The sequence below is a fragment of the Mucilaginibacter myungsuensis genome (genome assembly GCF_015222005.1).
Classification (GTDB): domain Bacteria; phylum Bacteroidota; class Bacteroidia; order Sphingobacteriales; family Sphingobacteriaceae; genus Mucilaginibacter; species Mucilaginibacter myungsuensis.
In genome coordinates, this window is sequence record NZ_JADFFL010000006.1 from 288,357 (window position 1) to 330,898 (window position 42,542).

35 protein-coding genes (1 of these 35 only partly in view) are annotated in these 42,542 nt (G+C 46.5%); 21 read left to right on the top strand and 14 right to left on the bottom strand.

Annotation, left to right across the window (positions count from 1 at the left end):
• From ileS to IRJ16_RS23225, 5 genes are all read left to right on the top strand, one after another.
• On the top strand, window positions 1-3,327 hold the 3' portion of the coding sequence (gene ileS / locus IRJ16_RS16675) for an isoleucine--tRNA ligase (RefSeq protein ID WP_194112751.1). 72 nt of this gene lie to the left of the window's left edge; the window shows 3,327 of its 3,399 coding nt (coding positions 73-3,399); the start codon falls outside the window, past its left edge; it ends in the stop codon at window positions 3,325-3,327.
• A complete protein-coding gene (locus IRJ16_RS16680) occupies window positions 3,328-3,714 on the top strand; it encodes a TraR/DksA family transcriptional regulator (protein WP_194112752.1) in 387 nt (128 codons plus the stop codon).
• Entirely contained in the window at window positions 3,715-4,320 is a 606-nt protein-coding gene (locus tag IRJ16_RS16685; protein ID WP_194112753.1) for a lipoprotein signal peptidase, read from the top strand. It begins immediately after the preceding gene.
• 226 nt (window positions 4,321-4,546) lie between these two features.
• Window positions 4,547-5,854, top strand: a complete 1,308-nt coding sequence (locus IRJ16_RS16690) for an alkaline phosphatase family protein (protein WP_194112754.1) — start codon at window positions 4,547-4,549, stop codon at window positions 5,852-5,854.
• Window positions 5,855-5,947: 93 nt separating this feature from the next.
• A complete protein-coding gene (locus IRJ16_RS23225; RefSeq protein ID WP_353959046.1) occupies window positions 5,948-6,079 on the top strand; it encodes a DUF2683 family protein in 132 nt (43 codons plus the stop codon).
• 554 nt (window positions 6,080-6,633) lie between these two features.
• On the opposite strand, the gene IRJ16_RS16695 is transcribed toward IRJ16_RS23225, so the two are convergent.
• Window positions 6,634-7,824 carry an anhydro-N-acetylmuramic acid kinase gene (locus IRJ16_RS16695; protein WP_317174014.1) on the bottom strand — a complete coding sequence of 397 codons (1,191 nt, stop codon included), beginning with the start codon at window positions 7,822-7,824 and terminating at the stop codon, window positions 6,634-6,636.
• Between the two features lie 214 nt (window positions 7,825-8,038).
• Here IRJ16_RS16695 and nagB point away from each other — a divergent pair, with 214 nt between their 5' ends.
• Complete coding sequence (gene nagB, locus IRJ16_RS16700) at window positions 8,039-9,958, top strand: glucosamine-6-phosphate deaminase (RefSeq protein WP_194112755.1); 1,920 nt, start codon at window positions 8,039-8,041, stop codon at window positions 9,956-9,958.
• Window positions 9,959-10,089: 131 nt separating this feature from the next.
• On the opposite strand, the gene IRJ16_RS16705 is transcribed toward nagB, so the two are convergent.
• Both IRJ16_RS16705 and IRJ16_RS16710 read right to left on the bottom strand, forming a co-directional pair.
• Window positions 10,090-10,779: a response regulator transcription factor gene (locus IRJ16_RS16705; protein WP_194112756.1), complete on the bottom strand. Its 690-nt coding sequence runs from the start codon at window positions 10,777-10,779 to the stop codon at window positions 10,090-10,092.
• Window positions 10,780-10,794: 15 nt separating this feature from the next.
• Window positions 10,795-12,564 (bottom strand): sensor histidine kinase, encoded by a 1,770-nt coding sequence (locus IRJ16_RS16710; RefSeq protein WP_194112757.1) that lies wholly within the window; start codon window positions 12,562-12,564, stop codon window positions 10,795-10,797.
• Between the two features lie 120 nt (window positions 12,565-12,684).
• Between IRJ16_RS16710 and IRJ16_RS16715 the strand changes: the two genes are divergently transcribed.
• Window positions 12,685-13,353, top strand: a complete 669-nt coding sequence (locus IRJ16_RS16715; protein WP_194112758.1) for a peptidylprolyl isomerase — start codon at window positions 12,685-12,687, stop codon at window positions 13,351-13,353.
• A gap of 243 nt (window positions 13,354-13,596) precedes the next feature.
• A complete protein-coding gene (locus IRJ16_RS16720; protein ID WP_228080254.1) occupies window positions 13,597-14,913 on the top strand; it encodes a BamA/TamA family outer membrane protein in 1,317 nt (438 codons plus the stop codon).
• 185 nt (window positions 14,914-15,098) lie between these two features.
• On the opposite strand, the gene IRJ16_RS16725 is transcribed toward IRJ16_RS16720, so the two are convergent.
• Window positions 15,099-17,462: a glycoside hydrolase family 31 protein gene (locus tag IRJ16_RS16725; protein WP_228080255.1), complete on the bottom strand. Its 2,364-nt coding sequence runs from the start codon at window positions 17,460-17,462 to the stop codon at window positions 15,099-15,101.
• Between the two features lie 216 nt (window positions 17,463-17,678).
• On the opposite strand from IRJ16_RS16725, the gene IRJ16_RS16730 reads away from it, so the two are divergent.
• The 3 genes from IRJ16_RS16730 (at window position 17,679) to IRJ16_RS16740 (ending at window position 19,744) form a co-directional block, all read left to right on the top strand.
• Window positions 17,679-18,032: a hypothetical protein gene (locus tag IRJ16_RS16730; RefSeq protein ID WP_194112759.1), complete on the top strand. Its 354-nt coding sequence runs from the start codon at window positions 17,679-17,681 to the stop codon at window positions 18,030-18,032.
• Between the two features lie 579 nt (window positions 18,033-18,611).
• Window positions 18,612-19,001 carry a T9SS type A sorting domain-containing protein gene (locus IRJ16_RS16735; RefSeq protein WP_194112760.1) on the top strand — a complete coding sequence of 130 codons (390 nt, stop codon included), beginning with the start codon at window positions 18,612-18,614 and terminating at the stop codon, window positions 18,999-19,001.
• A 338-nt stretch (window positions 19,002-19,339) separates the two neighbouring features.
• Window positions 19,340-19,744, top strand: a complete 405-nt coding sequence (locus IRJ16_RS16740; RefSeq protein WP_194112761.1) for a T9SS type A sorting domain-containing protein — start codon at window positions 19,340-19,342, stop codon at window positions 19,742-19,744.
• A gap of 87 nt (window positions 19,745-19,831) precedes the next feature.
• Here IRJ16_RS16740 and IRJ16_RS16745 read toward each other — a convergent pair whose 3' ends face one another.
• The 3 genes from IRJ16_RS16745 to IRJ16_RS16755 all read right to left on the bottom strand — a co-directional run bounded on the left by IRJ16_RS16745 (window position 19,832) and on the right by IRJ16_RS16755 (window position 22,634).
• On the bottom strand, window positions 19,832-20,731 hold the full coding sequence (locus IRJ16_RS16745; RefSeq protein WP_194112762.1) for a nucleotidyltransferase family protein: 900 nt from the start codon (window positions 20,729-20,731) through the stop codon (window positions 19,832-19,834).
• 97 nt (window positions 20,732-20,828) lie between these two features.
• Window positions 20,829-21,956 (bottom strand): M42 family metallopeptidase, encoded by a 1,128-nt coding sequence (locus IRJ16_RS16750; RefSeq protein WP_194112763.1) that lies wholly within the window; start codon window positions 21,954-21,956, stop codon window positions 20,829-20,831.
• A gap of 234 nt (window positions 21,957-22,190) precedes the next feature.
• Window positions 22,191-22,634 carry a GNAT family N-acetyltransferase gene (locus tag IRJ16_RS16755; protein WP_194112764.1) on the bottom strand — a complete coding sequence of 148 codons (444 nt, stop codon included), beginning with the start codon at window positions 22,632-22,634 and terminating at the stop codon, window positions 22,191-22,193.
• Window positions 22,635-22,713: 79 nt separating this feature from the next.
• Here IRJ16_RS16755 and IRJ16_RS16760 point away from each other — a divergent pair, with 79 nt between their 5' ends.
• Window positions 22,714-23,418 (top strand): hypothetical protein, encoded by a 705-nt coding sequence (locus tag IRJ16_RS16760; protein ID WP_194112765.1) that lies wholly within the window; start codon window positions 22,714-22,716, stop codon window positions 23,416-23,418.
• 247 nt (window positions 23,419-23,665) lie between these two features.
• Here the strand turns inward: IRJ16_RS16760 and eutC are convergent, their stop codons facing one another.
• The 5 genes from eutC to IRJ16_RS16785 all read right to left on the bottom strand — a co-directional run bounded on the left by eutC (window position 23,666) and on the right by IRJ16_RS16785 (window position 29,537).
• Window positions 23,666-24,433, bottom strand: coding sequence for an ethanolamine ammonia-lyase subunit EutC (eutC, locus tag IRJ16_RS16765; protein ID WP_194112766.1), 768 nt, complete (start codon window positions 24,431-24,433; stop codon window positions 23,666-23,668).
• Window positions 24,421-25,809 carry an ethanolamine ammonia-lyase subunit EutB gene (locus tag IRJ16_RS16770; protein WP_194112767.1) on the bottom strand — a complete coding sequence of 463 codons (1,389 nt, stop codon included), beginning with the start codon at window positions 25,807-25,809 and terminating at the stop codon, window positions 24,421-24,423. Before IRJ16_RS16770 ends, eutC begins: the two co-directional genes overlap by 13 nt.
• A 5-nt stretch (window positions 25,810-25,814) precedes the next feature.
• Complete coding sequence (gene eat / locus IRJ16_RS16775; RefSeq protein WP_194112768.1) at window positions 25,815-27,149, bottom strand: ethanolamine permease; 1,335 nt, start codon at window positions 27,147-27,149, stop codon at window positions 25,815-25,817.
• Between the two features lie 346 nt (window positions 27,150-27,495).
• Window positions 27,496-27,894 carry a T9SS type A sorting domain-containing protein gene (locus tag IRJ16_RS16780; protein ID WP_194112769.1) on the bottom strand — a complete coding sequence of 133 codons (399 nt, stop codon included), beginning with the start codon at window positions 27,892-27,894 and terminating at the stop codon, window positions 27,496-27,498.
• A 332-nt stretch (window positions 27,895-28,226) separates the two neighbouring features.
• Window positions 28,227-29,537 carry an ammonium transporter gene (locus IRJ16_RS16785; protein WP_194112770.1) on the bottom strand — a complete coding sequence of 437 codons (1,311 nt, stop codon included), beginning with the start codon at window positions 29,535-29,537 and terminating at the stop codon, window positions 28,227-28,229.
• A gap of 583 nt (window positions 29,538-30,120) precedes the next feature.
• Between IRJ16_RS16785 and IRJ16_RS16790 the strand changes: the two genes are divergently transcribed.
• The 8 genes from IRJ16_RS16790 (at window position 30,121) to IRJ16_RS16825 (ending at window position 39,389) form a co-directional block, all read left to right on the top strand.
• A complete protein-coding gene (locus IRJ16_RS16790) occupies window positions 30,121-32,595 on the top strand; it encodes an outer membrane beta-barrel family protein (RefSeq protein ID WP_194112771.1) in 2,475 nt (824 codons plus the stop codon).
• 275 nt (window positions 32,596-32,870) lie between these two features.
• Entirely contained in the window at window positions 32,871-33,350 is a 480-nt protein-coding gene (locus IRJ16_RS16795; RefSeq protein ID WP_194112772.1) for a hypothetical protein, read from the top strand.
• Window positions 33,351-33,448: 98 nt separating this feature from the next.
• Window positions 33,449-34,192 carry a 3-oxoacyl-[acyl-carrier-protein] reductase gene (fabG, locus tag IRJ16_RS16800; RefSeq protein WP_194112773.1) on the top strand — a complete coding sequence of 248 codons (744 nt, stop codon included), beginning with the start codon at window positions 33,449-33,451 and terminating at the stop codon, window positions 34,190-34,192.
• A gap of 117 nt (window positions 34,193-34,309) precedes the next feature.
• Window positions 34,310-34,804: a hypothetical protein gene (locus IRJ16_RS16805; protein WP_194112774.1), complete on the top strand. Its 495-nt coding sequence runs from the start codon at window positions 34,310-34,312 to the stop codon at window positions 34,802-34,804.
• A gap of 58 nt (window positions 34,805-34,862) precedes the next feature.
• Window positions 34,863-35,105 (top strand): DUF3253 domain-containing protein, encoded by a 243-nt coding sequence (locus tag IRJ16_RS16810; RefSeq protein WP_194112775.1) that lies wholly within the window; start codon window positions 34,863-34,865, stop codon window positions 35,103-35,105.
• Window positions 35,106-35,242: 137 nt separating this feature from the next.
• Window positions 35,243-35,710 carry a DMP19 family protein gene (locus tag IRJ16_RS16815; protein ID WP_194112776.1) on the top strand — a complete coding sequence of 156 codons (468 nt, stop codon included), beginning with the start codon at window positions 35,243-35,245 and terminating at the stop codon, window positions 35,708-35,710.
• A 536-nt stretch (window positions 35,711-36,246) separates the two neighbouring features.
• Entirely contained in the window at window positions 36,247-38,322 is a 2,076-nt protein-coding gene (locus tag IRJ16_RS16820) for a hypothetical protein (RefSeq protein WP_194112777.1), read from the top strand.
• A gap of 17 nt (window positions 38,323-38,339) precedes the next feature.
• A complete protein-coding gene (locus tag IRJ16_RS16825) occupies window positions 38,340-39,389 on the top strand; it encodes a VHL beta domain-containing protein (RefSeq protein WP_194112778.1) in 1,050 nt (349 codons plus the stop codon).
• 9 nt (window positions 39,390-39,398) lie between these two features.
• Here the strand turns inward: IRJ16_RS16825 and IRJ16_RS16830 are convergent, their stop codons facing one another.
• Complete coding sequence (locus IRJ16_RS16830; protein WP_194112779.1) at window positions 39,399-39,701, bottom strand: FtsB family cell division protein; 303 nt, start codon at window positions 39,699-39,701, stop codon at window positions 39,399-39,401.
• A gap of 482 nt (window positions 39,702-40,183) precedes the next feature.
• Window positions 40,184-41,578: a methyltransferase RsmF C-terminal domain-like protein gene (locus IRJ16_RS16835; RefSeq protein WP_194112780.1), complete on the bottom strand. Its 1,395-nt coding sequence runs from the start codon at window positions 41,576-41,578 to the stop codon at window positions 40,184-40,186.
• Window positions 41,579-41,800: 222 nt separating this feature from the next.
• On the opposite strand from IRJ16_RS16835, the gene IRJ16_RS16840 reads away from it, so the two are divergent.
• The gene (locus IRJ16_RS16840) at window positions 41,801-42,046 is read left to right on the top strand and encodes a hypothetical protein (RefSeq protein WP_194112781.1); all 246 of its coding nucleotides are present in this window, start codon (window positions 41,801-41,803) and stop codon (window positions 42,044-42,046) included.
• Window positions 42,047-42,542: the final 496 nt, after the last annotated feature.

Consider the following 42,542-nt stretch of genomic DNA (forward strand, 5'->3'; position numbering starts at 1 on the left):
AACATTTTCGAGAAAAGCATTAGCAGCCGCCCGGCCGATAACCCTTATACGTTTTACGAAGGCCCGCCGTCGGCTAATGGTATGCCGGGCATCCACCACGTAATGGCGCGCGCCATCAAGGATATTTTTTGCCGTTATAAAACGCTTAAAGGCTACCAGGTCAAGCGTAAAGGTGGCTGGGATACGCACGGTCTGCCGATAGAGCTGGCGGTAGAGAAATCATTAGGCATCACTAAAGATGATATCGGTAAAAAGATATCTATCGAAGATTATAACGACGCTTGCCGCAAAGAAGTAATGCGTTATACCGACGTATGGAATGACCTGACCGAAAAGATGGGTTACTGGGTCGACCTTAACGACCCGTACATCACTTACAAGAACGAATACATCGAATCGCTTTGGTGGATACTGAGCCAACTGTATAAAAAAGGCTGGTTGTACAAAGGTTACACCGTACAACCATATTCACCAAAATCGGGCACCGGTTTAAGCTCGCACGAGTTGAACCAGCCGGGTACCTACAAAATGGTAAAGGATACCACCATTGTAGCCCAGTTCTTTTTAAAGAACGATCAGCAGCACCCGCTGATGTCGACCTTGTGTAAGTCGGCTGATGAGGAGACCGCCATCCTGGCTTGGACGACCACTCCGTGGACCTTGCCGTCGAACTGTGCTTTGGCAGTTGGCGAAAAGATAGATTACGTTAAGATCAAAACTTTTAACCCTTACACTTTCCAACCCGTTAGCGTGGTATTGGCAAAGGTATTGGTTGGCAAATATTTTAAAGCCGAAGGTGAGAACGCATCGTTCGACGATTACAAAGGCGGCGATAAAGTTATTCCGTGGACAGTGGATGCCGAGTTTAAAGGCAGCGACCTTTTAGGCTTACGCTATCACCAATTGATGCCTTACGTAACCACTGCCGAATTGGAAGAGAAAGCGTTCCGCGTAATCCCTGCCGATTTTGTGACTACCGAGGATGGTACCGGTATTGTACACACCGCGTCTGTTTTTGGTGCGGATGACTTCAGGGCCTGTAAAGAGAATGACGTACCATCGGTAATGGTGCTTGACGAAACAGGCAAAGAGGTACCGCTGGTGAACAAGCAAGGCCGTTTTGTAGAAGAGGTGACCGATTTCGCCGGCCGTTACGTTAAAGAAGAATATTACAGCAAAGAAGAGCGCGACGAGGACGGTTTTAAACCGACCGACGTTTTGATATCGATCAAACTGAAGACCGATAACAAAGCCTTCGACGTAAAGAAATACGAGCACAGCTACCCGCACTCGTGGCGCACCGATGAGCCGATCTTATACTATCCGCTGGATAGCTGGTTCATCAAAACTACCGCGGTTAAGGATAAGCTGATCGAACTGAACAAGACCATCAACTGGAAACCTGAGGCAACCGGTACTGGCCGCTTTGGTAACTGGTTAGAGAATTTGGTAGACTGGAACCTGTCGCGTTCGCGCTATTGGGGTACCCCGCTACCGATCTGGCGCGAGGAGAATGGTACAGAAGAAAAATGTATCGGCTCGATAGAAGAACTGAATAAAGAAATAGATGCCGCTGCCGAGGCTGGTTTTATGCCAAAGGATTTCCGCCTGGCTGATATGCACCGTCCTTATGTGGATGATGTGGTGTTGGTATCGTCGAACGGTAACAAGATGTTCCGCGAGCCGGACCTGATCGACGTTTGGTTCGATAGCGGTGCGATGCCTTACGCGCAATGGCACTTCCCGTTTGAGAATAAAGATAAATTTATTGATGCCTACCCGGCAGATTTTATCGCCGAGGGTGTGGATCAAACCCGTGGCTGGTTCTTTACCCTGCACGCTATCGCCGTAATGTTAAGCGAGGCAAGTGACGAGGTGAAGGAAGTTAATAGCCTGGTAGGTAACCCGGGGGTGGCTTTCAAAAGCGTTGTTTCTAACGGTTTGGTGCTGGATAAAGACGGCGCCAAAATGTCTAAACGTTTAGGCAACGCGGTAGAACCATTCGAGACCATCGAGAAATATGGTGCTGATGCGGCCCGCTGGTATATGATCAGCAATGCGTCGCCATGGGACAACCTTAAATTTAACATCGAAGGTTTGGACGAGGTGCGCCGTAAGTTCTTCGGTACGCTGTATAATACTTACTCGTTCTTTTCGCTTTATGCTAATATCGACAAGTTCGATTACAGCGAAGCAGACATCGCGATAGCAGACCGCCCGGAGATCGATCAATGGATCATCTCCTTATTGAACACCTTATCTAAAGAGGTAGATGCTTTCTACGCCGATTTTGAGCCGACCAAAGCAGCCCGCGCTATCCAGGATTTTGTGGACGCGCACCTGAGCAACTGGTACGTACGTTTAAGTCGCCGCCGTTTCTGGCGTTCGGATAGTAACACGGATAAGCTATCGGCTTACCAAACGTTGTATACTTGCTTGGTAACCATTAGCAAGTTGATGTCGCCTATAGCGCCGTTCTTTGCGGAGCGTTTATATACCGATCTGAACTACGCTACCAAGAAAGAGAACTTCGAGTCAGTTCACTTAGCTGATTTCCCAACTTACCACGCCGATCTGGTGAACGAGGCTTTAGAGGAGCGTATGCAAATGGCTCAGGATATTTCGTCTTTGGTGTTGTCATTGCGTAAAAAAGTGGGTATCAACGTGCGTCAGCCATTAAGTAAGATCTTATTGCCGATCCTGGATAAGAACTTCGAGAAGCAAGTTGAGCAGGTAAAAGAACTGATCCTGTCCGAGACCAACATCAAGGATATCGAATATATCACCGATGCTGCCGGCTTTATCAAAAAGAAAGTAAAACCTAACTTTAAAGCATTAGGTGCCAAGGTGGGTAAGGATATGAAGGCGGTAGCTGCTGCAATCACTGCCATGGATCAGAGTGCTTTAGCACAATTTGAGCAGGATGGTCAGTACACTGTAGAAATTGAGAACGCCAAATACGATATACTTTTAAGCGACGTAGATATCATAGCAGAAGATGTTGAGGGCTGGCAGGTTGCAAATTTGGGCAAACTAACGGTTGCTTTAGATGTTACACTGACCAACGAATTAAAGCAGGAGGGTACATCAAGAGAGTTAATTAACCGCGTACAGAACCTACGCAAATCCAGCGGTTTTGAAGTGACCGACCGGATAAATGTAAAATTAGGCAACGCAGAGCACATCAGCGAGGCCGTGAACAATAATTTAACCTATATTTGCGCCGAAATTTTGGCCGATACTATCCTGTTTGACAGCGGTTTGACCGAGGGTGAAAAGACAGAGATAGACGGAATTGAAATTGTGATCGCTATAACGAAAATATAAATGAAACAAGAGCACGAAAAGAACAGGTATTCTGAAGCTGAGCTGCAAGAATTTAAAGACATTATCCTGGAGAAACTGCGTATAGCTAAAGAAGAATTGAACAACCTGGCATCATCATTAAGTAGCCCTAACGCTAACGGTACTGATGATACTGCCGGTACCTATAAAACTTTAGAGGACGGATCTGCAACGCTGGAGAAAGAATCTATCAACCAGTTGGCTGCCCGTCAAAAGAAATTTATTGAGCAATTAGAGGCCGCTTTGGTACGCATCCAGAACAAAACTTACGGTGTTTGCCGCGAGACCGGTAAACTGATCCAAAAAGAGCGCCTGCGTGCCGTGCCGCATACCACGCTAAGCATGGAAGCTAAAATGAAGCAGTACTAAATGAAGGCAGCGTATACCAAACCTTTCATAGTAGCCGCTATCATTATTATTATCGACCAGGTCATTAAGACCTGGGTGCGCACGCATATGAATATAAACGAAGATATCCCGATCTTTGGTGATCGTGGTATGCTGCATTATACCGAGAACAACGGTATGGCCTTTGGCTGGGAATTAGGCGGGGTTGGTGGTAAGTTAGCCTTGACTATTTTCAGGATCATCGCGGTGGCCGGCATAGGTTATGGTGTGGTTTACCTGATCAAGCATAAATATCACCGCGGGTTGGTGATGAATGTGGCTCTGATATTTGCCGGAGCCGTAGGTAACATTATCGACTCGACATTTTACGGCATCATTTACCAGAACGAACCCCTTTTCCAAGGCCGTGTGGTAGATATGTTCTATTTCCCTATCATTAAAGGCCACTACCCTGATTGGTTCCCGTTTTGGAAAGGCGAGTATTTTGAGTTCTTCCAGCCGGTATTCAATTTTGCCGATGCGGCTATTTCGGTAGGTGTTATCGCAATACTGATCTGGCAGAAACGTTACTTTAAACAAGAGACCGTTGAGGAGAGCAATCTGAATAGCGAGGTTGTGGAGGAATAAGTAGAAAGTCTTTAGTTCTCGGTCGAAAGAAAAAAAATATATTACATTGAAGAGCCGCTTAATTGCGGCTTTTCTGTTTTTATCACTTTGCAGGACGATTTGTTCGATGTCAATTCCTTGATCATAATATCATAAATAGTTAACAAAAATAGCGGCATTTTTGGCCGTTCCTGACCCGCTTTTTAGGGTCTGCCTAAACTCTCCCACAGATTTTGTTAACGCAACTATGAAAAAACAAATATCTATCGCTATACTGGCCTTATTGTTTGCAACAGGGCAGCTTATGGCTCAAACAGCCAAGCACGTAATTTTTGTGACCATCGACGGCTTTCGTCCCGACTTCTATTTGGAAGACGGCTGGAAAACCCCTAACCTGCGCGCTATGATGAAAGACGGTGCTTATGCTAAAGGCGTCAACAGTGTATTCCCGTCCATGACCTATCCCTCGCACACCACCATCGTTACCGGCGTGCAGCCTGTTAAGCACGGTGTGCATTACAATAACATGTTCACCCCGAATGGTGCACCACAGCAACCTTACTGGATGGATAGCTCCATCCATGTGCCCACCATTTGGAAAGCAGCCAAAGCAAAAGGCATGACCGTTGCTTCACTTTATTGGCCGGTATCTGCCAATTCTCCTTTAGATTATAATATTCCTGATATCGGCGGTTTAGGCGACGGTGTACGGGAGGAATATTCTTTGCCTAAAGGTTTTTACGCCGAGGTAAAGAAAGAAGTATTTGGCGGTGTAGATAAGATAGATCATGGCAAAAATCAGAACATCGCCAAGATCGCTGCCTACATCATCAAAAGGAGCAAACCTGAATTGATGACCATCCACGTATTCTCGGTAGATGGCGCGGCCCACTCGGTAGGCCGTAACGGTGAGCGGGTGCAGGAAGCCGTTGCCGATGCCGATGAAGCGGTTGGTATCGTCATCAACGCGCTAAAAGAAGCCGGTATTTACGACAGCACCGTACTCATGATCGGCGGCGACCACGGTTTTTACGACGTTAAAAAGTCGATATCACCTAACGTATGGTTGAAAGAGGTCGGCCTGATTACCGACCTGAAGACCGGTGATTGGAAAGCACAGTTCAACACCGTAGGCGGCTCTGCATACTTGTACTTAAAAGACCCCACCGATAAAGCTACTGTCGATAAAGTGAAAGCCCTATTGGCTGCGCAGTCCGATAGTGTAAAACAATACTTCCGACTGATCAGCAAAGAGCAAATGACCAAGGGAGGTTACAATCCCAACGTAGCCTTCGCGCTTACCGCCGAGCACGACGCATCTTTTGGTAATGCAAGCACCGGCGCGGCATTAAAACCGGGCAAAGGTGGTTCACACGGTCACTTCCCCGATACCAAAAACATCCGCACAGGATTGGTGTTAAGCGGTCCGGGCATCCGTAAAGGTGCCGTGATAGACGAGATGGACCTGCGCGATATGACACCGATCATCGTCAAACTGCTGGGCATCCCATTTGGTACAGTAGATGGCAAGATACCTGCGGGATTGTTGAGATAACAGATCGGAAATATTTACTTAGCGGACGGCGCATTTGGATTATTACTGGTGAGCCGTCTTGTTTTATTGTCGGCATTTCTTATATTTGATAGTATGGAAACGCTAACGATACATACTGAGGACGCCGAAAAAATGCAAACGGTGAAAGCTGTATTGAAAGCTTTGGATGTCCAGTTCGAGACTGAGGTAATACCAATTGCCTTCGCATGTGTTGGAAAGCGTTAAAGTTAGCATAGCGCAATTCGAAAGAGGCGAAACCATTTCTTAAGAAGAATTTAAAGCAAAGCATCTTTTCAAAAGATGATCTTTGATATACGCTTTACTCCTGAGGCGGAAGAAACCTATCAGGTTTGATCTGATCAACTTTATTCCAGATGGGGCAAGAAGTTAGTTAACCAAATGGATACCCGGATATCCAAATGTCTTTGATATCATTTCACACGACCCATACATGTATCCCATCGATCAAGACTCGCTTGATCTTAGAAAGTGTGTGCTCCACAAAAATTACTCGATGTATTACCGGGTATATCAAAGTTCGATACATATCGTAATGTTTTGGGACAATCGCCAAGATCCGCTATTCGATATCTAAATTTCTTCTCTGGGCCCTAAAAATAGGGTGAAAACACGGTATAATTCAAGGGTGGGATCGTTGTATTTTTACATCAGATCAGTTACTGAACCGGAAAGAAATTTTTCCTCAACCTCCTCACCTTTCCTTTTGCCGGTCCGTGGTGGCTACTACAGACCGGCAATTAGGACTGAATCTTTAAAAACTATCCGGGGAAACTGAATTTACCCATCAATACGGCTGGGTTCCCGCCGATCGTCATCGGTTCACCAACTAAGGCTTCGTTACCTAATAGGGCAAATAATATTGCTTCTTTAGCATCCGGGTCAACGCCTAAATAATTGCTGTCGCTAATGGTGGCTTGCGGTAGCAGTTTAGTAAGGCCGTCGACTACAAATTTATTCTTCGCACCACCACCGCTGATCAGGATGCGGGTCAAGGTCTCGGGTTGGCAATAGGTATTTATAAAGTCGACGATACTTTGCACGGTAAATTGACTTAGCGTGGCGACGATATCCTCTGCAGTTAGGTCAGTTGTGTTGGATGCTTGCCGGGCTTTTTCCAGATAAGCTAAACTGAACAACTCCGGTCCGGTGGTTTTGGGGGCGGGTTGGGCGAAGAATGATTCTTTAAGTAGGGCGTTCAGCAAGCTTTCATTTACTTGGCCCGATAGCGCGATTTTGGCGTCCTCGTCGTACGGTCTGTTAAAATATTGGCGGCAGGCAGCATCGATCATGGTATTACCCGGGCCGGTATCGCAACAAATGATCTCGGCGCCGTTAGCAGGCAGGTAAGTGAGGTTAGCGATCCCGCCGATGTTGAGCAGGATGCGGTTCTCGGTAGGGTGGCTGCCGAAGATCACATCGCCATACAAAGCCAAAGGCGCGCCTTCTCCGCCTGCGGCGATATGTTTTTGACGGAAATCGCTGATCGTGATGATGCCTGTTTTTACGGCGATGTGGTCGCCGTCTCCGATCTGTAAAGTTGCGTTAGGGTAGTTGGCTTGTCCGTGTAAACGTTGGGGAGCGTGGTAAATGGTCTGCCCGTGGCTGGCGATGAAGTCTACATCAGCAGGCGCAACATTCCATTGCTGCAAAGCATCTAAGATCAGCTGTGCATGATAGATACCGATGTAGGCATTTATCATGCACAGCTTTTCCAGGTCAACCTGCTTTTTCGCAAAGAGTTGTATCACTTCGCCTTTAAAGGTATCATCATACGCGATCGTGATGAAATGCAGTAAGTCGAATTTCGTTCCCAACCCATGCCTGCTGAAACGACAAAGCGCGATGTCCAGTCCGTCGAGCGATGTACCGGACATAAGGCCTATCGCCAAACGTTCTTCTTTTTGGGCGATGGTAAAAAGTTGCTGTAAATTTTTGTTCAATGCAGGCATGTTAAAGGCGAATATACGGGGGCTTGTGTTAACGTTTAAATTTTATCGGTCCTATTTGGTTGTTAACTGATATATTTGCCGCTCCGAACTTTTAGTAATATTAATACACCAAGGTATGCGCCGGGGCAGCCATGGAGCACACTGTTCAAAGCAAAACTTTGTGCCCTTTGTGCCAACTCTTTGTGTACTTTGTGGTTAAATTTAAAACCCACCTATGGCCAGATTAAATTTATTAGAGGAGACCCGGTACGAAAAATTAGCCGTAACCGTATATCCTGATCAGCAGACCGCATCTAAAAAAGTAGCAGCCCGTATTGCCGATGTCATCCGCGGCAAGCAAGCATCAGGCGAAAAAGCCGTGCTTGGTTTGGCTACCGGTGTAACCCCGATACGTGTTTACAACGAGTTGGTGCGCCTGCATAAAGAGGAAGGCCTGAGTTTTAAGAACGTCATCACCTTTAATCTGGACGAATACTATCCCATGAAGCCTGACGCGGCCCAAAGCTACGTCACCTTTATGTACGAGAATTTGTTCAGCCATATCGATATCGAAAAGGCTAATGTGCATATCCCGGATGGTACGCTTGCCGCCGATGATGTTGCCGAGTGGTGTTTAAATTACGAAAAACAGATCGAAGCCCTTGGCGGGTTAGACCTGCAGATATTAGGTATCGGCCGTACCGGTCACATTGGTTTTAACGAGCCGGGTTCGGCACCAAACTCGGGTACGCGTTTGGTTACCCTGGACGACCTGACCCGCGCCGATGCCGCCCGCGATTTTGGTGGTAAAGCTAATGTGCCAACCAAAGCCATTACTATGGGTGTAGGCACGATCTTTAAAGCCCGCGAGATCATCCTGATGGCCTGGAGCAAAAAGAAAGCCCCGATCATCAAGAAAGCCATCGAAGGCGAGATATCAGGCGAAGTTCCGGCTACTTATCTGCAACTGAGTGATAACGTAGAGTTTGTGCTGGATGAAGATGCCGCATCAGACCTGACCCGTTTTGATACGCCATGGTTGGTGAAAGACTGCATTTGGGACACGCAGCTGAAAAAGAAAGCAGTGATCTGGTTGGCTTGCGAATTAAAAAAACCGATCTTAAAACTGACCGAAGAGGATTACAACACCCATGGCATGGCCCAGTTGGCTGTAGAGCAAGGCCCGGTCTACAATATCAACATCGATATATTTAACCAGATACAACATACCATTACCGGTTGGCCGGGTGGTAAGCCTGGTGCCGACGATAGTCAGCGCCCTGAGCGGATGGAACCTGCTAAAAAGCGCTCGATCGTTTTTTCGCCACACCCTGATGATGATGTGATATCGATGGGCGGTACATTTATTCGCCTGGTAGATCAGGGGCATGATGTGCATGTGGCTTATCAAACATCGGGCAACACCGCGGTTTGGGATGATGACGTGTTGCGTTACATGGAGTTCGCTATTGACTTTGAAGGCAGTATCGGTAAAGATAATTCGCAATTGAAGTCGATCTATGATGACATGCGCCAGTTCATTGAGGCTAAGCAGCCAAATCAGATAGACACCAAAGAGATTCGTGATGTAAAGGGCTTCATCCGCAAGACCGAAGCCATCAGCGGTGCGCGTTATGCAGGTTTGCAGGATGACCATATCCACTTTATGGCCCTGCCATTTTACGAGACCGGCAAGACACAAAAGAACAGCGTAGGCGAGGAAGACATCCGCCTTACCATCGAATTACTACAAAAAGTAAAACCACAACAGATCTTTGCCGCCGGCGATTTTGCAGATCCGCATGGCACGCACGTGGTATGTTTCAATATCATCGTAGCCGCTTTAGAGCGCCTAAAGGCGACCGAAGATTGGGTAAATGACTGTTGGCTATGGATGTACCGCGGCGCATGGCACGAGTTTGAGACGCATGAGATAGAAATGGCCGTACCGCTTTCGCCGCAAGAGGTTGTGCGCAAACGTAACGCCATCTTTAAACATCAGTCGCAAAAAGATCGTCCGGTATTCCCCGGTGATGATGCTCGCGAGTTTTGGGTACGTGCCGAGGATCGCAATAGGGAGACAGCTAAACGTTATGACGACTTAGGACTTGCCGAGTATGAAGCGATGGAAGCTTTTGTAAGGTATAAGTTTTAACTCATCGCCGCGTCGCTCATAGAAGCTCCCCTGCGATGACGACGAGCATAATAAATAAGGCCGGAATGATGCTGTCATTCCGGCCTTATTTATTACTCCTTGCGCCGATCTCTCTGCGCCTTGCACTAACCCTAATTCACCAGCAATTTATACCCCTTGCCATGCACGTTAATGATCTCTACCTTAGGGTCATCCTTTAAATACTTACGGATCTTGCTCAGGAAAACGTCCATACTACGGCCGTTAAAATAGTTATCGTCGTGCCAGATATTCAGCAGGGCTTCCTCGCGGGTCAGGACCTCATTCTTGCGCATGCAGAGCAGGCGTAACAGTTCGGCCTCTTTGGTAGATAGCTTTTGGGTATTACTGCCATCGCTGATCAGCTGATTGGTCACATCAAAGTTGTATTTACCAATGATGAAGCTGGTTTGCTTTTCCTCTTCTTTTTTTTCAGTGATACTGCGTTTTAATAGAGCGTTTATCCGCAACAACAGTTCTTCTATCCGGAATGGCTTGGTGATGTAATCATCGCCGCCAAGGTTAAAAGCTTCGGTCTTGTCCTCTATCATCCCCTTAGCCGTAGCGAAGATGATCGGCACGGTCGGGTTCATCTTGCGAACCTCTTTACCCAGCGTAAAGCCGTCCTTTTTGGGCATCATCACATCCAGTATTAGGAGGTCGTAAGTTTGCTTGGTGAACTCGCGCAAACCTTCGTCGCCATCTTTACAAAGCACTACATCAAACTTACCTTTTAGTTGCAGGTAGTCCTGCAGTAAAAGGCCTAAATTGGGGTCGTCCTCAACAAGTAATATTTTCTTCATTGGTTTGGTGTAGGTTTATACAACAGGGAATCTTAACTCAAATTCCGAGCCTTTATCTTTCTCTGACTTTACGCTGATGGTGCCGTCCAGTCGTTTTACGATCGTGTTTACGTAACTTAAGCCCAGGCCAAAGCCTTTTACATCGTGCAGGTTACCGGTAGGGATGCGGTAGAACTGCTCAAAGATACGCGCCTGCTCTTCGCGGCTCATACCAATACCTTTATCGGTCACAGTGATCACCAACGTATTACGGGTGAGCGATGTAGCCACTTTGATCTGCGGCGACTCTTTGCTATACTTCAACGCGTTATCTATCAGGTTGTAGATCACGTTACTAAAGTGCAGATCGTCAGCATTAACGGTGCTGTATTGGGCATCCAGTTGCAGGGTAACGTCGGCGTTATATTTCTGCAATTTAAGCTGCATGCTGTCCACAATGGCAGCAATGGTATCGTTCACCTCCACCGGTTTAATGTCCAGCTTAAAGTCTTCTTTCTCTATCTTGGCAATGTTTAATACACGTTCAATATGACTGCCTAAACGGGCATTCTCCTCGTAGATCATGTTGGCTAAACGGGTAATGCGCTTAGGGTCGGCGGTAACCTCACTGTCTTTCAAAGCCTCGCTGGCGATCATGATGGTCGATACCGGGGTTTTGAACTCATGGGTCATGTTGTTGATGAAGTCGGTCTTCATTTCCGATATCTTTTTCTGCTTCAGGATAGAAAAAATGGTGTACCCGAAGCAAAAGATCAGGATCATTAACAGACCGGCCGATGTACCCAAACTGGCGCCCATATTACCTAAGATCAGCGAGCTTTTTGCAGGGAAAGCCAAACGTAACATACCCGGATCAGTTATCTCGTTGCGGACAAATATGCGGGTCTCGTAAGGCTTAGTATCGTTTTCGAACTCTGCTTTGGCCAAGCTGGTGTTATTAGCGTTAGAGAAGATCAGCGTATCATTAGTGTAAGTTGATACCTCGTAAGTAAAAGGTAGTTCGATACCTTGGTTGCGCAGTTCGAAACGTAATAGCGAATCTATTAGCAATGGGTTGATCCGCTTCTTTAACGGCGCTTTGCTGGCTTGGAACTCCTCGGTCAGGTCATTAAAAATAGCTCGGCTCTTGGCATCTTCTAATGAGTCCTGCTCCAGTAGCTTTTTGATAGTGACAAGTTTCTTTTCGCGGCTTTTACGCAGTTGATCGGCATCCCAAAAGGGGTTCTTTTGCTTCACGATTATGGATTGGCGGCCCAGGATGGGGTCCTCGTAATCATACTTGGCTGTGTCGTACTGCTGCATGTTCTTTTGCTGCATCAGCTCTAAAGGCGTATTTACAATAGCCACCATTTGCTGCTCGTGTACGTTGCCATATTCGTCAACTACTTTTTCTACAAATCGCCTAACGGTCAAAGTGCCTTTGCTATCATCAGCCCTAAGTTCTTTGATCAAACGGTCGCGCAGTTTTTTTAAGCTATCACGAATGATCACCTTACGGTTCACAAAACGCTTTTCGCCGTCGGGGCTATTTAAGTCGATATTTACGGCATGGGCAACAACTTTGCGTTGCGAATCGAGGTATTTGGCGCGGTTCTTAAAAAATTGCACCTCATCGTGCTTATCCACACGTTCCACAACCTTTTTCATGGCATCGCTCACGCGGTTATCGAACAGTTGCGATTGCAGTTGATAGGCTTGTGTTAAAAAATAAAGCTGCATGCCCATCACACCCAACAGCGCGAAGCCCATCAGCCCAATGATCAAACCTATGCTTTTCTTTTTCATACTATAACTCAAACAAAAATAGCTGTAATTAAACCAAGCCGGGATGCTTTAACATTTTTTAACAGTTATTTTAACATAACAGCCTTTTACGTAGCTTAGTTGAAAGCAACACTTACCGTTTTGAGACACTTTAAATTCCTATTGGCCTGCGCGCTGATCATCATATCTATCCATGTGTCGGCTCAGCAAATGCCGCGTTATGTGAAGATAGCGACGCCCCTGGCTTACTGCATTGTCAAACTATCCGACCTGACGCCTGTCCACCGTGATAATTTTATCAAGTTAGCTAAAGCGGGTTACTTTGACAAGACCACCTTTAACCGTATCCTGAAAGGCTTTGTGATACAAGGCGGCGATCCCGACTTGCTGTACGAAAAAGGTAAAAAGCTGAATGCCCAGCAATTTTGGATCAAACCCGAGTTTGATACTACGCTATTCCACAAACGCGGAGTATTAGCCATGGGCCGCGATGTAAATCCCGGCAAAGAATCATTTACCACGCAGATCTATTTTGTGGATGGTAAGCTCTATAACGATACCCAGTTAGATGCCCTTGCCAAACGCCGTGGACGGCTGATCCCGCCTGCTCAACGCGAGGTTTATAAGACGATAGGCGGTACACCGTCGCTGGATGGGGACTACACCATTTTTGGCGAGATCGTAAAGAACATCGACTTTATAGACAAAGTGACCGCCGTAAAAGTGAATAGAGAAGGCAACCCCGACGTGCCTGTCACCATGAAAGTGACCGTGCTAAATGATAAACAAGCAGCGGCGGAACTGAAGTAGATCAGCTATAAAGGATGTAAAAACGTGTTTGAAAATGCACAGTTCTTGCCCAAAAAACACGCGTTTTTGATCCATATTTTGCGTTTTGTAATAGTTTTGCAAAACGCGCAACCGGATGGTTGCGGGAGGTGTCTGTTACCGCCAATGACGGAGATCGGCCCCGCCTAAATAAGGCTTTTTAAAACAACCTGCGCGCCTTGATGTTGCTAATGGATATTTCAGGCTACACTTATCCGTTCCGTTTTGATCAGCAGCATCCAACTTTACATCAGACCGCATTTAATTAAGATCGTTCTTCTGGCGATGATGTTGCTGTGCATTAAAGTCAGCCACGCTCAGGTAGGCACTGAAGTAGATACGCTTAAAACGGATATCACTAAACGGAGCGAGGTAGAGAACTTTAACCAGCAATACGATATCGCCGATCTGTTCAAAGCCATTTTTAAACCGAATAAGCAAAAGGATACCACCCGCAAGCCATCCGGCATAACTATTATACCCAATATCGCATCCAATCCAAGCATTGGCTCGCAGATAGGTATCAAGGCGGTGGCGGGGCGTAAATTAGGCGACGACCCTAATACTTTACTTTCCGTAGCGGCAACGTCGGCATCTATCACTACTAAGGGGATCATCTATTTCTATCTTAACCACAATGTTTACACTCCCGGCAACAAATGGAACTTTCAAGGAAGCCTTGTTGCAGCCAAGACCGTCACACCTGATTTTGGATTGGGTATAGCTCAACCTACAAATGGCAGTACCGACGACCAGGTACTGATCAATGCCGGGCGCCAGGGGCGGACGCTGAACTCGATATTCTTCAACTTTCGCGAGAAGGTGTACAAGGAAGTACAAGAAGGCCTGTTCGTAGGGGCCGGGGTATCATTTGATGTTCGGAAAAATATCAGCGATAGCCGCTCGGTAGGGGCAACGCCTTATACTATTTACAATCAGCGTTACGGATTTTCGGGCCGGCAGTATAGTGCCAACGGTTTGCTCTTTAATGTGCAATATACTACCCGCGATAACCAGAACCGGGCTTATCATGGTATTTATATCGATGGTGGGTTCCGGGTAAATCAGGCCTGGATGGGGAGTACTAAGAATGCTGTACAATTTAATACCGATGTGCGTAAATATTTCAGCCTGTCCAAGTCGCGGCCCGAGCATGTGCTGGCGGTATGGAACTGGGCATCGTACCTGATCAGCGGCGCAGTACCTTATCTGGAACTGCCCGGTACAGCTAAAGACCCCAGTTCGCGCAGCGGGCGCGGCTATGTGGTGGGCTATTTTAAAGGGACGCAATTCAATTACTCCGAGGTGGAGTACCGTTTCCCGATCACTCGTAACAAATTCATCAGCGGGGCTACCTTCTTTAGCATGCAAACCGCTAATGACGGCCTTGGTACTAAGCTATTCCAAAAATGGCAACCCGCAGGCGGCGGTGGCTTACGCATACTCTTTAACAAAGCTACCCGCACCAACCTTTGTCTGGACTATGCCTGGGGAAAATACGGTTCGCGCGGGTTCTTTTTGGGGATAAATGAAGCGTTTTGAGACGTGAGATATGAGATGTGAGAAAGGAGTATCGAGTAGTTAGTATCGAGTATCAAGTAGTTAGTATCGAGTATCAAGTAGTTAGTATCGAGCATCAAGTAGTTAGTATCGAGTATCAAGCAGTACATCCTACACATCACATCTTACAGCTCACGTCTCAAATCTCAAATCTCACGTCTCAGATCTCATCTCACAGTAAACTCTGTCGGTTCGTTATAACATATCCAATCCTCTGTTTTGCCGAAGCCGTGTGAGACGATCATTATCCGGTCGAACCTTGATGTAAATGTTCCCTCTACGGCCGAGAAGGTGATATTTCCGGTCTCCGCGTTAAAGCTGATGGTGCGTTTGTAGTAGGCGCCTTGCTCGTAAGCGTAGGTGTCGCCATCGTCTTCGTAATAGACGAAATCGGTCGACCCCTCCCCATTCCAAACATGTATCTGTAAAATACCGTCGCCTTGTTCGGCGGTGCTTTGTACGATGCTTTGCATCGGGATGATCGCGCCTGCTCTTATAAATACCGGCAGGTCGGTCAGCGGTGCATCGGCGCTGATCACGTCGCCCCCGGTGATCTTTTCATCTGTACCGAACCTGTACCAATCGCCTGCAGGTAAGTACACGTCGATCTCACGTTGATGGCTATCGGCCGGTGCTACCAAAATATTGTCGCCAAAAAAGAACTGATTTTGATAGGCTTCGTCGTAAACCAATTCGTCAAAAGGCAGGTCGATAGCCAGCGTACGTGCCACCGGCAGACCGGTTTGGTGTGAGCGGTAGAACGATGAGTATATATAAGGCAGCAACTTATAGCGCTGCTCAATATCTTTTTTGATGATCTTCTCGTTCTGTTTACCCCATGCCCACGGCTCGCGCATAACCGTGGCTGCCATGGCATGGTTGCGGAACATGGGCGTATAAACACCCAACGAGTTCCAGCGTACCATCAGTTCGGGCGTTGGGTTGCCGCTAAAGCCGCCGATATCTACCCCAACATAAGACACACCTACTATACCCAGACTGTTCACTAAACGGCAACCTAATAATAAGTGTGCATCGGTGGCGGTATTATCGCCTGTCCACACGGCCGAGTAGCGCTGGATGCCGGTGTAGGCCGCACGGGTGAGTACAAAGGGGCGTTTGCCTTTCAGCAGGGCCTTGGTGCCCTCGTAAGTACCGCGCGACATTTCGTTACCGTAAGCATTGCGTACCTCGGGCATATATTTATCGCCGAACCTCATAATACCGGGGATGTTCTGTCCCCAGGCGGCAGGTTCGTTCATGTCATTCCAAAATCCGGCTACGCCTGGTTCTGTCAAGGCGTCGAAAGACTTACCCCACCAATCGCGCACTTCGGCCTTATAAAAATCGGGAAAGTGACAGCGGCCCGGCCAAACTTCGCCTATGTAAAGCTCACCATCGGGGTAGGTAGCAAAATACCCTTTCTTTACGCCCTCATCATATTGTTTATAGCCGTCCTCTATTTTAATACCGGGATCTACAATGGTGACCAGTTTAAAGCCCATCGCTGTCAGCTCATCTATCATGGCCTTAGGCTCGGGGAAGGTCTCATTGTTCCAGGTGAAGATCTTAAAGCCATCCATGTAATCAATGTCGCAATACATGGCATCGGCAGGGATCTTTAACTTACGGAAGTTTCGGGCTACCTCCAGCACTTCTTTGGCGCTCATATAACTCCAGCGGCATTGCTGGTAGCCCAAGCTCCAAAGCGGTGGCATTTCCATGCGGCCCGTCAGCCAGGTTTGGTCCTGTATGATATTGGCCACGCCTTGTGCGCCGAAGAAGTAATAATTCAGATCGCCGCCATCGGCACCAAGCCAGTGCATGCTGTGGTCGGTACTGGCCCCAAAGTCGAAGAAGGAGCGGTGGGTGTTATCTAAAAAGAGACCGTAGGTCAACCCGCTATGCAGGCCTATGTAAAACGGGAAAGTTTTATACAGCGGGTCCGATTTGGGCGTATAATCTACCGCGTCGGTATTCCAGTTCACATAATTACTACCGCGACGGTCCAGGTTGCCGGTCTTTTCGCCCAGGCCTATAAAGCGTTCGTCTTTAAAAAGCTTACGATAGTTGGTGAACTTTTCGCCCTGCCACATGGTGCCAAAGCGTTCGTCGTCGCCGCTAAGTAAAATGCCATCGGCGTTATAAAAGTTAAAACGCAGGGGCGACTTGCTGATGCGTAATTCCAACTCGCCGGTGTGTATGCTGAGTTCATCAGGCGAATCATCATACCTGATATTGCCTTGCGGCGGCTGTATCACGGCAAAGGAATGGTCCTGCGCATCAAAGTGACGGCTGACATTTACCCTGATGATCGTGGGCGAATATATCCACACCCGGGCTTCGGCATGTTGGGTGGTTATGGTTAAAGCGTTGTGTTGTTGGCTGATCTTGTGTACGTTACCGGGAACAGTTGTATCCATCATAGTACAAACAACACCCGCAAGTGCCATTGGTTTGTACAAATCGGCGGTCGGGTGTCTGTATAGGGTCGGGTGAATATTCATTAAACTGTCAGTAGGGAGTATCATATATGATACATAAGCCTACATAACAGTCCGTATGATACACAATATGTAACATTTCTATAGCTATATGTGCTGATAAACAAGGCTTTGATTTTTTGGCACGGTGATCGCATTACCTATCACGAATAAATGATAACGAATATTAAAAGCATTAGCAAATGATTAAAAAGCTACTTAACAATTAATAATAATTTTTAATACAACTAAAGCTTAAATACCATGAAAACGCTAATAGGAAAAACAGCAGCGATACTTGCCCTGGCCTTTATGACCACAGGCGCCTTCGCTAACGACGAAAAAAAGAACGATAACAAAAAGAAAGACACCGCACCTAACGAAGTAAAAGCTGTGTTTACACCCAACAGTAACGCCAGCGCTATCCAGGTAGACCTGAAGATAGACAACGCGACCGAAGGTGCATCTACAGTAGTGATCACTGACGTAAGGGGTAATGTGCTATTCTTTGATACATTTGACCACGAGGCTACCACCGTAAACAAAAAATACGAGGTACCACAGGTTGCCGAAGATGAGTACATTGTAAGGGTGACCACCGCCGAGCCTACTAAGTAATTTCGGCATCGATCATTCATCACCTAAAGGAATAACGCGCTTAACATTGCGCAAAAAAATATCAGTTCCTGTAAGGTCCCGGTCAGTTTGGCCGGGATCTTTTTTGTTTTTTGGGACTCTATACATTAGTACTAAATTGGTTAAAAGTCTCGCTTCCCCGCTTGAGCGGGGTCAGGGGTGTGTCCTTCATTTGCAAGGTCTGCGAAAGGACACACCCCTATGAAAGGTTTTGCTCGATGTCCGTTCAGTGCTTCCCCGCTCGAGCGGGGAGATTTGGGCTTGTCATCTTACCTACAAGTTCTAACGGATCTAATAACTCAGGATGTTTTTAGGTATAATTCCCTCTCCTCCGTCTACCAAACCCCGCATTGTGTCTACCAAAGCCAGATCCTATCACATCAAATACAAAAACCACCCTTCGATACCTCATTTTTTGCTAAGTATCAGCTTTTTGCCCCGCGGTCGCAATTAATGGCGGGCTTGTCTACTATCAAATTTTGGTGTGAAACTTATGTGTTCCTTTGAGCATTGAAACAAACGAATAACATTTAATAACAACACTTTAAAAAACTTAATAACATGAAAACCATCATCAGAACCGCAGCCACAGTTTTTGCTTTAGCATTATTATCAACAGGTGTTTTCGCCGCAGACACTACTACTAAAAGAGATACCGCTACTAACGAGGTTACCGCCTATGTAAGTTATGATAACGGCGTAGTTGGCGTTGACGTTAACATTGACAATGCCACCGAAGGCGCATCTACCGTGACCATTTATGACGCGGCCGGCAATGTATTGCTGACCGACTCTTTTAAAAATGATTCAGCAGCTATCAGAAAAAACTACCTGGTTGACGAGGTTGCCGCAGGCGACTACGTAATTAAAGTAGTTACCAACGCTGTAGCCGTACAAAAAGAGGTTAGCCTCCGCAGCGACGACAGCAAGTTATTGGCCATTGCATTTTAATGTAGCCCTCGATCTAATAAGTATAGTTTATAGTTAATACATGGATCCCGGGCTTTGAGTTCGGGATCTTTTGTTTTTAAAGGGTGATATGACTGTTAGAAATATCCCTCAACATCGACGAACGCCCCCGCCGATCAGACCAATCCCCGGTTTTTGCTTATCAAAGTCTTGTTTTATCGACAAAACGTCATTTTGTATTAATTATCAGCTTTTTAGGCGTTGGTCGAGTATAGTGCAAGGTTGGTCTAAATGAATTTTGAGGTCGAAAATTTGTCTGTTCCTTTGAGTCATAGAAACAACACAAATAAAATATACATCAACTCAGAAAACTCAATATCATGAAAACTATCATCAAAACCTCAGCATTATTTTTCGGTATAGCCTTATTCACCACAGCCGCTTTCGCTGCCGATAAAGCCGATAAAGACAAATCGAAAGAAGTAAAACAGAAACAACATATCGTAGCCTTTAACTCGCTTACCGACGAGCGCGGTGTACAGGTGATCGTGCAAAAAGCCAAAGCCGCCAGCACCGGCGTTAAGATCTACGACGAGGCCGGTCACCTGGTGTTAAGCCACGTAATGGCAAAAAAAGATCTGGTAGCGCAAAAAGGTTATGATCTTACCCAATTAGATGCCGGCGACTACACTTTCCAGGTAACCGTAGATGGCGAAGTGACCAAAAAACTGGTACACGTGTACGAATCTGGTAAAGATCAGCGCTCGTTCTTCTTTAAACAATAATACCTCATCCTAAAAACATCACCCTTAAAAGCAAAAGACCCGGCGGTTAGCCGGGCCTTTTTGTTGTTTATAGCAACGGGCAATTACTTATGCCCAAAGGTTAGCCGGATAAGTTCCGTTCTCAACCAATGCCGAGATGCTTTCCTGAACGATCGGTTTGTCCTCTTTGTAAGTAACACCGAACCATTTTGATGATGTTGGGATCACTTTAAAATCGGCCGTGCCGGTCTTGATCAGTTCGTCAGCTACCAGCGGGATAAAGAATTCGGCTTTAGGGTTGCCCTCGTTAACATCCACAAAACGTTTGAACATTGGCTCGCTTTGCGCGAAAACAGCCGGAGTGAAACCCCAAAAGTTCATTGATGCACGCGCGGTCACCGGCAATTCGGTCTCGCCGTTAGCGTCTTTGTAAAATATCTTGTCGTCTTTACCGTAAACTTCGGTACGCTCGTCAACACCAACCATGTTACCCGCTTCGTCGATCGCACAGATACCGCGGGATACCGCGCCGTAAGTTGACAGTGTGTTACCGATCTCGTAACCCACTAAAGAGTAGTGATCATCGCGTACTTCGGTGGTCAAAAACTCGTACATTTTTTCGAATGCGTCGTAACCGTAGTAGTCATCGGCGTTGATCACGCAAAAAGGCTCCTTAACATTGTTGCGGGCAGCTAAAACCGCGTGGGCAGTACCCCAAGGCTTAGCGCGCTCAACCTCTTTATCTATGCCGTATTGTTTCAGATCAAAGTTCTGGAAAACGTAATCGGTCTCTACCTTACCGGCCAGCTTAGGCTCGAAAATAGCCTTGAACGAATCTAAAAACTCCTCGCGGATGATAAAAGTAACCTTACCAAAGCCGGCTTTAATGGCATCGTAAATAGAGTAATCGATAATGGTTTCGCCGTTAGGGCCAAAGCCGTCAACTTGTTTCATGCTGCCATAGCGGCTGGCCATACCGGCGGCCAATATTAACAATGTAGGTTTCATGTTCTTTTTTGAAGTGATGTATTAATATTTACTAAGTGATGTCTGAATTATATCTGCTAAGATACGATCATCCAGACAAACTTTAAGTTGTTAACCCTTATTTAATATACCTGAAATCCTGCCCCGCCTCTATTGCCAATAATGATTCATAGATCAGGCTGATCACATTGTCCACGTCCTCTTTGTGGATCATCTCTACCGTGGTGTGCATGTAGCGCAACGGTAAAGATATCAATGCCGATGGCACGCCGCCGTTAGAGTAAGCGAAGGCGTCGGTATCGGTACCCGTAGACCTTGACGATGCCTGGCGCTGGAATGGTATTCCTGCTTTCTCGGCAGTTTGGATCAGTAATTTATTCAGGTTGTTCTGCACTGCCGGAGCGTACGACACCACCGGGCCGCGGCCGCAAGCAAGATCGCCCTGGGTGATCTTGTTGATCATCGGCGTACCGGTATCGTGCGTAACGTCGGTCACAATGGCCACGTTAGGTTTAATACGGTGGGCGATCATCTCGGCACCACGCAGGCCGATCTCTTCCTGTACCGCGTTAACAATATATAAGCCGAATGGCAAAGTTTTGTTATTCTCTTTTAGCAAACGGGCAACCTCGGCGATCATGAAACCGCCGGCGCGGTTATCCAATGCGCGACCAACGTAGTAGCGGTCGTTCAGGATCATGAACTCATCCTCGTAAGTGATCACACAACCTACGTGGATACCCATGGCCTCAACTTCGGCCTTAGTGATAGCACCACAATCTAAAAAAATATTCTTCAGCGATGGGGCTTCTTCTTTCTCGCCACCCAAACGGGTGTGAATGGCTGGCCAGCCGAATACAGCTTTTACAATGCCTTTATCGGTATGGATATTCACACGTTTTGACGGCGCTATCTGATGGTCGGATCCGCCATTACGGATCACATAGATCAAGCCATCGTTAGTGATATAGTTAACAAACCATGATATCTCATCGGCATGGGCTTCTATCACTACTTTGTATTCGGCTTGCGGGTTGATCACGCCTACCGCCGTACCGTAGTTATCTACATAATATTCATCTACATAAGGCTTGATCTGGTCGATCCACAATTGCTGGCCCATGTACTCAAAGCCGGTCGGCGATGGGTTATTAATATATCTTTCAAAGAAAGCAACGGATGCTTCGGTAACCACAGGTACGTGTGGCTTTTTGTCTTTTTTATCTTCAGGAGTTTGTTCTGCCATGTTTAGCTCGCTTTAATATGGGCGATGCGCAAATATAGTAGCTGACACGAATTATCCTTAACCTCGCCACAATTTATTCGAATTTCATTAATTGAGATATGCTTCAAAGATCCGTTCCAATTCGAGACAAATTCGTGTCGTATCATAATATCCCCTTAAACTTAGCTTGACATTCCCTCGCTAACCTTGTGGCGGAGTTTTACTTCTTCATTTTAGTTAGTTTGGGACCGATGTTTAGGCGATCTGAGCATCGGTTTTATTTTGCAAGGGTTTCTCCATGATCACATAATCGAAACCGCCACGGGTGAATCCCTCACCTGTCTGTGTAAAACCTGCCTTAGCGTAAAAGTTGGTGGCAGTTACCCGGGCATTGCACCATATGTGCGTGCCGCCATTATTGATAGCTTGATCGGTGATGTATTGCAACAATTCCCTCCCTATGCCTTTGCCCTGCATGTCCTCAGCCACGGCAAATTTGCGGAACTGAAAGTCCGTGCCGTTTTGAAATAGAGAGACCACCGCCACCAGCCAGCCATTAACAAAAGCGCCGAAATGGATACCGTCCAGATCCTCGGGCATGCCCTGGGTTTGGACGCTACCGACATTAGGGTAAAGTACCTTATGGCGGAGCTTCCAGGTGAGTTCGTGGCGTATCTGTTCGATGTGGATGTCGGGCATGGCGTTAAATATGGGGTAAAAGTGTTAAATGTAAAACCAATGTGCAATAATTAGGGTTAGGATAATATATCTTGCCCCCATGAAAACGACCTTTTTAACCATTATAGCCTGCTTTTTATTTGCCGCTACCGCAACTTACGCCCAACCGATACTTAAAGGCAATGTGTCTGAATTGGGCAGCAGCAAAAAACTGACCGACGTTTTTGTGAAGGACGCCAATAACGCACGCAACATAGCACTCACCGATAAGAAAGGGAATTTCGAGATAGCCACGCAAACAGGGCACATCCTGATATTTGCCGCGCCCGGTTATATATCTGATACCCTGTACGTGACCGATATGCTGAACAAACAGATCAAGCTGAAAGTGCAGGGCATATCTTTACGTGAGGTGAACGTGACCGGCAGCCGGGTGTCATTTGATCCCCATGTAGAGTACGCCAGCGTATACACCAAAAGTAAAGTTTACCCGCTGTCGCCATCAAGCTGGTTCAGTAAAGAAGCTACGAATGCCCGCCGTTTAAAAAAATTCTTCGACCGCGAAGAGAAAGAACGCGAGATAGACATGGCATTCTCCCGTAGCAGGGTAATGACCCTGACCCCGCTTAAAGACCGCGAACTAAGCGACTTTCTGATCATGTATCGCCCAACCTACGAGTGGGTGCAAAAAAATGCCAAGGTAGAGAACGCCCTAACACTCTACATCAACGACTCTTACAAGAAATTTATGGCCCTGCCACCAGAGAAACGGAAGCTGGATATGCGGTTAGATGAGGTGAAATAAATTATTTCTTTATCCTTTCGCCTGTTCACGACATGTTGCCTAAAATGCCTTAAGTCGCGCTTCCCCTCTTGAAAGGGGTCAGGGGTGTGTTCTTCGGTTGCAAGGTCGGCGAAACACACACACCTATGAAAGTTTGTGCTGTATGTTCAGTTCATTGCGTCCCCTCTCGAGAGGGGAAACTTGGGCTTGTCATCTCACTTAAAGTCCCATTGAATTTGCAAGCTTAGGATAGACCATAAACCATAGATCATCTCTCTATCAACCCCTCCTCATCCTTCAACCCAACGCCCGACAACTGCCTGCTAAAAGCCTGCTGAACCAGATACGATATCTTTTGTGCCCCCATTTTATAAGATAACCCACCCGGGCGGATATTGGATACGCAATTGCGGGCATCATCTGTCAAACCAGGGCGCGGAGCATAAGTAAGATACGACCCAACACTATCCGCAGCGCTTAATCCCGGGCGTTCGCCAATGAGGATGATGGTCAGTTTGGCTTGTAGGGCATGGCCAATATGGTCGGCTAAGGCTACGCGGGCTTGCTCGGCTAAGCAGATGGGACCGATCACTAAGCCTTGCGCTTGCAATAAAGGGATCAGTTTATTTAAAAGCGGGGCGGTATGGTGGTTGATACCGCTTGCCGATAGGCCATCTGCAATAATGATGGAAATATCGGCCGGGTGTTCGCCGTAGGGCGTTAATATTTCTGCGGATGTGGGATGTAATAGCCGCCCAAGGTCAGGCCGTTGCAGGTATTGGGCGCGGTTGGCGGACATGCTTTTTACTTGCAGTATTACAAGCTCAAATACTTTCAGATCATCTGTTAATTTATCTACAGCCAGTTCGGCATAAACAGCATCCCGCGCGTGGGCGTGGGCCATGTTAAAGTGGAGTAGTTGTTCGGTCGGTAAGCTGCTGCCGGTGCGGCCTAAAGCGATCCTCGCCTGTGTAAACTCCTGCAAAGGCAGCCATGGATCTGTCGACGGTGGCGTGTAACGTTTTATTTTATCCATAGCCTGTCAAAGTTTTGCCAGATCTCTTTTTGTTTCAGGGCCGATAATTGGCCATGCTCGTCGGTGATACCTTGCCGCATCAGCCAAGCTTCAAATTCAGGGGCGGGGCGCAAACCCAAGGTTTGTCGGAGATATAAAGCATCGTGGAACGATGCCGACTGATAGTTCAGCATAATATCATCAGCGCCGGGCACACAAATAATAAAATTGCAGCCGGCCACACCAAGGAGGGTTGTTAGGTTATCCATATCATCCTGGTCAGCTTCGGCGTGGTTGGTGTAGCAGGCATCCACACCCATGGGCAGGCCCATCAGTTTACCGCAAAAATGATCCTCTAACGCCGCGCGGATGATCTGTTTACCATCGTACAAATACTCAGGACCGATAAAGCCCACCACGGTATTTACCAGCATAGGCTTAAATTTGCGGGCGAGCGCATACGCCCTAACCTCGCAGGTTTGCTGATCTACGCCGTGGTGTGCATTGGCCGATAGCGAACTACCCTGACCCGTCTCAAAATACATCACGTTGTTGCCGATCGTGCCACGATCTAAAGCTAAGGTCGCTTCATAGGCCTCCGCTATCAACGATAAATTCACGCCGAAACTGGTATTGGTCTTTTCGGTCCCGCCGATAGATTGAAAACAGAGATCCACGGGGGCTTTACGGTTCACCAAATCCAACGTGGTGGTAATATGGCTCAGCACGCAGGATTGTGTTGGTATCTCAAAACGTTGCCGCACCTCATCTATCAAATTCAAAATATTGGCAATGGTGCCGGCATTATCGGTAGCCGGGTTAACGCCGATCACCGCGTCGCCACTGCCGTAAAGCAGGCCGTCTATCATAGATGCGGCGATGCCTTTCGGGTCGTCGGTAGGGTGATTGGGTTGTAAACGGGTAGCTAACCGGCCTTTCAGCCCGATCGTATTGCGGAACCTGGTGACCACCTCCCGTTTTTTTGCTACAGCTATCAAGTCCTGATTACGCATCAGCTTAGATACTGCCGCCAACATCTCAGGTGTGAAACCATTGGTCAGCTTCTCCAGCGTCGGTCCGTCGGTTTGCTCGCTCAAGAGCCAGTCGCGCAACTCACCAACGGTGAAATGACTGATGGGGTAAAGGGCGGCAGCCGAATGTCCGTCCATGATCAAACGAGTGATCTCGTCATCCTCGTACGGGATCACAGCCTCGTTCAAAAAGTTTTTCAGGGGCACGTTAGCCAGGGCCATTTGTGCCGACACACGTTCTTCAGCACTTTGGGCTGCTACGCCGGCAAGGGCATCGCCGCTGCGGTAGGGGGTAGCTTTGGCCAGCAGGATTTTCAAGTCTGCAAACTTGTAAGTGTGGTGCCTGACCGTGTGCTGATATCCCATACCGATCAGGCTAAAGTTTCTTTTAAAAGGTCATCGCTGATGGGGCGTTTATGCCTGCCGGTAGCAACGTAACCGAATAGCACCAATATCAGTCCGCCAAAAAAGTAAGCGCTTAGTAAAGGGTTGTAATAGATGATCGATATCATACACACTGCCGACAACAGCAACGCGATACCGGGGAACACCGGAAAGAAAGGCGATACAAAAGGCCGCGGCATATCGGGTTGCTTTTTACGGAGCACGAACAGGCTGATCATACTCATCAGGTACATGGTCAGCGCGCCTAAAACGGATAGGATGATGATCTGACTGGTGCTTTGCAAAATGAGCAACACCGCTATCCCGATCAGACTGCCGGTAATGGTTGCCGCATGCGGTGTTTTAAAACGTTTACCTACCGATCCTAAAAAGCCGGGCAGGTAGCCGCTGCGCGCTATGGCAAATATTTGCCTCGAATAGGCCAATACCGTCCCGTGGAACGAGGCGATCAACCCGAACAGTCCAATGCTGGTGAATAGCTTGGTCCAGGTATTGTCTTTACCCAAAACAATGCCGATCGCTTCGGGCAGGGGATAGTCTATATTAGATAGCTTGCGCCAGTCGGTAATGCCGCCTGTCAGGATGCTCACCGCGAGGGCCAAAACCACAAGGGTCGCCAGGCCGGCAATATATCCTTTGGGTACGTCGCGCTTGGGGTCGCGCACTTCTTCGGCAGTTGTCGCTACGCCTTCTATCGCAAGGTAAAACCAAACGGCGAACGGTAAACCTGCAAAAATACCTTTCCAGCCAAAGGGCATGCCGTTGCTAAAAAAGTTACTGGTCTTAAAACTTGGGGCGATGATGCCGAGATAAAGCAACAGTTCGGCAATGGCTAAAATGGTGATCACTACCGAAAATATGGCCGACTCTTTTACGCCGATGATGTTCAATACACTGAAGAGCAAGTAAAAAGCCAATGCCACATAAAGCACCGGTAGCTCGGGGTGTAAAAAATTGATGTAAGCGCCCAGGCTGCTGGCTATAGCAGGCGTTGCCAAAACGAAGTCTATCACGGTTGCGTAACCGGCTATTAGGCCGCCGATCGGTCCGACGGCTTTATAAGCGTAGGCGAAGGCCCCGCCCGCGTGCGGGATGGAGGTCGTCAGTTCGGTATAGCTAAATATAAAGGTGATATAAAGGATGGTGACGATGATGGTGGCGTACAGAAAACCTAATGTCCCTGATACTGCCCAGCCATAATTCCACCCAAAATATTCGCCTGAAATGACCAACGCTACAGCAATGGCCCAAAGATGGATCGGCTTTAATACTTTTTTGAGTTGGGTATCCGCGTCGGCCATAGATGATGTTGAATATGGCTTTAAGATAGGGAAAATGTTGAAAAGGCGAAGTACCATCCCGATAATTATCGGGAGCGAAATGAATGCTTCCTACCCTCTTTGCGCTTTAGCGCAGAGAGGGTCGCGCACGAAGTGCCGCGGGGTGAGTCGACAGGTGAGCAGAGCGGTAATGCAAAGCCGACGAAATTTACTCACCCGCTCATCGCTGCGCTGGGGCACCCTCTCTGCGCTAAAGCGCAAAGAGGGGATGGGAGACCTTTATTCTATCTTCGGATGTAAGGCCTAAAACAGCAAAGCCCGACGATGCGCCGGGCTTTGCTGTTTTGAGAATTTATTAACCTATTATTTATGATTTGAAGAAGAAGGCACGTTGGTTATTATCGGTGCTGTAAACCTGAACCAATTTGTTGGTCACCTCGCCGTTAACGGTCACCTGGAAGGTGTAGTCGCCGTCCTCTAATTGAGTAAGGTCATAACCTTTTTGTGATACCGCGTCTTTTTTTGAAAGCACATCGCTCAGCATTACTTTGCCGTTAGCATCGTAGATCTTCACGCCAGTGTTAGCAGCTTCGGCCTTGTGAACGATCACTTGCACACCACGGTCCTGAGTCAATGAGTTGAATACTACTACATTTTGTTTTTCTTTAACTTCTTTGGTCTTGTCAGCTTTATCTGCTGCGAAAGCACCGGTTGATAATAAAGCGATACCGAAAAATAATGCTGAGGTTTTGATGATGGTTTTCATAATATTTTGAGTTTTGATGGAGTAAATATTTTTTGTTTGTGTGTTTCTATGATCCAAAGGAACGCACTATTTACCGACCTCAAAATTGATTTAGACAAGCATGGCATTAAACTCGACCAACGGGCAAAAAGCTGATATTTTGTTAAAAAGAGGTGTTTATTGACAGATACGGGCTTTGATGTGCCAGAAATGGGCGTTGGTCTATTTGGAACGGGCGTTGGTAGAGAAAAGCGTATGCTTACAAGCCCGGCGTGAACGATATTTTCGCCCTAAAACAACAAAGGCCCCGTTTTCCGGGGCCTTTGAAACATATAAAATTAAGAAAAACTGAATTACAATTCCTCGTCGTGCTGGCTGGCGTCCAAACCTTTGATCTCGTCCTCGGCGGTTACACGCAGCGGGCTGAACAGGTCGGTCACTTTTAATAATAATAACGAACCAAAGAAAGCGAATGCTGAAACCACAACTAAAGCGATCAGGTGTTTAACAAATAATGCGGTCTCGCCAAAAAACAATCCTTGTTCTGCAATAGCAGGATTTACTGCTTTAGTAGCAAAAACACCGGTCAGCAACATACCCATCATACCACCTACACCATGGCAAGGGAATACGTCCAAAGTATCGTCGATATTGGTTTTTGATCTCCAGATAACTACCAGGTTACTAACCACGGCACTTACTATACCAACTATTAAGGCGCTTGATACGGTGATGTAACCTGCGGCAGGAGTAACAGCTACCAAACCAACGACCGCACCAATACAGGCGCCCATTGCTGATGGTTTTTTACCGCGGATGATATCAAAGAATACCCATGACATAGCAGCAGCGGCCGAAGCAGTGGTAGTAGTAGCTAAAGCGGTAGCAGCTAATTCGCCTGCGCCTAAAGCTGAACCGGCGTTGAAACCGAACCAACCGAACCAAAGCAGACCTGTACCTAAGATCACGTAGCTGATACGGGCCGGAGTGTGTACTTCTTCTATCTCGTTACGTTTCTTCAAGTATAAAGCTGATGCCAAAGCAGCCCAACCAGCCGACATGTGTACCACAGTACCACCGGCAAAGTCAAGCACGCCCATTTTAAAGAAGTAACCTTCAGGGTGCCAAGTAGCGTGCGCTAACGGGATGTAGATAATAACGATGAACAGGGTGATGAAGATCAGATAAGAGTTAAAGCGGATACGCTCGGCAAATGCACCGGTGATCAAAGCCGGGGTAATAACCGCAAACTTTAACTGGAACATAGCGAACAGGATAACCGGGATAGTACCGCCCAACCACGCTACGCCAAGGGTGTTCTGCATCATGAAGAATGATTTAGGGTTACCGATAATGCCTAAACCGCCAATGTCCTCGCCGAAGGCTAAGCTAAAACCAAATACTACCCAGATCACGGTGATCAAACCCATACAAACAAAGCTTTGCAGCATGGTAGAGATAACGTTCTTTTTACGCACCATACCGCCGTAGAAGAAGGCAAGGCCCGGGGTCATTAATAATACCAACGCGGTCGAGATCAGGATCCAGGCAATGTCGGCACCGTTGTAGGTGGTTGCAGGCGTGGCGGCCGCGTGGTTACCCGGGAAAATAAAGGCCAGGATGACCACGACGATGAGTAAACTAAAAGGTAAGATTCTTTTCATGCTTGTAAATAGTTTAATGGTGATAAGAAAAAGCCTTTTGACGGCTCGTGTTAATTAAAATGGGTTTGTTTTATAGTGAATTGATTTGTTGATTCTTGTTTTAAGCGTTAATTATTGTTTGAAAGTCCTGCTATTTGATCGTTTTTGTAGTATTAATTTCAATTAGCTGTCTTTTCTTTTAATTTATTTCGTTTTGTCTGAAATTTCTTTGGTTTGGTGTGAATTATCGTTCGTCGTTTATTCAAACAATTCTGTTTTGATAATTCATATCGATAAAAATAGAAATAATGTTTAAAATTCAATAATTTTTTATCAAAAAAATAACAATTGGATAAAATAATCTTAAAAATTATAAAATACAGCTGTGTTTTTAGATCATTTATAGTTTTTGGATCGGGTTTGTGTCTAAAATTTAAGTCTGTATTAAATAATGGTAATAATTGTAAAATTTTAGATGCGTATTTTGAATAGGCGCTGTACTCGGATAGATGATATTGTAGCGCAATAAAAATGTTACAGGGTGTTTTTTCTACACACTAATTATTAGTAGTAATTTTAGGGTGACCAAATTATCTATCTGTTATTGAAAAAGTTATACCTGATCGTTCTCTTCCTGGCTTTCACCGCGGTACACTATGCCTTTGCACAGGCTGTTGCTACCGGAGGGCGTGTGAACGGCAAATTAGTTGACGCCAGTACCGGCGAAGCTGTCGATTTTGCCACCATTGCCCTTTTTCCTATCGGTGGCGATAAAATGGCCAAGGGTACCTCGTCTGCAGATGGGGGTAACTTTGCTATTAATAATATTCCCTATGGCGCTTACACCGTTCAGATCACTTTTGTAGGGTACGAGAAATTTTTGCTCGACAGTTTGGTGCTTAACGATGAGCGGGCCATGGCCAACATGGGTGTCATTAAATTAAAACCTGCGGGCGGCGCGTTGGCTGAGGTAGTGATCGGCGACCGCAAAAAGACCGTAGAGTATAATGCCGATCAGATCACCTACAACGTTGCCGAAAGTATCAATGCCGAAGGATCTACCGCTACCGATATCTTAAAGAATGTACCCATGGTACAGGTTGATGTGGATGGTAACGCCACCATAGCCGGTAAACGCAGCACGCGTATATTTATAGATGGCAAACCGTCGGACTTTATGACCAGCAACATCAGCGATCTGCTGAGTGTATTGCCCAGCGACGCGATCGAAAAGATAGAGGTGATGACCAATCCGCCGGCCAAATATTCGGCCGATGGCGAGGGTATTATTAATGTGGTGTTGAAAAAGGGCTACAAAGTTGGTATGACCGGCACCTTAGCCGCCACCGCAGGCACCTTGGGCGACTATAACCTTAATAGCTACGGATCTTACAAAACGCAAAAGTATGCCATTAATTCCAGTTACGGCTTTAGCGGGCGTTATAACATTAACAACAGTTATAACCTGCGCCAGAATAATTTTGCCGATACGCTATTTTATCGGAATAACTATCGGGGGCAAGATCAGCTAAGCCTTGGGCATAATGCCCGCATCGGTGGTAATTGGGATATCGACAGTATTAACAGTGTGCGCTTTAACACCAACTTCAATATCAATAATTCTAATGCCAGTAATTATAATAACAGGTTTTACCTTGATGAGAACGCAGAGCAGAGCCGTTTAGATAAGCAGTTGACTACAAGGGGCGGTAGCTCGATGAACTACTCGGCCGACTTTAGTTATGTATGGAGAGGCGGCCGCAAGGGGCAAGTAGAGATAAGCGGTAATTTTAGCATGAACAGGTCGAGCAATTTCGATGCGCAAAATACCGCTTATTTGGATGCCAACGGTCTGCCCATGTCAAACAAAAGGGCATTGGAGCGTATGCTAAACAACTTTGGCAACAACCACAGTGTCACCCTCAAGGCCGATTATAGCCGTTCTTTGGGCACAAAGGCCGATCTTTCTTTAGGATTAGATGCCAGTTTGCGCAATATTGATAACGGGCAGGAGGCCAGTAACCTCAACTTTGCTACGCAGCAATATATCATCAGCCAAGATCTGACCAATAACTTTGGTTTTGGCGGGGATATATATTCGCTGTATTCGGGTTTGGGTTACCGCACTAAAACAAATTGGTCTTTCAGGGCGCAGGCGCGTGCCGAGCTCACCAATATGAGTTTTGACCTGAGCGCTATGGGCCAGCCTTTCTACATTAAGCCTTATATTAATGTGTTCCCTAATTTTTCTATCAGCAAAAATTTCAAGCAGAAATATATGATGGGGATCAGTTTTGGTGAGCGCATCCAGCGCCCGCGAGAGAACACACTGAACCCGACCATTGATACCCGCGACTCGATGAATATCAGTTTTGGTAACCCTAACCTGTCGCCATCATTTACCCGGCAGATCGATCTTAGCTTTGGCTGGTTCGAGAGTATGTGGTCCATCTACCCTAAATTCGGTTACTCCACCACGCGCGGTATCATCGAGCGGATCACCACGGTAAGTTCTAACGGCCAGGCGCAAAGTACCTACGACAACCTGTCGAACAGCGATAATTACACCTTTAATTTATTTGGCAATTATCGCTTCAGCAAAAAAGTGAACTTTCATGGCAGCGGCACAATAGGTAACGTTAGGTACCGGTCGGATGTGATCAGGATCGCGTCTCGCAATGGATTTACCTTTAACACTAATGCCGGCCTTAGTGTAGAGTTGCCTAAAAAACTGATGTTCGAGGGGAATATGAGTTATAGTAAATCAACCGTGGCGCAGGGGCGTGTTACCGGTACCATAGCCACCAACTTTGGCTTGCGGAAGACCATGTTGCGTAACAAAGTAAAAATGCGGGTATCGGTCAATAATCCATTTGCGCAGAACGGAAACCTGTCCTATATAGAAGGTGTCAACTTCAATAGCGAATCGCTTTACACCCGCAACACCCGCAATTTTAGCCTGACGCTGAGTTACAACTTTAGTCAGGTTGGTAAAAGTCGGGCCGAGAAGAAAATGGATGCAGCTAAACCTGCCATGCAGAAAGCGGCCGCAGGCGGCGGGGCGGCGAAGCCGTTTTAAGTTGGGGGGAGTATCAAGTAGTTAGTAGCAGGTATCAAGTTGTGGGCATGGTGTTTGTTTATGTGTAGCCGATCACGTAAATTTGATAGAGGTTAACACGTGGTCATGGAAGAGAAAAGAAGCAGTTTCGACGAAGCAGATATTGAGCGTTTAAGGCAACATCTGAAGCTGAATTATACCGAGCGATTTCTTATGGTTACGAGGCTATACAAAGTTCAGCAAATGATGAAGCGAGCGACCATTACACATAAGCCTTTTATCAGCAAGTAATTTTAGTGGACGCTTTTGATGATGCCATAGTATCATTTTGGAAGACGCTGCGGCTTCGCGGGGTTAAATATATTGTAATAGGTGGGTTTGCTGTAAACTTGCATGGTTACTTTAGGTTTACCGACGATCTTGATATCTGGATAGATGATACCTCAGATAATTGCAAAGCTTTACAAGATGCCTTTATTGATAGCGAAGTTGCAGGTTTATCCAATAGTCTGAGTACGCCAGTTAACTGTACCCAGGGACCTTTTCTTCTCCCTAATTCTTTACGTTTAGAGCTTCATGTAAGGATGCATGGATTGGAAGACCATACTTTCAACGAATGTTTAGCATTGGCATCAATAGCAGATATTGAAAGTGTTGAAGTTCCGTTTTTAAACCTGAACCAACTTGTTCAAAATAAGAAAACGTTCAACCGCCCCTTAGATCAGCTTGATGTTGATGCTTTAGAACAAATAATAAAGATCAGAGAGGAAGAATAATTTACCTATCTGGATATTCTTCCGGGCTTTCCGTCACCCTACCTTCAAACTATTTCCAAAAAATCCCTATCTTCGCCCGCTATATCATAGGGCATTAAATGAAACTTTTAGAAGGAAAGACCGCGCTGATCACCGGCGCATCAAAAGGCATCGGCCGCAAAATAGCCGAGAAATTTGCTGAGCACGGCGCTAACGTGGCATTTACTTACTTGTCATCAGTTGAAAAAGGTTTGGCTTTGGAGCAGGAGCTGCAAGCTTACGGCACCAAAATAAAAGGCTATCGTTCTGACGCGTCGAAATTTGACGAGGCAGAAAAACTGATCAGCGATATCCTAAACGATTTCGGTACCCTGCAGATCGTAGTGAACAATGCCGGTATCACCAAAGACGGCCTGCTGATGCGCATGACCGAGGAGAACTGGGACGAAGTGATGGACGTGAACCTGAAATCGATCTTCAACGTGACCAAGGCAGCATCTAAAAGTATGATGAAAGCGCGTGATGGCGTATTCATTAATATGAGTTCGGTAGTGGGTGTGCAGGGTAATGCCGGTCAGGCTAACTATGCGGCATCAAAGGCCGGTATCATTGGTTTCTCAAAATCTATCGCCAAAGAGTTAGGCTCACGTAATATCCGTACCAACGTGGTAGCCCCGGGTTTCATTAAAACCGAAATGACCGAAGTATTAGACCCTAAAGTGGTTGAAGGCTGGGCAGCCGGTATCCCGTTGAAACGTGGCGGCGAGCCGGAGGATGTAGCTAATTGCTGCGTTTTCCTGGCGTCGGACATGGCTACTTACATCACTGGTCAGGTTATTCCGGTCGATGGCGGGATGCTTTAGTAGAGGTGAAAGGTTAAAGGCGAAAGCTGAAAGGTTTTTGCGAATTATATAATATGGAGAGGTGCGAGGTTTCGCACCTCTTTTTGTTTTATATTGGGGTTGTTAAAATTCTTCGGTATGAAAGCAGTTTATCTGATAGTTGGGATCTTGATCGGTGGGGCATTTGGCTTTTGGGTGGCAAGAACCATTGGTAAAAACGATGATAAGGCCGTACCTGCAACCGAAAGTTCTGCCCACGGCTCGGATACCTTAGCCAAATGGAGTTGGCCCGACAGCTTAGACGCGGTAAAAGCCGCGCCACAAAGTCACAAGATCGTTTACGAGGACTCGACCGTAAGGATACTACAAGTAACCCTTAATCCCAATATGACCGAACCGGTACACGTCCACAAATGGAAAAGCGTAATGTGGTTCGCCGAAGCCACACCCATGACCTATTACAAAAACGGTTTAATAAGTGGCCGGTTAGCCGTCACAGACAGCATCCCTATCCCGCACATGCCGCCCGAAGTTTTAAACCACGGCGAGGCGTTAGCGCCTGAAGAACCCCACGCGATCAAAAACATGAGCAATAAAAAGGGGATTGCCTACAGGGTGGAGTTTAAAAAGTGATCACGAATTTTTCTGATCATATAGAGGCGCATATTTGCGGCTTTGTTGTTGTAGATGTATGTCAAACAAAAGCATTGCCAAAACAATATTAATGATGGCGGAACTCCGGGCGCCGGATAAGACCGTTTGCCCGTCTGAGATTGCCCGTGAACTATTCTCGACCGATTGGCGCAAACACATGCAGGATATCAGAGACGAAGCGATTGAACTGCAGCGTGCCGGAAAAGTGATCATTACTCAAAAAGGGATGTCCGTTGATCTGAATAATATCAAAGGACCGGTCAGGATAAGGAAGGTGTGATGGTGTTGCTAAGGAACTGACACGGTGTTGACCATTAAATCTGCGCGCCATGTTAGGTCCGGGATTTACAATCCCGGACTCAATACCGAGGATTCACGATCCTCGTAACCTTAGGTGTATTTGTTAAATAAGGAAAGATGGAAAGTTCAGAATTAGTAGAAAATATTTACTCAAGAGCTGTAGAAGGAATTCAGAAAAATTGGTTTCTAAATAGGAATACGGATTGGTACGATTACGTCGTCAGTCTTCCTATCGAATTAAAAATTACTTATTTGGTTATCGTTGTGCATAATCAGGTAGTTAACGGCGGGTTTCACCAATATTTTGTAAATGGCTATGGTCAATTCGCGAAAGAGACAATAATTGCCCTTTTAGATATTGGTGCATCGAAAAGGGCTAAGCTTTTAGAAAAGTCATTTGAAATGGTCAATAACGATAATATTTCAATCGAAGTTTTTAGAGAACGGCTATTAGATAAAGACATTGAATCATTTTTTATATCTGATGAACTTTACGAACCGCTTGATGAATTAGATACACAATATTATAACATTATTGATGAAGAAATAGACGTTTTGTTGGGCAACTATTTGGGAGGGCGATAACTTGGAAGCTGAAGGAGATCACCCTAACTCGCTCGAGGATGCTCTCCATGTTAGTCCGGATGTTCCATCCCGGACTAAATTAATTGAAGATATATGATTTGATCGTGGGTTGCCACAAAGATAGATCTTACCGAACCCCGCCGTTGGACAGACTGAGCTTTTTATTTGTAGGCTAAGCAATAGTACTAAAACTGGATCACATCTCTTATGTTAATACATTGATGATGAGATATTTAACAAATATTTCAATTGAAAAATGTTAACCTTTGTAAACTTTCGTTATAATTTATATCTCGTTAGGGTAGATCCGCGTTAGGGATAGCAGTGGAAAGCCCGCAGCGAGCGGGGGCTTCGAGCGTGGGCAAGGCGAGGACTTGCAACGGATAGCCCGGGCCGCAGGCAACGCCCAAAATATTCTGGTCGAAATAACCCTCCATTTTATAACATCCCTATTACATCAACCAACATTCCGCATTATTTTGCATATTGCAATAACGTAAAACCTAAAACGTAGTACGTATCACGTATAATCATCTATGCCGTTTTTATTTTCGATCAGCTGGGGTTCGGTTTCGGGTTGGTGGACGCCGGTCTGCTTGTTGTTAGGTGTGCTTTATGCCTGGCTGATGTACCGCGAGCCGGTCACCGTCGGCCCAACTATGCGCAATTTTTTGGCAGGGTTAAGAGGGGTAGCCGTTTTCCTGATCGCTTTCTTGCTGATATCGCCCATGGTGCGCTCGGTAAGTTACCAGCCACAAAAACCGCTGGTGCTCATCGCGCAGGATAATTCAGAGTCGATAAAATTATTTAAGCAGCCGGGTTTTGATGCAGCTAAATTTAATGCCGACCTGGCCGGCATCAAAAAAGAACTGGGCGATGGCTACGATGTGCGCGAATTTAACTTCGATGACGAACTGCACGATGGCCTGGCGACCACTCAAAACGGAAAGCAAACCGATATATCGACCGCCTTGCGCCAACTGAACGAACGTTTTGTGAACCAAAACATCGGCGCTATCGTAATGAGTGGCGACGGCTTGTACAACCGCGGTGCCGATCCGCAATACGAAGCGCAAAAGATCAAGACCAATATTTACACCATACCGCTGGGCGATACCATCCCGCGCCGGGATCTGCTGATCGCCAACGTTAATTATAACAAGACCGCCTTTTTAGGCAACGATTTCGAGATAGAACTATTGGCCGCTGCTTACCAAAGCAATGGCGAGAGCATCCGCCTAACGGTGACCGAAGGTGGCAGCACGGTATCGAGCCAGCAGATCCCGGTGAGTAATAACGCTTTTAAGAAGTCGGTCGCGTTAAAGCTGAGCGCCGATAAAAAGGGCATGCATAAATACAACATCAGCATTGCACCGGTAAAGAACGAAATATCCACCCAGAACAACACCGAGACCATTTATGTAGAAGTGCTGGATGCCCGCCAAAAGATATTGCTACTATATAATAGCCCGCACCCGGATATCACGGTGATCAAACAGGCGATAGAGAGTAACAAAAATTACGAGTTAAAGACCACCCGCGCTACCGAGACCGGCACGATCAGCTGGAACGACTACAGCCTGGTGATCATGTATCAACCGGCCGAGGGTATGGTCGCCATGGCTACCAAAAGCAAGGTGCCGGTATGGTACATTATGGGTGCCCAAACCGACTTGCGTGCTTTGAACCAGGTACAAAAAGTAATACAGATAGGTGCATCGGGCCGGGACATGCAGGAAGTTTTCGCGCTGACCACACCGGGTTTCTCGCTGTTCACGCTGACAGATTCGACGATGCAAAAGATATCACGCTTTCCGCCATTGCAAGCGCCTTACGGCAATTATAGCTCGCCTGCAGGTGGAACAGTATTTTTAAGGCAGAAGATAGGCAGTGTGCCAACGCCGTATCCGCTACTAACTTTCGGCGACGAAGCCGGCCGACGCCAGGCAGTAATGACGGCCGAAGGCTTATGGAGATGGAATTTGTCCGAGTTCCAAACCTATGGTAGCCATGCCGCGGTAGAAGAATTGTTCACCCAATGCGTACAGTATTTAACCGCCAATGCCGGTCAGCAACGTTTTAGGGTTTACCCAAGCAAGACCGTGTTTGACGAAGGCGAGGATATTTTGGTGAACGCCGAGTTATATAACGACGCTTTGGAACTGGTAAACACGCCCGACGTGCGCACCGATATTAAAAGCGCCGAGGGCAAAAGCTATAGTTTCCTGTTCAGTAGGACAGGCAAAAGTTACCAATTGAACGCCGGAACTTTACCGGCAGGGGAGTACAGCTACACAGCAGGAGTGAAGTTAGGCGATAAGTCGATGTCGGCCCGTGGGCAGTTCACCGTAAAAGCCATGAACCAGGAGGCGCGCCAAAGCACGGCAAATCATCAGTTGCTGTACGCTATGGCCAAAAGCTCGGGCGGCGAAATGGTGGCACCAACACAAATTGCCCGCATTGCCGAACTGATCCGTAAGAACGACACCATCAAAACCGTTGAATACGAAGACAAGCACTACACCGATCTGATAGATCTGAAGTGGGTTTTTGTACTGATACTGGCGCTGATCAGCACAGAATGGTTCATGCGTAAACGCGAAGGCTTATAAGAAAAGAGGGGACGAAGATGAGGTATATCAGGTTAACTATAAACGGACTGCTTGTAACCTTGCTTTGCGGATCATCATCGCTTGCCCAAACACCCGATTCCGCGATCGCCCGTTTAGCAAAGCCGGTCGCCGGGTTTTATTCAAAATATCTAAATAATAATGGTATCGCCATCCGCTCGTCGACCGTGGTGGAAGATCGTGCCCTGACCGTCGCTGCCGACAAGATCAGCATGATGCTGGCCCGAACACCCGCCATTAAACAGAACCTGAAACAATGGGGAGCCGAGGTGCATATCATTGGCAAAGACCAGCAAACTACCGATCTTCCCGAGTTTAAACATCAAAAAGGGATAAAATTTGTAGATAACCTGGGCAAACGCACCGATCTGGACAACCGTACCCGCGGCTTGGGCGGCATCTACACATCCTGTGGCGAAGAAAATCTGTTAGGTTTGCCGCAAGACAGATATGGTATCGGTCAGGATATTTGCGTGCACGAGTTCGCCCACACCATCATGTATTTCGGCCTCAGCAATAAATGGCAGGAAGCTATTAAAAAGCAATATCGCAAAGCCAGGTCCCTGGGCCTTTGGAAAAACACTTATGCCATGGTAGACGCGGGCGAATACTGGGCCGAACTTTCCATGTGGTATTTCGATCGCCACGGGCAGTTCCTGTCCGGCAGCCGTAGTCCGGCCATTAATTACCAGGCGTTAAAACGATACGATACCGGCGGTTTCGCCCTGCTCGATTCAATTTATTCGGGCAAGGCCAAAGTACGGCCCGTAGCCGTTGCCGCTCCCCAAAAGGTAAAACCCAATACCCGTACCGGTAGTGCCGATGGCGAAACGGTATTTATGGTCACTAACCGCACCTCAAAAAAACTAAAGTTATACTGGGTAGATACCGACGGTAAACCAAAACTACACGCCGAAGTCGGGCCGTATAATTCCTTTAAATGCGATACCTATCGCGATCACGTATGGCTGATCACCGATAGCAGAGGAAAAGACCGGGGTTGGTATAAAATGAATAAGCCCTACTTGCGCACGATCGTGCGGAGGTGATCCGGAGGGTTAGTCCTCTTTTTTAGCTTCCTTCACCACTACAAAAACATCCTCGTTCTCTTTCTTCATCAGATATTTTTCGCGGGCAAATTTCTCCAGGGCGCTGTTGTTGGTAGTCAGCTGTTGCAGCTGGCGGTTAACCTCGTCCGTCTCTTTCTGGTAAAAGTCGCGGTCGTGGCGCAGGCGGTTAACCTGCTGGCGGTATTCAAATTGCGATATCAGGTCGTTCTTGTCAAAAAACAACATCCACACCACAAAAGCCAAAGCTGACAGGAAATATTTGTTCTTAAGTAAACCTACAAGCCGCTGCATATCTATCGCTATTAAATTTCTGCTAAAATTATAGCTTATATCCATATAAAGCAATAGCAGGTTGTTAACTTGTTAACAGTCATATAAATGCGAAAGTCGAAGTGCCAAATGCGAAATGGGTATCAAGGAATGCGAAGGGCAGAATTTCAAATGCGAAATGATAAAAGGGTGTCATCCTGAGCCTGTCGAAGGGTGGGAGGGGCTTGCCACTATGAAGTACAGATATGTGTATCGACGAAGCTCACCACATATATTAATTAACCCGAGGCGGCATATCATTTTGCATTTGGCACTTCGACTTTCGCATTCATTGAAAACGAGCGTTCCCCCTTTTATCGGTACCGATAACCCCGCCATCCGCTGCAAGTCCGCACTTCGCTATGCTTCGTTTACGGGCTTTCCGCTGCTGTCGGGTTTATGTTAAACGGACAGTGCTAAAGTTGCCTTGATTCTTGGCTCTTGATTATTGACTCTATTCCTTGTTACTCTTGATTCTTGGCTCTACTCTCACTCAATATTCTCATCTCCTTCGGATAATAATTATTGATCCTATTGGGCAGCAACTTGGCCCATCCCAACACTTGGCCTTCAAAGTTCATCAGGCTCCAGCCTTTTTTGGTCAGTTCCAGATCGGGGATATTATCGCGGCGTAAATAAGCGATGGCTTGCTCGCGGGTAAGTTCGGTTTGTAGTACAGTGTCCTTATTAAGGATAAGACTCATGGCTAATTCATGGTCCGGGATCAGGTCCTTACCAGCAAGTGCGCCCAAACGTATGCCCGACTTCTTAATATATAGGTGTTGCTGTATCATAGCCAAAGCGTCGCGGTGTATGCGGTCAATGGCCAACCAGTCTTCGTTCACCTTAAAATAATAGTAGTTGTCGGCATCCTTTATATAAGGTTTCAACAGATCGATCGACTTATAATCGGGTTTTTGCGCGTTCTTGGCTTTATAGTTAGATACACCGCCGCTGTTATTGCCGGTCTTGCGCAAGCAGGCCGCGAACAGACCTTCGCCCTGTACTTTGCCGGGATAGAAACGGTAGCCATGCGCTTTATGCGTTTCACTTTGTGTTTCCACAATACCCCACTCCTTATTAATAGGTATACGGATGCTTTCCATACCGAACTCTTCACATAACCAATCCAGGATGGTCTCGTTCTCGGCCACCGAATAAGAACAGGTACTATATATAAGGTATCCATCAGCAGCGATGCTCGGGAACACGTCGGCCAATATCCTTTCCTGCCGTTGGTGGCAAAGGTTAACGTTGCCCTCGCTCCATTCGTTCATAGCATCCGGATCTTTACGGAACATGCCCGAACCGGAGCATGGCGCATCAACCAATACCACATCAAAGAAATTCTTCAGCCGGCTAAAATCTTTCGGGTCGTTATTGGTGGCGATGATATTGGATGGTCCCCACTTGGTGAGGTTATCGGTCAATATAGGTACGCGCGTTTTAATGATCTCGTTCGCCACCAGCAGATCATCCGTATTTAAAGCCGAACTGAGCAAAGTACTTTTACCACCGGGAGCAGCGCAAAGGTCCAACACTTTGATACTATCCTCATCATCCTCGCGGATGTGTTGCATGATATGGGCGATGAACATACTCGACGCTTCCTGTACATAATAGCACCCGGCATGAAAAAGCGGATCGAATGTAAAGGATGGGCGCTGGTCTAAGTAGATGGCATCAGCACACCAGGGCACTTGCACACCTTTATATATAGTGTGCTTTTTATAAGGATTGACGCGGATAGTGGTAGGCGAAGGCTGATCTTGATGCGCTTTAGCAAAGTTTTCGGCATCAAAACCGGGTGCATTAGCTAAAGACTCGATAAAATGATCAGGGAAATTGGCGTTATTCATATACTATCAAAGGTACGCAATTAAGCTGACGCGGGTGTTATACCCTAATAGATGCATGTTGCCACGTCTATACATGCCAATTAGTTGGCTTAGTTTTCAGCTGTTTAGCAAATTGTTTTAATTATTTTCAAATTATGGTTTGCAAGGGTGCGAAATGTGGTTACCTTTGCAGCCCCGCAAATAAGGAAAGCGGGTTGTTATTTGAGTTATTAAGTGCAACGTTTGAACGATAAAAAAGTTCAAATAAAATTTCAGAAAAAGAAAAAGGTTGTTACCTTTGCAGCCCCGCAAATACGAAAAGCGGGGACGTTCTCTGAAAGGAAAAAGGAAGAAAAGTTCTTCAAAAAAAAAGTGAAAATTTCACTTGACGATTTGAAAAGAAATGTTGACCTTTGCACTCCGCAAACGAAGAAAAGAAAAGCTCGAAAGAGCAACGGATTCAACGAAAAGCGGCTCCCGAAAAAATAAAAAATAAAATTTGGGAAAACAAAAAAGGTTCTTACCTTTGCACTCCCGAAACGAACGAAGGAAACTTCGGAGAAACGAAAAGAAAAGCTGACCGCAACGGATAGCGAAAATGAAAAGAGAAAGCCGTCATCAAATACTAAGATGAACAAACGGTAAGGTAGCGAAAGCGGCCATCATTAACAAGACGTTCAGTATCGCAATGATACAGCAACATAAAGAAAGTACCGTGACGGGAAATCGCAAAAGTTCTTAGAAAAAATAAAGAGACAAAAATAAATCATGAAGCAAAGCAGGGCTTTGAAAATTTTCAAAGTTTACTGTTCATCTTAACTCAATGCTTTAGGATCTGTATAAAGATACACGATGGTTGGCTTCGGCTGACAATAACATCAAAAAACAGATTTCTATTATTATAATAGGGTCTGGATACAAACAAAACATTTTACAATGGAGAGTTTGATCCTGGCTCAGGATGAACGCTAGCGGCAGGCCTAAT

Excerpts from the sequence above, each read along its gene's own strand:
- IRJ16_RS16710 (WP_194112757.1), bottom strand. The coding sequence starts at position 12,564 with ATGAAAAAGAAAAGCATAGGTTTGATCATTGGGCTGATGGGCTTCGCG.
- IRJ16_RS16755 (WP_194112764.1), bottom strand. The coding sequence starts at position 22,634 with ATGCCCGACATCCACATCGAACAGATACGCCACGAACTCACCTGGAAG.
- IRJ16_RS16685 (WP_194112753.1), top strand. The coding sequence starts at position 3,715 with ATGAAGGCAGCGTATACCAAACCTTTCATAGTAGCCGCTATCATTATT.
- IRJ16_RS16820 (WP_194112777.1), top strand. The coding sequence starts at position 36,247 with ATGCCGTTTTTATTTTCGATCAGCTGGGGTTCGGTTTCGGGTTGGTGG.
- IRJ16_RS16770 (WP_194112767.1), bottom strand. The coding sequence starts at position 25,809 with ATGGGATATCAGCACACGGTCAGGCACCACACTTACAAGTTTGCAGAC.
- eutC (WP_194112766.1), bottom strand. The coding sequence starts at position 24,433 with ATGGATAAAATAAAACGTTACACGCCACCGTCGACAGATCCATGGCTG.
- IRJ16_RS16695 (WP_317174014.1), bottom strand. The coding sequence starts at position 7,824 with ATGCCTGCATTGAACAAAAATTTACAGCAACTTTTTACCATCGCCCAA.
- IRJ16_RS16835 (WP_194112780.1), bottom strand. The coding sequence starts at position 41,578 with ATGAATAACGCCAATTTCCCTGATCATTTTATCGAGTCTTTAGCTAAT.
- fabG (WP_194112773.1), top strand. The coding sequence starts at position 33,449 with ATGAAACTTTTAGAAGGAAAGACCGCGCTGATCACCGGCGCATCAAAA.
- IRJ16_RS16730 (WP_194112759.1), top strand. The coding sequence starts at position 17,679 with ATGAAAACGCTAATAGGAAAAACAGCAGCGATACTTGCCCTGGCCTTT.
- IRJ16_RS16830 (WP_194112779.1), bottom strand. The coding sequence starts at position 39,701 with ATGCAGCGGCTTGTAGGTTTACTTAAGAACAAATATTTCCTGTCAGCT.
- IRJ16_RS16735 (WP_194112760.1), top strand. The coding sequence starts at position 18,612 with ATGAAAACCATCATCAGAACCGCAGCCACAGTTTTTGCTTTAGCATTA.
- IRJ16_RS16750 (WP_194112763.1), bottom strand. The coding sequence starts at position 21,956 with ATGGCAGAACAAACTCCTGAAGATAAAAAAGACAAAAAGCCACACGTA.
- IRJ16_RS16725 (WP_228080255.1), bottom strand. The coding sequence starts at position 17,462 with ATGATACTCCCTACTGACAGTTTAATGAATATTCACCCGACCCTATAC.
- IRJ16_RS16805 (WP_194112774.1), top strand. The coding sequence starts at position 34,310 with ATGAAAGCAGTTTATCTGATAGTTGGGATCTTGATCGGTGGGGCATTT.
- IRJ16_RS16825 (WP_194112778.1), top strand. The coding sequence starts at position 38,340 with ATGAGGTATATCAGGTTAACTATAAACGGACTGCTTGTAACCTTGCTT.
- eat (WP_194112768.1), bottom strand. The coding sequence starts at position 27,149 with ATGGCCGACGCGGATACCCAACTCAAAAAAGTATTAAAGCCGATCCAT.
- IRJ16_RS16760 (WP_194112765.1), top strand. The coding sequence starts at position 22,714 with ATGAAAACGACCTTTTTAACCATTATAGCCTGCTTTTTATTTGCCGCT.
- IRJ16_RS16705 (WP_194112756.1), bottom strand. The coding sequence starts at position 10,779 with ATGAAGAAAATATTACTTGTTGAGGACGACCCCAATTTAGGCCTTTTA.
- IRJ16_RS23225 (WP_353959046.1), top strand. The coding sequence starts at position 5,948 with ATGGAAACGCTAACGATACATACTGAGGACGCCGAAAAAATGCAAACG.
- IRJ16_RS16810 (WP_194112775.1), top strand. The coding sequence starts at position 34,863 with ATGTCAAACAAAAGCATTGCCAAAACAATATTAATGATGGCGGAACTC.
- nagB (WP_194112755.1), top strand. The coding sequence starts at position 8,039 with ATGGCCAGATTAAATTTATTAGAGGAGACCCGGTACGAAAAATTAGCC.
- IRJ16_RS16815 (WP_194112776.1), top strand. The coding sequence starts at position 35,243 with ATGGAAAGTTCAGAATTAGTAGAAAATATTTACTCAAGAGCTGTAGAA.
- IRJ16_RS16745 (WP_194112762.1), bottom strand. The coding sequence starts at position 20,731 with ATGAAACCTACATTGTTAATATTGGCCGCCGGTATGGCCAGCCGCTAT.
- IRJ16_RS16780 (WP_194112769.1), bottom strand. The coding sequence starts at position 27,894 with ATGAAAACCATCATCAAAACCTCAGCATTATTTTTCGGTATCGCTTTA.
- IRJ16_RS16740 (WP_194112761.1), top strand. The coding sequence starts at position 19,340 with ATGAAAACTATCATCAAAACCTCAGCATTATTTTTCGGTATAGCCTTA.
- IRJ16_RS16680 (WP_194112752.1), top strand. The coding sequence starts at position 3,328 with ATGAAACAAGAGCACGAAAAGAACAGGTATTCTGAAGCTGAGCTGCAA.
- IRJ16_RS16785 (WP_194112770.1), bottom strand. The coding sequence starts at position 29,537 with ATGAAAAGAATCTTACCTTTTAGTTTACTCATCGTCGTGGTCATCCTG.
- IRJ16_RS16690 (WP_194112754.1), top strand. The coding sequence starts at position 4,547 with ATGAAAAAACAAATATCTATCGCTATACTGGCCTTATTGTTTGCAACA.